Source organism: Novosphingobium sp. (assembly GCF_040398825.1).
Classification (GTDB): Bacteria; Pseudomonadota; Alphaproteobacteria; order Sphingomonadales; family Sphingomonadaceae; genus Novosphingobium.
This window is the reverse complement of the sequence record NZ_JBBATI010000028.1, coordinates 1-57671: the sequence shown is the minus strand read 5'-3', so window position 1 is coordinate 57671 and position 57671 is coordinate 1. Positions and strand designations below refer to the sequence as shown.

At 65.9% G+C, this 57671-nt stretch carries 50 protein-coding genes (1 of these 50 running past the window's edge); 28 read left to right on the top strand and 22 right to left on the bottom strand.

What is annotated here, in order from left to right; all coding sequences use genetic code 11:
• Together crtY and crtI are read left to right on the top strand one after the other, a co-directional pair.
• Positions 1-480: the end of a lycopene beta-cyclase CrtY gene (gene crtY, locus ABWP89_RS13750; protein ID WP_353229967.1), read on the top strand. It extends 717 nt beyond the left edge of the window; only the last 480 of its 1197 coding nucleotides appear in the window; its start codon lies beyond the left edge, outside the window; the stop codon is at positions 478-480.
• Between the two features lie 43 nt (positions 481-523).
• The gene (crtI, locus tag ABWP89_RS13745) at positions 524-2041 is read left to right on the top strand and encodes a phytoene desaturase family protein (RefSeq protein WP_353229966.1); all 1518 of its coding nucleotides are present in this window, start codon (positions 524-526) and stop codon (positions 2039-2041) included.
• Here crtI and crtD read toward each other — a convergent pair.
• Positions 2033-3550: a 1-hydroxycarotenoid 3,4-desaturase CrtD gene (gene crtD, locus ABWP89_RS13740; protein WP_353229965.1), complete on the bottom strand. Its 1518-nt coding sequence runs from the start codon at positions 3548-3550 to the stop codon at positions 2033-2035. The genes crtI and crtD overlap by 9 nt on opposite strands.
• Before the next feature lie 11 nt (positions 3551-3561).
• Positions 3562-4323 carry a hypothetical protein gene (locus ABWP89_RS13735; protein ID WP_353229964.1) on the bottom strand — a complete coding sequence of 254 codons (762 nt, stop codon included), beginning with the start codon at positions 4321-4323 and terminating at the stop codon, positions 3562-3564.
• Between the two features lie 66 nt (positions 4324-4389).
• Between ABWP89_RS13735 and ABWP89_RS13730 the strand changes: the two genes are divergently transcribed.
• The 3 genes from ABWP89_RS13730 to ABWP89_RS13720 all read left to right on the top strand — a co-directional run bounded on the left by ABWP89_RS13730 (position 4390) and on the right by ABWP89_RS13720 (position 8949).
• Positions 4390-5802, top strand: coding sequence for a cytochrome P450 (locus ABWP89_RS13730; protein WP_353229963.1), 1413 nt, complete (start codon positions 4390-4392; stop codon positions 5800-5802).
• Positions 5799-6977 (top strand): ATP-grasp domain-containing protein, encoded by a 1179-nt coding sequence (locus ABWP89_RS13725; protein ID WP_353229962.1) that lies wholly within the window; start codon positions 5799-5801, stop codon positions 6975-6977. The genes ABWP89_RS13730 and ABWP89_RS13725 overlap by 4 nt, the downstream gene beginning before the upstream one ends.
• A gap of 205 nt (positions 6978-7182) precedes the next feature.
• On the top strand, positions 7183-8949 hold the full coding sequence (locus tag ABWP89_RS13720) for a methyl-accepting chemotaxis protein (RefSeq protein WP_353229960.1): 1767 nt from the start codon (positions 7183-7185) through the stop codon (positions 8947-8949).
• A gap of 9 nt (positions 8950-8958) precedes the next feature.
• Here the strand turns inward: ABWP89_RS13720 and ABWP89_RS13715 are convergent, their stop codons facing one another.
• The 3 genes from ABWP89_RS13715 to ABWP89_RS13705 all read right to left on the bottom strand — a co-directional run bounded on the left by ABWP89_RS13715 (position 8959) and on the right by ABWP89_RS13705 (position 12227).
• On the bottom strand, positions 8959-10317 hold the full coding sequence (locus ABWP89_RS13715) for an APC family permease (RefSeq protein WP_353229959.1): 1359 nt from the start codon (positions 10315-10317) through the stop codon (positions 8959-8961).
• Entirely contained in the window at positions 10314-11351 is a 1038-nt protein-coding gene (locus ABWP89_RS13710; protein ID WP_353229958.1) for a histone deacetylase family protein, read from the bottom strand. Before ABWP89_RS13710 ends, ABWP89_RS13715 begins: the two co-directional genes overlap by 4 nt.
• 99 nt (positions 11352-11450) lie before the next feature.
• Complete coding sequence (locus tag ABWP89_RS13705) at positions 11451-12227, bottom strand: metallophosphoesterase family protein (protein WP_353229956.1); 777 nt, start codon at positions 12225-12227, stop codon at positions 11451-11453.
• 165 nt (positions 12228-12392) lie between these two features.
• Between ABWP89_RS13705 and ABWP89_RS13700 the strand changes: the two genes are divergently transcribed.
• Positions 12393-12575, top strand: a complete 183-nt coding sequence (locus tag ABWP89_RS13700) for a hypothetical protein (protein WP_353229955.1) — start codon at positions 12393-12395, stop codon at positions 12573-12575.
• Positions 12576-12705: 130 nt separating this feature from the next.
• The gene (locus ABWP89_RS13695; protein WP_353229954.1) at positions 12706-13101 is read left to right on the top strand and encodes a UrcA family protein; all 396 of its coding nucleotides are present in this window, start codon (positions 12706-12708) and stop codon (positions 13099-13101) included.
• 185 nt (positions 13102-13286) lie between these two features.
• On the opposite strand, the gene ABWP89_RS13690 is transcribed toward ABWP89_RS13695, so the two are convergent.
• Positions 13287-13712, bottom strand: coding sequence for a winged helix-turn-helix transcriptional regulator (locus ABWP89_RS13690; RefSeq protein WP_353229971.1), 426 nt, complete (start codon positions 13710-13712; stop codon positions 13287-13289).
• 497 nt (positions 13713-14209) lie between these two features.
• Between ABWP89_RS13690 and ABWP89_RS13685 the strand changes: the two genes are divergently transcribed.
• From ABWP89_RS13685 to ABWP89_RS13665, 5 genes are all read left to right on the top strand, one after another.
• Entirely contained in the window at positions 14210-14920 is a 711-nt protein-coding gene (locus tag ABWP89_RS13685) for a hypothetical protein (RefSeq protein ID WP_353229953.1), read from the top strand.
• Between the two features lie 67 nt (positions 14921-14987).
• The gene (gene msrB / locus ABWP89_RS13680; RefSeq protein ID WP_353229952.1) at positions 14988-15386 is read left to right on the top strand and encodes a peptide-methionine (R)-S-oxide reductase MsrB; all 399 of its coding nucleotides are present in this window, start codon (positions 14988-14990) and stop codon (positions 15384-15386) included.
• A gap of 222 nt (positions 15387-15608) precedes the next feature.
• Positions 15609-17714, top strand: coding sequence for a transglycosylase domain-containing protein (locus tag ABWP89_RS13675; RefSeq protein ID WP_353229950.1), 2106 nt, complete (start codon positions 15609-15611; stop codon positions 17712-17714).
• 174 nt (positions 17715-17888) lie between these two features.
• The gene (locus ABWP89_RS13670; RefSeq protein ID WP_353229948.1) at positions 17889-18218 is read left to right on the top strand and encodes a DUF6481 family protein; all 330 of its coding nucleotides are present in this window, start codon (positions 17889-17891) and stop codon (positions 18216-18218) included.
• A 62-nt stretch (positions 18219-18280) separates the two neighbouring features.
• Positions 18281-18928, top strand: a complete 648-nt coding sequence (locus ABWP89_RS13665; RefSeq protein ID WP_502915296.1) for a spermidine synthase — start codon at positions 18281-18283, stop codon at positions 18926-18928.
• Positions 18929-18987: 59 nt separating this feature from the next.
• Here the strand turns inward: ABWP89_RS13665 and ABWP89_RS13660 are convergent, their stop codons facing one another.
• The 3 genes from ABWP89_RS13660 to hflK all read right to left on the bottom strand — a co-directional run bounded on the left by ABWP89_RS13660 (position 18988) and on the right by hflK (position 22660).
• Positions 18988-20556, bottom strand: coding sequence for a Do family serine endopeptidase (locus ABWP89_RS13660; RefSeq protein WP_353229947.1), 1569 nt, complete (start codon positions 20554-20556; stop codon positions 18988-18990).
• Positions 20557-20673: 117 nt separating this feature from the next.
• Positions 20674-21522, bottom strand: coding sequence for an SPFH domain-containing protein (locus tag ABWP89_RS13655; protein ID WP_353229946.1), 849 nt, complete (start codon positions 21520-21522; stop codon positions 20674-20676).
• Positions 21512-22660 carry a protease modulator HflK gene (gene hflK, locus ABWP89_RS13650; RefSeq protein WP_353229945.1) on the bottom strand — a complete coding sequence of 383 codons (1149 nt, stop codon included), beginning with the start codon at positions 22658-22660 and terminating at the stop codon, positions 21512-21514. Before hflK ends, ABWP89_RS13655 begins: the two co-directional genes overlap by 11 nt.
• 113 nt (positions 22661-22773) lie before the next feature.
• Between hflK and ABWP89_RS13645 the strand changes: the two genes are divergently transcribed.
• The 6 genes from ABWP89_RS13645 to dnaA all read left to right on the top strand — a co-directional run bounded on the left by ABWP89_RS13645 (position 22774) and on the right by dnaA (position 31297).
• Positions 22774-23739, top strand: a complete 966-nt coding sequence (locus ABWP89_RS13645) for an Mrp/NBP35 family ATP-binding protein (RefSeq protein WP_353229944.1) — start codon at positions 22774-22776, stop codon at positions 23737-23739.
• 6 nt (positions 23740-23745) lie between these two features.
• Positions 23746-26133 (top strand): molybdopterin cofactor-binding domain-containing protein, encoded by a 2388-nt coding sequence (locus ABWP89_RS13640; protein ID WP_353229943.1) that lies wholly within the window; start codon positions 23746-23748, stop codon positions 26131-26133.
• Complete coding sequence (hemH, locus tag ABWP89_RS13635; protein WP_353229942.1) at positions 26130-27206, top strand: ferrochelatase; 1077 nt, start codon at positions 26130-26132, stop codon at positions 27204-27206. Before ABWP89_RS13640 ends, hemH begins: the two co-directional genes overlap by 4 nt.
• A gap of 88 nt (positions 27207-27294) precedes the next feature.
• Positions 27295-28740, top strand: coding sequence for a cytochrome P450 (locus ABWP89_RS13630; protein WP_353229940.1), 1446 nt, complete (start codon positions 27295-27297; stop codon positions 28738-28740).
• 231 nt (positions 28741-28971) lie between these two features.
• Positions 28972-29232: a 30S ribosomal protein S20 gene (gene rpsT, locus ABWP89_RS13625; RefSeq protein ID WP_353229938.1), complete on the top strand. Its 261-nt coding sequence runs from the start codon at positions 28972-28974 to the stop codon at positions 29230-29232.
• Positions 29233-29749: 517 nt separating this feature from the next.
• Positions 29750-31297: a chromosomal replication initiator protein DnaA gene (gene dnaA, locus ABWP89_RS13620; RefSeq protein WP_353229937.1), complete on the top strand. Its 1548-nt coding sequence runs from the start codon at positions 29750-29752 to the stop codon at positions 31295-31297.
• A gap of 251 nt (positions 31298-31548) precedes the next feature.
• Here the strand turns inward: dnaA and ABWP89_RS13615 are convergent, their stop codons facing one another.
• Both ABWP89_RS13615 and gyrB read right to left on the bottom strand, forming a co-directional pair.
• Positions 31549-32646, bottom strand: a complete 1098-nt coding sequence (locus ABWP89_RS13615) for a choice-of-anchor A family protein (RefSeq protein ID WP_353229935.1) — start codon at positions 32644-32646, stop codon at positions 31549-31551.
• 67 nt (positions 32647-32713) lie between these two features.
• On the bottom strand, positions 32714-35245 hold the full coding sequence (gene gyrB, locus ABWP89_RS13610) for a DNA topoisomerase (ATP-hydrolyzing) subunit B (RefSeq protein WP_353229934.1): 2532 nt from the start codon (positions 35243-35245) through the stop codon (positions 32714-32716).
• Positions 35246-35384: 139 nt separating this feature from the next.
• On the opposite strand from gyrB, the gene ABWP89_RS13605 reads away from it, so the two are divergent.
• Positions 35385-36815 carry a M20/M25/M40 family metallo-hydrolase gene (locus ABWP89_RS13605; protein ID WP_502915295.1) on the top strand — a complete coding sequence of 477 codons (1431 nt, stop codon included), beginning with the start codon at positions 35385-35387 and terminating at the stop codon, positions 36813-36815.
• A 31-nt stretch (positions 36816-36846) separates the two neighbouring features.
• Positions 36847-38271 (top strand): M20/M25/M40 family metallo-hydrolase, encoded by a 1425-nt coding sequence (locus ABWP89_RS13600; protein ID WP_502915294.1) that lies wholly within the window; start codon positions 36847-36849, stop codon positions 38269-38271.
• A 15-nt stretch (positions 38272-38286) separates the two neighbouring features.
• On the opposite strand, the gene ABWP89_RS13595 is transcribed toward ABWP89_RS13600, so the two are convergent.
• Complete coding sequence (locus ABWP89_RS13595) at positions 38287-39114, bottom strand: class I SAM-dependent methyltransferase (RefSeq protein WP_353229929.1); 828 nt, start codon at positions 39112-39114, stop codon at positions 38287-38289.
• 373 nt (positions 39115-39487) lie between these two features.
• Here ABWP89_RS13595 and ABWP89_RS13590 point away from each other — a divergent pair, with 373 nt between their 5' ends.
• The 3 genes from ABWP89_RS13590 (at position 39488) to ABWP89_RS13580 (ending at position 41680) form a co-directional block, all read left to right on the top strand.
• On the top strand, positions 39488-39928 hold the full coding sequence (locus ABWP89_RS13590; protein ID WP_353229928.1) for a hypothetical protein: 441 nt from the start codon (positions 39488-39490) through the stop codon (positions 39926-39928).
• Between the two features lie 113 nt (positions 39929-40041).
• Positions 40042-40908 carry a hypothetical protein gene (locus ABWP89_RS13585; RefSeq protein ID WP_353229926.1) on the top strand — a complete coding sequence of 289 codons (867 nt, stop codon included), beginning with the start codon at positions 40042-40044 and terminating at the stop codon, positions 40906-40908.
• Between the two features lie 103 nt (positions 40909-41011).
• Positions 41012-41680 carry a DUF2306 domain-containing protein gene (locus ABWP89_RS13580; protein ID WP_353229925.1) on the top strand — a complete coding sequence of 223 codons (669 nt, stop codon included), beginning with the start codon at positions 41012-41014 and terminating at the stop codon, positions 41678-41680.
• On the opposite strand, the gene ABWP89_RS13575 is transcribed toward ABWP89_RS13580, so the two are convergent.
• Positions 41649-42794: an alpha/beta fold hydrolase gene (locus ABWP89_RS13575; RefSeq protein ID WP_353229923.1), complete on the bottom strand. Its 1146-nt coding sequence runs from the start codon at positions 42792-42794 to the stop codon at positions 41649-41651. The two genes, ABWP89_RS13580 and ABWP89_RS13575, sit on opposite strands and share 32 nt — an antisense overlap.
• A 286-nt stretch (positions 42795-43080) precedes the next feature.
• Here ABWP89_RS13575 and ABWP89_RS13570 point away from each other — a divergent pair, with 286 nt between their 5' ends.
• Entirely contained in the window at positions 43081-43749 is a 669-nt protein-coding gene (locus tag ABWP89_RS13570) for an HNH endonuclease (protein WP_353229921.1), read from the top strand.
• A gap of 9 nt (positions 43750-43758) precedes the next feature.
• Here the strand turns inward: ABWP89_RS13570 and ABWP89_RS13565 are convergent, their stop codons facing one another.
• On the bottom strand, positions 43759-44973 hold the full coding sequence (locus ABWP89_RS13565; RefSeq protein WP_353229920.1) for an MFS transporter: 1215 nt from the start codon (positions 44971-44973) through the stop codon (positions 43759-43761).
• Between the two features lie 51 nt (positions 44974-45024).
• Positions 45025-46047 (bottom strand): NAD(P)H-dependent flavin oxidoreductase, encoded by a 1023-nt coding sequence (locus ABWP89_RS13560; RefSeq protein ID WP_353229918.1) that lies wholly within the window; start codon positions 46045-46047, stop codon positions 45025-45027.
• Between the two features lie 203 nt (positions 46048-46250).
• On the opposite strand from ABWP89_RS13560, the gene katG reads away from it, so the two are divergent.
• On the top strand, positions 46251-48434 hold the full coding sequence (gene katG / locus ABWP89_RS13555) for a catalase/peroxidase HPI (RefSeq protein WP_353229917.1): 2184 nt from the start codon (positions 46251-46253) through the stop codon (positions 48432-48434).
• Positions 48435-48538: 104 nt separating this feature from the next.
• On the opposite strand, the gene ABWP89_RS13550 is transcribed toward katG, so the two are convergent.
• Complete coding sequence (locus tag ABWP89_RS13550; protein WP_502915293.1) at positions 48539-49795, bottom strand: aspartate kinase; 1257 nt, start codon at positions 49793-49795, stop codon at positions 48539-48541.
• A 79-nt stretch (positions 49796-49874) separates the two neighbouring features.
• Between ABWP89_RS13550 and ubiG the strand changes: the two genes are divergently transcribed.
• A complete protein-coding gene (ubiG, locus tag ABWP89_RS13545) occupies positions 49875-50615 on the top strand; it encodes a bifunctional 2-polyprenyl-6-hydroxyphenol methylase/3-demethylubiquinol 3-O-methyltransferase UbiG (RefSeq protein WP_353229916.1) in 741 nt (246 codons plus the stop codon).
• 214 nt (positions 50616-50829) lie between these two features.
• On the opposite strand, the gene ABWP89_RS13540 is transcribed toward ubiG, so the two are convergent.
• From ABWP89_RS13540 to ABWP89_RS13515, 6 genes are all read right to left on the bottom strand, one after another.
• The gene (locus tag ABWP89_RS13540) at positions 50830-51237 is read right to left on the bottom strand and encodes an acyl-CoA thioesterase (protein WP_353229915.1); all 408 of its coding nucleotides are present in this window, start codon (positions 51235-51237) and stop codon (positions 50830-50832) included.
• A gap of 64 nt (positions 51238-51301) precedes the next feature.
• The gene (locus ABWP89_RS13535; protein WP_353229914.1) at positions 51302-51649 is read right to left on the bottom strand and encodes an arsenate reductase; all 348 of its coding nucleotides are present in this window, start codon (positions 51647-51649) and stop codon (positions 51302-51304) included.
• Positions 51650-51654: 5 nt separating this feature from the next.
• Positions 51655-52128 carry a GreA/GreB family elongation factor gene (locus tag ABWP89_RS13530; RefSeq protein WP_353229913.1) on the bottom strand — a complete coding sequence of 158 codons (474 nt, stop codon included), beginning with the start codon at positions 52126-52128 and terminating at the stop codon, positions 51655-51657.
• A gap of 1 nt (position 52129) precedes the next feature.
• Positions 52130-53530 (bottom strand): M20/M25/M40 family metallo-hydrolase, encoded by a 1401-nt coding sequence (locus tag ABWP89_RS13525; protein ID WP_353229912.1) that lies wholly within the window; start codon positions 53528-53530, stop codon positions 52130-52132.
• A 64-nt stretch (positions 53531-53594) separates the two neighbouring features.
• Positions 53595-54332 carry a dienelactone hydrolase family protein gene (locus ABWP89_RS13520; protein WP_353229911.1) on the bottom strand — a complete coding sequence of 246 codons (738 nt, stop codon included), beginning with the start codon at positions 54330-54332 and terminating at the stop codon, positions 53595-53597.
• 54 nt (positions 54333-54386) lie between these two features.
• Positions 54387-54923 (bottom strand): GNAT family N-acetyltransferase, encoded by a 537-nt coding sequence (locus ABWP89_RS13515; protein ID WP_353229909.1) that lies wholly within the window; start codon positions 54921-54923, stop codon positions 54387-54389.
• 140 nt (positions 54924-55063) lie between these two features.
• Between ABWP89_RS13515 and aroC the strand changes: the two genes are divergently transcribed.
• Complete coding sequence (gene aroC, locus ABWP89_RS13510) at positions 55064-56134, top strand: chorismate synthase (RefSeq protein ID WP_353229908.1); 1071 nt, start codon at positions 55064-55066, stop codon at positions 56132-56134.
• Between the two features lie 74 nt (positions 56135-56208).
• Positions 56209-57507: a dicarboxylate/amino acid:cation symporter gene (locus ABWP89_RS13505; protein ID WP_353229907.1), complete on the top strand. Its 1299-nt coding sequence runs from the start codon at positions 56209-56211 to the stop codon at positions 57505-57507.
• The last annotated feature ends 164 nt before the right edge of the window (positions 57508-57671 follow it).

Here is a 57671-nt window from a genome sequence, read left to right as displayed (position 1 = left end):
GGGGTGTTGCCGGTTGTCGGGCGCGGTGATTGGGCGGCGTTCCGCACTGTCCACGAAATTCCGGGCGTGGCGCTGGCCGGGGTGCGGGCCGGTTTGCTGCACCCGCTGACCGGATATTCGTTCCCCTCTGCGCTGGCCTTTGCGCTCGATCTTTGCCGGCAGCGCGATGTTTCGGGCGCCGGGCTGGCTGGGTGGAGCCGGACCTGGGCCGAACGCGAATGGCGCACCGGCGGATTTTATCGCATGCTCACCAAAATGCTGTTCGCGGCGGCCGTGCCGGACCAACGCTATCGGGTGCTGCAGCGGTTCTATGGGTTGAACCAGCGGCTGATCGAGCGCTTTTATGCGGGTGAATCGACCAGGGCAGACCAGTTGCGGGTGTTGTCGGGTAAGCCGCCAGTGCCGTTTTTCACCGCCGTGGCCACTGTGCTGGGTGATCCCCTGCTCAATCCGCTGAGCCTGCCGGTGCCCGCATCATGATGCGGTGCGCCGGGTCCCGGCGCCGCTGTAACCGGGCGTAACAATGCCCGATCAGCCCCGACCCGATCGCCCCCATGCCGTTGTCATCGGTTCCGGGTTTGGCGGGCTGGCAGCGGCGATCCGGCTGGGCGCGCGTGGCTATCGCGTTACTGTGCTGGAACGGCTTGATTCACCGGGCGGCCGGGCCGGGGTGTTTCGCCAGGACGGTTTCGTGTTCGACGCGGGCCCCACGATCATCACCACGCCCTATCTGTTTGAAGAGCTGTGGGCGCTGTGTGGCCAGCAGATGTCGGACCACATAGATTTGCGCCGGATCAACCCGTTTTACACCATGCGCTTTGACGATGGCAGCGTGTTCCGCGCCAGCGCCGATCCCGCGGCCATGCGTGCGGAAGTGGCGCGGTTCGAACCCGCCGACGTTGCGGGTCTCGACCGCTATTTCGCCGACAGCAAAACGATCTGCAAAGTCGCGTTTGACCAGCTGGCCGATCAACCGTTCGACACATTCGGCGCGCTGATCAAGAGCGCGCCCGACCTGGTCCGCCTGGGTGGCTATCGCACCGTCTATCAGCATGTCTGCCGCTATTTTCGCAATGACAAGCTGCGCATGGCGTTCAGTTTTCAACCTTTGCTGATCGGCGGAAACCCGCTGTCGACCACCGCCTATTACGCGCTGGTCGGGCATCTGGAACGACAACACGGGGTGCACTATGCATTGGGCGGAACCGGTGCGCTGGTGGCGGGCCTGGTCCGCCTGATCGCGGGCCAGGGCGGATCGCTGCGGCTGAATGCCGATGTGGTGCAGATCACGGCAAGCGCCGGCCGGGCAACCGGCGTGACGCTGGCCGGTGGCGAACACATTGCGGCCGACGTGGTTGTATCCAACGCCGATGTCGGCGCCACTTATACGCAGCTGCTGGCGGGCCAGCCGCGACGCCGGTGGACCGATCGCAAGATCGCACAAATGAGCACATCGATGGGCATGGTTGTCTGGCATTTCGGCAGCAACCGCCGCTTTGACGGCGTGGGTGTGCACACCATGGTGATGGGCCCGCGCTATCAGGGCCTGTTGCGCGACGTTTTCACCAACAAGGTCCTGCCCGACGACACCATGATCTATCTGCATCGCGCGACAGCGGCCGACCCCGCGCTGGCGCCCGACGGTTGCGACACGTTCTATGCGGCAGCGCTGGTGCCCAATCTGGCCAGCGGCACCGATTGGGGGCAGGCGGTGGAAAGCTATCGCGCGCGGATTCAGGCGCGGCTGGAGGCGACACTGCTGCCCGGGCTGGGCGACAGCCTGGTCACATCGCACGTGCAGACGCCACTGGATTTTCAGGACCGCTATCGCGCGACACTCGGCAGCGCCTTTTCGATCGAGCCGCGCCTGTTCCAGACCGCGTGGTTCAGGCCGCACAACCGCAGCGAAGACCTGGCCGGGCTCTATCTGGTGGGCGCCGGCACGCATCCCGGCCCCGGTGTGCCCGGCGCGCTGTCGTCGGCGCGCATCCTGGACACAATCGTACCGGACGCCCGCGCGGGACATGGCCCGTCAGGTTAGACCCGAACGTATATGGATCGCGCGGCGCCGTTCCGGGCCGCCCGCCCAATCGGCCAGCAGCCGCGCGGCGGCGAGGCGGCCCGACATCGTCGCCATCGGGATGCCCGGCCCCGGATGCACGCTGCCACCTGCCAGATACAATCCCGGCACTTTGCCACTGGCGCCCGCGCGCGCAAAACTGCCCATCATGCCGTGGTTGGCGCGGCCATAGAGCGCACCGCCGGTGGCCGGGAACAGCGCGTGAAAGCCGCTCGGGGTGGTCACCACCGGATCGGCAACGGGCGTCACGGTCAGCCCGCACGCCTGCATCAGGCCAAACGCGCGGGTTGAAAGGTCGGCGATGGCGGCCGCATCCAGCGGTGCCCGGTCACCATCGGCAGGCGCGTTGATCAGCGCCAGCAACCGTTCGGGCGATCCGGACTGCGCAGAACCCGCCTCCCCGCGATCCTGCGCACACAGATAGACCGTGGGCGCATCGGTGATGCCGCGCTGGCGAAACACCGTATCGAATTCCCGCCGGTAGTCTTCCGCAAAAAACACGTTGTGATGCGCCAGATCAAAGCCGGAGGTCCGCGCCGACAGGCACCAGGTGACCGCCGACAAGGAACGCGCGCGCGGTGCCGTCACCGGGACCGGGCGCGCCTCATCAGTCAGCGCCGAAATATCCCCGTTGAACACCACCGCATCGGCGGGCAACCGTTCACCATTGGTCAGCAACACACCGGCCACGCGGCCGCGTTCGATCAGGATCTGCTGCAGCTCGGCGCCGAACCGGAATTGCGCGCCATGCCGCTGCGCCAGGTCCTGGATTGCGCGCGCCACGGCGTGGATGCCGCCCCGGACCAGCCACACGCCATCCTGTTCGACATGCGCGATCAGCATCAGCGTTGCCGGCGCCGACCACGGCGACGCGCCGACATAGGTGGCATATCGCCCGAACAGCTGGCGCAGGCGCGGATCGCGAAAATGATCGCCCAGCGCATTCCACAGCGTGCGCATCGGCATGGTCCGCCACAGATCGGGCATGCGGCGCGGGCCAAGCCGGGCGACCAGGCCCGCCACCGAAGGACGCTCTGCCGCGATGAATTCCCGGGCCAGCGTGTTATAGATATCCTTGCTCTGCGCGCAAAAGGCCAGATAGGCGCGGGCCTCGTCCGGCCCGGCAAACGCGCCGATCGCGTCGGCCGACCGGGCGATATCGGCAAACAGATCAAGCGTGCCGCCCTGCCGCCAGGCATGCCGCGCCAGCGTTTTGGCGGGCACCAGGCCCAGGTGATCGTCCAGCCGTTCGCCCGCATCGCCAAACAGCCCGTCAAAAATCCACCGCATGGTGAACACCGTCGGGCCGGCATCGATGGCCGCACCACCGGCGATGACGTGGCGCATCTTGCCACCGACGCCGCCTGCGCGTTCGCACACGGTAACCTGCGCGCCCGCGCGCGCCAGATCGGCCGCAGCGGCCAGCCCGCCCATACCGGCACCGATAACGATGACACGCTGATCCGCCATGGCCGTGTCGTTCAATCCGAAGCCGTTATGCCGCGCCGCCCGATCAGCCGGAACGGATTCAGGCCCGCCTGCAGATCAATGCGAAAGCGGTGATAAATGATTATGGTCAGGCCGATCACCAGCGGCACCGCCCACATCGCCGGCTGCAGCGCAAGCGACGGGATCAGCCGCACCGAACCAAACGCCAGGAACGCGGTGTAGACCGAGATGCCGGCACCAACCAACGCCTTCACATGCTCTTTCAGCCAATCGACCGGCGAAGGATTGCGGCCATAGATGAACAGCAGATTGGTAATGCCGGTGGCCATGCCCACCACCGCAATCGCCACCATCAGCAGCTGGCCGATCTTCATACCCTGCCAGGCGCAGACCACTGCCGCGACCATCACCACATATTGCAGGCCGATATTCAGCCAGGTGCGGTTGGCCGCGACATTGCGCCGGTTGGTCACGCACAGCCAGCCGTACCATGCCAGGTTGATCGTCAGGATGCCGTTGTGCAGCATCATCCAGCCAAAAATCCCGCGCACGAACGGCACGTCAAACCGGCCCGCCAGATGCGGATGCACCCCCATCGGATCATACAGCGTAAACAGGCTCATCACGATCGCCAGGCACCCGGTCAGCAGCACCGCACGGGTGAAAATGCGGCCCCATTTGCGGTGGTTGACGCTGCCCTTGCGGCCCACCACCGGCACCCAGAACGCCACCGCGCCGGTTGCACCAGCCGCAATGTGCGCGGCGATCAGGCAGCGGAACAGTACCAATTCCATCGTATGCCCCGCTCCTTCTCCACACTGTCTATCGCATTGGACAATAGCACTGTAAAGCTGGAGAGAATGACGCGCCTTGATGCCCAGTTTCCTGTTTCCGGACCGCGTGGTTATGAACCACCGCGCCCCACGGCGAGCGCGGCGGTGCTGGCGCTGCTACGCGTCGCGCTGCGCGGCGATGGTGATTTGTTAAGCCTGTTGCCGGCCAGTGCCTATCGCGCCGCCATCGGCCCGCTCGGCTATTCGCGCCGTCAGATCCTGATCGTCAACCAGCCCGACCAGGTGCGCCGGGTGTTGTCCGATCCCGAGGGTATTTTTCCCAAAAGCGACCTGATGGTGGCGGCGCTGGCGCCGCTGATCGGCGATTCGATCTTCGTGTCGTCGGGTGACACCTGGCGCCGTCAGCGGCGGATGATCGATCCGGCGTTCACGATGATGCGGGTCAATCGCGCGTTTCCCGCCATGCAGCAGGGCGCCGATGCCTGTGAAGACATGCTGGATGGCCACGCCAGGGACGATGCCGCGCTGTCGCTCGATCTGGCGATGAGCCACCTGACCGCCGACATCATCTGTCGCACGGTGTTCAGCACCGGGCTGGAAACCGGGGCGGCGCACGCGGTGTTCGATGCGTTCACGGTGTTTGAACACAGCGTGGCGCAAGTGGAAATCCGCCGCCTGATCATGGACCGCGCCTGGACGGCGGTGCCGCAGCGCGATTTTGTGCTGGCCGCTTGTGACACCATCCGCCGCCAGCTGGGCGATCTGCTGGATACGCATCTGGGCCCCGATGGCGCGCATTTCGACGATATTGCCGCCGCCGTGATCGCCGCGCGCGATGATTTCACCCGCACCGCGTTTACCCGCGAAGAGCTGATCGACCAGTTGGGCGTGCTGTTCCTGGCTGGCCATGAAACCAGCGCCAGCGCACTGACCTGGGCGGTGTTTCTGCTGGCGATGCAGCCGGATCTGGTCGCGCGGATACGCGCAGAGATCCGTCAATTGGCGGGTGACGGCGATCCGATCACGTTTGAAATGACCAAACAGCTGCCGACCATCCGCAACGCCTTTCGCGAAACCTTGCGGCTCTATCCGCCGATCACGTTTCTGCCGCGGGTCGCTACCGAAGCCACAACGATCGGCCATACCAAAGTGCGGCGCGGCGCGCTGGTGATGGTCGCGCCGTGGGTGTTGCACCGCCACGCCCGCTATTGGCGCGATCCGCACCGGTTCGACCCGGACCGGTTCCTGCCCGAACGCGAGCGCGAGCTGACCCCGGGCGCCTATATTCCGTTCGGCCTGGGCCCGAGGGTGTGTGCCGGCGCGGCGTTTGCGCAGGCAGAGGCCGTGCTGCTGATCGCGCGGCTGTTCCGCCGGTTTGATTTCCAGGTGATCAACGCGGCGGGCGTGCGGCCCGCCGCGCGGCTGACCACGCGCCCGGCCGAACAGATCATGGTGCGCGTGCGCCGCATTGCCCCGTGACGACCGTCCTGCTGACGCTGGGACGCCTGCCGCTGGCGCTCGATCTGGCGCGCGGTTTCAGCCGCGCCGGATGCCGGGTACTGGTCGCCGACCCGTTTGGCCGGACGCTGGCCGGGGCTTCGCACCATGTCGCGCGCAGCTGGGCGGTGCCGCCGCCAGCAACCAACAGCGCAGGTTTTCTGGCGGCGATTGCCGGGATTGTCGCGCGCGAAGCGGTCGACATCGTCGTGCCGGTTTCAGAGGAGACCATGCATGTGGCGTTTCTGCGCGACCTGATCGATGCGCGGGTCCGGGTGCTGGCCATGCCCCCCGACCAGGTGATTGCGCTGCATGACAAGGCGGGATTTGTGCGTGCGGGGCTTGCCCACGGCCTGTCGGTGCCCGCATCGCACCCGCTTGGCACGCCGCAGGCGCACGCACTGGCCGCGGCGGGCGCCGTGGTGGTCAAACCGGTGTTTTCGTGCGCTGGCCGCGGCGTCCGCATCATGCCGGCGGGCTGCACACTTCCCGATTGTGACACTGCTGCCCCGGCAATCGTACAACGCTTTATCGCCGGGCACGAATTCAGCAGCTGTTCGCTGGCGCACGAGGGCCGCGTGCTGGCCACCATGGTGTACCGCGGGACGGCGATGTCGGGTTCGGTCGCGATCGCGTTCGAACGGGTGGAGCACCCGGGGATCGCCGACTGGATCGCGCGGTTCGTGGCCGCGCACGGGTGGAGTGGATTTATCGCGTTTGATTTCATCGTGGACGCCGCCGGCCTGGTATGGGGCATAGAATGCAACCCGCGCGTCACCAGCGGCCTGCATTTCTGGGAACCCGGGGACGTCGCACGCGCCGTGCTCAACCCCACCGGCCACGCACCGGTCCGGGTGCGCCGGCAGCGCCAGTTGCAGCAATTCTATGCCTGTCTGACCGAAACCCAGCTGGCCATGCTGCGCGGCCGCGGCTGGCGCGACCGGCTGGCCCGGCTGCTGACGACGCGTGATGTTACCTGGGACTGGCGCGATCCGTGGCCGTTCCTCAGCATGATCGTGACCGCATGGCCGATCATCCGGATGGCCATGGCGCAGCGCGTGCCGTTTGGCGAAGTGGCGACGCGCGATGTCGGCTGGTATGACCACAACGCAACGCCAGACGTCGCAGCGATTGCCGGGAACACGCTGCGATCCTGATCCGGCCTGGCGCCTGTTGGTAAGACCCGAATTGCCCCTGCGCGCGGCGCGTGGTTTATTTTTCGCGGCATCAACGCCCCGGGCAATTGCCTAGGCGGGATTGGGCCATTTGTTCTGTGGTATACCATAGATTCTGCCCATCCCGCAGCGAAGGCGGGGTGCCGCAATCGGCAACCGTTTGCGCCGGCTATGGACAGGTGGGTCAATGACAATCCGGAATCGTATTCAACGTGGCGGCATTACGCTGGCGCTGTGTGTGGTCGCAGCGTTTGTGATCGCCGGGCTGGGTGTACAGCAGATCCGCTTTGGCGGACCGATCCACCAGCGCAACCAGCTGTTGAGCGATCTGACCGGCGATATCCTGCCACCGCCCGAATATGTCATCGAAGCCTATCTTGAAGCGACGCAGCTCGACGATCACCCCGAAACGCTGGCGCTGCACCAGCCTCGGCTTGCCGATCTGGAAAAACAGTACCTGGCACGCGAAAGTTTCTGGCGGGATTCGGCGCTGGACCCCGAAATCAAGCAGAGCATGCTGACCGGATCGGTCCCGCTGGCACACGAATTCTGGAAAACCGTGGATGATGCGTTCCTGCCGGCGATTGCCCGTGGCGACAAGGCCGCGGCCGACGCCGCGTTCACCCGCCTGACTGCAAGTTACACCCGCCACCGGCAGGCGATCGACACGCTGGTCAATGCAACCACCGCGCAACAGGCCAAAGTGGCACAGACCAGCGGCACCACGCTGATCATGATCGCGCTGGTGCTGGCGGCAATGGGCGCGGCGATTCTGGCGTTCATCGTCCTGTGTCTGCGCTATCTCAACCGCCAGGTCATGGAACAGATCGGGCGGATTACCGCGCAGCTGGAACAGATGACCGCCGGCGATTTCGCGCTTGGGCTGGATGAAGCATCGGGACAGGACGAAATCGCGTCCTTGCGCCGCGCCGCACTGGCGTTTCGCGATGCGGGGCGCCGGCGCATCACCGCCGATGCGCAACAGGCACAAGTCGTCAGCGCGCTGGGCCAGGGCCTGGATGCGATTGCCGCGGGCGACCTGACCCACCGCGTGGTCAAACCGTTTGCCGCCGATTACGAACCGCTGCGGATGACCTTCAACCAGACGGTTGAACGCCTGTCGGTGCTGATCGGCGGCATGCTGATGTCGGCCGAAGGTGTGTCCAGTGGTGCCGATGAAATCCGCGCCGCATCAGACGATCTGGCGCAGCGCAACCTTCAGCAAGCCGCCGATGTCGAGGAATGGTCCGCCGCGCTGACCCGGGTCGACGGGCTGGTCAACCAATCGGCAACCAACGCGCGCCAGGTGCAGCAATCGATCTCCGACACCCACCATGAAGCGGCCGAGGGCGCCGATGTGGTAACCCGCACGGTTGACGCGATGGCCGGCATCCAGAGTTCGGCACAGGAAATCAGCCAGATCATCGGCGTGATCGACGGCATCGCGTTTCAGACCAACCTGCTGGCGCTCAACGCCGGGGTAGAGGCCGCACGCGCCGGTGACGCCGGGCGGGGCTTTGCGGTGGTCGCCAGCGAAGTGCGCGCGCTGGCGCAACGATCGGCCGAGGCCGCCAATGATATCAAGACGCTGATCACCAGTTCCGGCCGCCAGGTGACCACCGGGGTGGCGCTGGTGGCGGAAACCGGCAACCTGCTGGCCAAAATCGTGGGCGAGGTCGCGGACGTCAACATCAGCATCGCCGACATCGCCGACAGTGCCGAAGATCAGGCAGCCAGCCTGAAACGGGTGAGCAGCGCGGTGGTCGGCATGGACCGGGTGACCCAGCACAACGCCGCCATGGTCGAACAAGCGACCGCCGCCGCGCGCAGCCTGGTGGCAGAGGCGACCACGCTGCGCAACGCCGCGCAACAGTTCAGGATCGGCGGGCGCGGGCAGGCGATCATCGATGCCGCCGCAGCCGATGTGTTTCAGCCGCTGCGCCGCAGGGCCTGAACACAGGCATCACGCCCCTGCAAACGGGTCGGTCGCGGCATCGCCCGATACCAGGCCCAGCCGCACGATATGCCCGCGCCACCACACCAGCCCGGCCACCAGCCAGACCGTGCCCAGCACCAGCGCCGCGTGGTTCATGCCCGACAGAATCGCCCCCACCACCATGATCCCCAGCACCGGGGAAACCACGTGGAACAAGGGATTGCGCGCGGGCGCCCTCGCAAAGTGCACCAGCACGCAGACATGGATCAGCGCAAAGCCGAACAGCGCGCCAAAATTGACGAGCGCGGCCAGCTGATCCATCGCGTTGCGCAGCCACAGCGCCACCGCCAGCGACACCACCGTCGATACCAGCATGGCAATATGCGGGGTGTTGTGGCGGGGGTGCAGCCGCGCCAGCGGCGCCGGCAATTGCCGGTCGCGCGCCATCGCATACATCACCCGCGCCACCCCCACCTGCATCGGCAGCGCATTGCTTAACCCGACCAGCATGGCATAGGCCCAGGCCAGCGCGATCCCCGACCACACCCCGCCCAATTGCCCGGCCAGTTCATAGGCGGCCGAATCCAGGCTGCGGAAATGCGCACCCACCATGGCGTTGCCCAAAATCCACGTCGCGGCCACAAACAGGCTGGTCGCAAAGGCCAGCACCAGCAGGATCGCGCGGCCCAGCGTTCGCCCGCTGCGATCGGCGGTATCCTCGGCCAGGGTGGATACCGCGTCAAAGCCCAGAAACGACATGACGCAGATCGATGTGCCCGCCAGCACCGCAGGAAGATCAAACGGCAGATGAAAAAACGGGGCCATCCCCAGCCCGGCGGGGCCATGGGCGCGCAGTTGCACTGTGGCCGCCAGCGCCATCAGCGCGATCATCACCAGCACTTGCGCAATCACCGCGCCGAACGACACCCGCGTGGTGGAGCGCACCCCGAACCAGTTGACCGCAGTGGTGAACACCGCCAGCAGCACGATCCACACCCCGCGATCGATCCCCGGCATCAATTCGCCCAGCGCCACCGCCATCACCACATAGACGAACGCCGGGATCAGCAGATAATCGAGCAGGATCATCCAGCCCGCAAAAAACCCGGCAAACGGCCCCAACACAGCGCGGGCAAAGCCATAGACCGACCCGGCGCTGTGCACTTCGCGCACCATCGCGGCATAGCTGAACGCGGTAAACGCCATGCACACACCGCCCAGCAGATAGGCCAGCGCAATCAGCCCGCCCGACGCCGCCCACACCAGCCCCAGCGTCGACAGCACCCCGACCGGGGCAATATAGGCCAGGCCATAGGCAACCAGATCGCGCAAGGTGAGCTGGCGATGAAAACCCTGCGCTTCGCCTGCCGGCGTGGTGCCGGTCACGCTGCGCCGGCCACAAAACCGGTCAGCACGGCGGCGACATTGATGCCGATATCCGCCACCGCATAACCGCCCTCCATCACGAACAAGGTCGGCCGGCCCAGGCTGGCAATGCGCTGGCCGATCGCGGTGAAATCATCCACGCGCAGTTTGAAATGGCTGATCGGGTCTTCGGCAAAGGTATCGACCCCCAGCGACACCACCAGTGGATCGGGCGCAAATGCCGCAATACCGGCAATCGCCTGATCCAGCGCGGCCAGATAGTCGGCGCCGCTGGTACCCCACGGCAGCGGATAATTGCGGTTGGCACCCAGCCCTTCGCCCGCGCCGCATTCATCGGCATGGCCCAGAAAATAGGGGTATTCGACCTGGGGATCACCATGCAGCGAGGTGAAATAGACATCGCCCCGCTCGTAAAAAATGTCCTGCGTGCCGTTGCCGTGGTGATAATCGACATCCAGCACCGCAACCCGCGCGGCGCCATGATCGCGCAAATATTGCGCAGCCAGCGCCGCGTTGTTGAGATAGCAGAACCCGCCCATGGTGCGCGCGCTGGCATGGTGCCCGGGCGGCCGGCACAGCGCAAAGGCGCTGGCCGCGCCGCCGGCGATGGTCTGTGCCCCGGTCAGCGCGCAATCGGCGGCGGAACGCACCGCCGTCCAGGTGCCGGCGGTGATCGGGCCGGAGGCATCGACTGAATAGAACCCCAGCTTGCCATCGATATGCTGCGGCGGCACATCGCGGCGCAATCCGCGCGCGGGCCAGGTGGCGGGCAAGGCATCGCCGGTTTCGCCCAGCGCCGTCCATTCATCCCAGGCGGTTTCCAGAAAGGTCAGGTAATCATCGGCGTGCACGCGCGCCAGCACGGCGCGGTCAAACCGGTCGGGCGCCACCACATCACCAAGCCCTGCCGCGCGCACCGCTTCCAGCACCTGATCCACCCGCGACGGCATTTCGAAACAGGGAACCATGCGGCCGCGATACAGTTCGGCCGCGCCATGGTGCAACCGATGGTCATCGCTATAAATTGTCAGCATCGCCCGTCCCGAATTCGCATGATCACAGAACGTGCGAACCTGCCCGCTGGCCCCCGGCAATGCAAGCCGGCGTGACGACAGGCAAACAACTAGGGGGTGTCAGTGGTAGCGTCCAAACGCTTCGGCCGGCACGCCTTCGAGCTGGCGCGCACAGACGGTCAGCTGGCCCTGGTCAAACGTCAGCTGGTTGAACGTGGGCGGGGTGGTGCGCAACCGTTGCGACAGCGTGCCCGCGCCGATCATCCGCACCGGGCCGCTGGCGGTCGGGTTGACCATATCAAACGCATCGTGAACATGGCCCGACAGCACCCCCAGCACGCCGCGCTGCGCCAGGGCAGCCAGGGCACGGTTGCCGCCATGGGTCAGCGCGCGGCCCTGCGTGCCGACCTCCACCAGCGGATGATGGCAAGTGACCAGCACCGGCAGCCCGGGCGGCAAGGCGTCGATCTGTGCCAGCGCGTGCGCCAGCGCCGCGGTGCCGACCGTGCCGCGTGACCAGTTCAACCGCCATTGCGCCGCGGCCGTGGTCGGCAGCCGCACGATTGCCAGCGCATCCATGGCCAGCCCGTCCAGCAGCAAGGGCCGGGTGACCGTGGCCTCCAGCGCGCGAAACCGGCGATAGGGATCGATAAACCGTTCGACCGGGTTGAAATAGGGCAGATCATGGTTGCCGGGATCGATCCGCACCGGCGCGTCCAGCGCGCCGATCCAGCGGGCGGCCGCGGCAAATTCGCGGGACCGCGCGCGCATGGTCAGATCGCCGGTGATGATCACGCCATCGGGCGCCTCATCACGCACCAGCCCCGCCACCCAATCCAGCGCGCGGCGGTCTTCCAACCCGAAATGCAGGTCGCTGATGTGGAACAGGCGGATCATGTCCGCCGCCTTGCCGTGGGCATGGCCCGGCGGTCAAGTGCGATCCCGGCGCTGTTATACGAAGCTGCACTGGCGTGCAGTCATACCTCCCGCCCCGCCTCTCCACCCGACCACCAATGATAGCATCATGCTGTGGTGGTCGGGTGGGGAGGCGGGGCGGGAGGTATGAGCCGCGCTCAGCGCGGCCTCGTATCAAGCTGGGGCCGCACAAAACCGGCCCATGTCGTTAATGGGCTGCCGCCAGTGGTTGATCCGGTGGTCGCCGCGCCATGGCCATCGATCGAAGCACGGCTGCAACGCCGTGCCGGCCACGCCATACCCGATTTCAGCGAACGGCCCGGCGGGTGACGGAATTAAGCCCCCCGGAACCACCAGGTGCGGCCGGTCGTGACGGGCGGGGGAGCGTTGGAGGCGCGCCCCCGTCCGGACCAGCCAGCCTCCACCGCCGGCATCCCTGCCGCATATCAGGAGACCCATCATGTCCCATCCCAATGCCTGGCGCCGCGCGATGTACGCCGGACTGGCGCTGATCCCCGCATGCGCGCTGGCCAGTGCCCCCGCGCACGCCGCGCCCACCCACGCCAGTTCCACTCTGGCCGCACAAGTTCAGGCCGCGCCGGATGCCGGCAATGCCGACACCGACTTGCGCAAATTGACCGTGCGCTATCCCGATCTGGACCTGACCACGGCGCGCGATCGCGCCAGGCTGGAAACCAGGATCACCCGCGCGGCGGCGCTGGTGTGCGGCAACGATGACGGATACCTGTCGATCGCCACCGATGCGGAAGGCCGGCGGTGCTATTACGATGCGCTGGCGCGCGCGCATGCGCACCTGGCTGCCAATGCCCAGGCACGGACGCTGGTCAGTCGTTAAACAAAGCTGCACTGACGTGCAGTCAGACCTCCCGCCCCGCCTCGCGAGCCCGACCACCACAGCATGATGGTATCATTGGTGGTCGGCTCCTCGGCAAAAACGTCCCCCGGACGTTTTGTGCTCTTCGTCGCGGGAGGCAGGGCGGGAGGTCTGAGACGCGCGTAGCGCGACCTGGAATTAGAGGGTCAGTCGTTGGAAATGGCGCCGCTATAGCCGCTCATGACCAGATCGGCGCGGTCGCGCCAGGTCAGTTCACGCGGGCCCAGCACGCGGTCATCGGCGGCGCGAATGGTGATCGATGCAATCGGCAGGCCATCGCGCACATCGCACAGCACCGGATTGCTGGGCACGCCCAGCGCCCATTTTTCGCCCCACTGGCGCAGTGCGAGCATCGCCGGCAACAGGTCGTAACCCTTTGCGGTCAGGCAATATTCTACCCGGCGGCGGTCATCGGCGCACGGTTCGCGCACCAGGATACCCGCTTCGACCAGCCGCGCCAGCCGGTTGGACAGGATATTGCGCGCGATGCCCAACTGATCGAGAAATTCTTCGAAATGGCGCAGGCCGTTAAAGGTCGCGCGCAGAATCATGAAGGACCAGCGTTCGCCCATCACCTCCAGCGCCAGCGGCAGGCCGCAACCCGCCACAAACGTCAGCGGTTCGCGCAGCTTGGGCGCCAGCGTAATCGGATCAAGCGTTTTGGGCGCATGCGCGGTGGGCTCATGAGCGGGGGATTCTTGAATGTCGGGGCCGTGCAGGACAGTCATGATTTGGTCTCATATACCACAATGGCGGGAAATATAAGGTTCCTTGTTGCCGCGCATACCCCTCGCGGGCCGGGGTCAGGCGCAACCCGTAGCGGCAGTCCACGATTTTCGGTTGGAATCTGCAACGCGTCTACTTAAGTTCCGAATCGAAACCTAATTTCAACTTGGCCCCGGCTGGCACCCGTCAGCTCTCAACTCACCTGCTCTCCAGCGGACCCGTCCACCACAGCACACCGGTGTGGACGCACGTTGGCACCTCAGGCCCCGGATCATCCCCCATCAACCGGGGATCATCCGGGGCCCTTTTCGTTTGGGGCCGGCGGGGCTATGGCGCAAGGACAATGGCATCCGCGTTGCGCACGATACTGCCGGTTCTGGCCGGGATCGCCCTGACCGCGGCGGGGCAACCGGCGGCATTGACGGCGGCACCACCCACCCACGGTGCACCGGGCCGCGAACGCCTGACCCCGCGCGACTTGCATGATCTGCGCTGCGCGGCGGCGGTGGCGATGGTCGCCACGCGGCAGGCAAACGGCGATGCCGCCGCACTGGCGCTGCCGCCGCTGGGCATTCGCGGACAACGTTATTTTGCGCTGACCGGCGAACGCATTGCTGCCGCAACCGCGCTGTCCGCCACCGTGCTGCGCGATGTGCTGACCGAGGCGGCGCAAGGCCTGGCGCATGAGGGCGCGACCGCCGTGGCGCAGGCGTGCCTGGCCGATGTGGATGCGGTGGTGCCGCCGCGCCCGGCGCCCGATGCGCTGGTCTGCCACGCCATGCTGGGGGTTTACGCCGAGGTGCTGACCGCGCGCGATGCCGGCAGCGCGCTGGCGGCGACGCTGGCGCGCGAATCGCTGGCGCTGGCCCCGGCGGCGCGGGCGCTGCTGGCGGCACGGAGGATTGATCCCGCCGGGCAGGCCGCGACGATCGACCAGGCGCGGGCCGCCGTGCGGCTGGCGTTGAATGGCGGGGATGGTGGTTCCGCACCAATCGATGCCGACGGTTTCGGCCAATGCCGCCATCTGGCACAAACCCCCCCAAAGACCGGTTGAACGCGCGCCCGCGCGACCCCAGATTGGGGCAGATACTGCCACGCACCGCCTATGGGAGACCCCGCCGATGCCCGACAAGCTTGTCCTGACCGACGCCGAATGGCGCGCACGCCTGACCCCCGAACAGTTTCACGTGCTGCGCCAGGCGGGCACAGAGCGCGCGTTCACCGGCAAATATGATCGCAACAAGGCCGCCGGCGATTATTTTTGCGCAGGGTGCGGCGCGCCATTGTTCGAATCCGACGCCAAATTCGACAGCGGCTGCGGCTGGCCCAGCTTTACCGCGCCGGCAGAGCCCGATGTGGTCAGCGAATTGACCGACACCACCCACGGCATGGTCCGCACCGAAGTGCGCTGCGCCCGCTGTGACGGCCACCTGGGCCATGTGTTTCCCGATGGCCCGGCGCCCACCGGCCTGCGCTATTGCATGAACAGCGCTGCACTGGATTTCAGCCCCAAGGATTAACGGGCACGGATTGACTGGCGCATTCTGCCCGTTACCCACCGGTTTCTGCCCGCCGGCGTGCACGCGCCGGTTCATCGTGGGTTACAACTGGCGCGGGCAGAGGCGTTGACGCAGGCGCCGGCAGGATTGATTTTTGCATACCGCGATGGTCGTCGGCCGCCCGATGAAGCACATCCGGCCGGGCGGCACAGCAACACGCGGGGGGGGAACCACAGCATTCCGATGGCCAAAAGGGACGAACCCCGTCGCGGATCGACCGTGGCCCGCCTGTTCAGGGGGCTGGTCATCTGGACCTTTGCGCTGCTGCTGCTCGCCGGGATGGGCCTGGCGGCGGCGGTGCTCGTCACCGCGCGTTCGCTGCCGGGCTATGAACGCCTGAAATCGGGCCAGGCCGGACACATGATCGTGGTGCGCGCGGCCGACGGATCGGAAATCGTCACGCTGGGGCCCAGTTACGGCAAATGGGTTCCGATCGCGCGCATGCCACGCGTCATGCAGGATGCGATGACATCGGTCGAGGACCGGCGGTTTCGCGACCATTGGGGGGTCGATCCGGTCGGCATCGCGCGTTCGGTGTGGGTGCGGGTGGAAAAGGGCCATTGGCGGCAGGGTGGTTCGACCATCACGCAACAATTGGCGCGCAACATTTTTCTCAACAACAACCGCACGTTCGATCGCAAGATCCGCGAGATCGTGCTGGCGCTGGCGCTGGAAACCAATTTCAGCAAGGACCAGATCCTCGAACTCTATCTCAACAAGGTCTATTTTGGCGGGGGCGCCTATGGCGTCGATTCAGCCGCGCGCAAATTCTTTGGCCATTCGGGCGAACAGCTGAGCCTGGCCGAGGCGTCGATCATCGCCGGGCTGGTCAAGGCGCCGTCGCATTATTCCCCCACCGCCGATGCCAAGGCCGCGGTCGATCGCGCGCAGATCGTAATCCGCACCATGCAGGAGGCGGGCACGATCACGCCGGCGCAGGCCGAGGCGGCCAACCTGAAAGAGGTCAAGCTGGCGCAGGAAGCGGGGCAGAATTCGGCGCGCTATTTCACCGACTGGGTGTTGCCGCAGCTGGACCAGATCCTGCCCGACAACGATCAGCAGATCGAGGTGTGGACCACGCTTGACCCGCAGGCGCAGCGCGCCGCGACCGAGGCGATTGTCGCCAATGTGCCAAAGGATGCACAAGGCGCGCTGTTCAGCGTCGATCGCGATGGCGCGGTGCTGGCAATGGTCGGCGGCACCGATTATGTCACGTCGAACTACAACCGCGCCACCAACGCCGTGCGCCAGCCGGGTTCGGCGTGGAAGCTGTTCGTCTATCTGGCCGCGCTGGAAGCGGGGTACAAACCCGATGACAAAGTGGTCGACGAACCGGTCACCATCGAAGGGTGGAGCCCGCGCAATTCGGGCGGCAAATATGCCGGCCAGATCGATGTGCGCACCGCCTTTGCCTATTCGAAAAACACCGTCGCGGCGCAATTGGGCAACGAAATCGGGTTTGGCGCGGTCGCCAACATGGCGCGCCGGTTCGGCATCACCACGCCCGTTGCCACCAACCCGTCGATGGTGCTGGGCACCAGCGATGTGCGCATGGTCGACATGGTCCGCGCCTTTGCCGAAGTATCGGCCAAGGGCGCGGCGGTCACCCCCTATGGCATCCGCAAGGTGACCACCACCGAGGGCGAAGTGCTGTACAGCCACCGCCCCGACCCGGTTCAGCAGCTGGTGCCGGACTATGTCGCAGCCGGCATCACCGATCTGTTGCAGACCGCAGTGGCCATCGGCACCGGGCGCGCGGCGCAGATCGGCCGGCCGGTCGCGGGCAAGACCGGGACCACGACATCGAACAAGGATGGCTGGTTCCTGGGCTTTTCCAGCGGCATTTCGACCGGCGTGTGGATGGGGCGCGATGATGCGCATCCGGTCCCCGGGCTGCAGGGTGGTACTGCGCCGGCGCGCGCGTTCGCGGCCTATATGCGCGTCGCCACTGCCAAGCGCCCGCCCGAAAAATTCCAGACCGATCTGAAAATGCCGTCGCAACAGCTCGAACCCGATGACGAAACGCTGCAGAACAGCCCCGACAGCTATTTCTATGTCGATCCCGATGGCAACATCGCCAACCATCAGCCAGTCGCGCCCGATGCCGGCGAAGCGTTGCCGCCGCGCCCGCGCGATGACACCGTGCCCGTCCCCGACGATCAGGGTCAGGCCGCCAACAATGAATTCCTTGATCGCGCTACTGGCGCACCGCCAGCCACGCGCCGCAACATCCCGCGTGGCGCGGCGCCCGGACGACCGCCACCGGCCCACCCCGGCATCGGCAACTAACGTCCGATTACAAGCGCCTTTTGGCAAAAAGCGTCGCGATTTTCGGACAATAGCAATCATGGTCGCCAAGTGCCGGGCATCGTGCTAGGCGGCGCGAAGCACGGCCCGGTCGCACGCGACGGGGTTTGGCGCGCAACTGCGCCGGAATGACAGCGAGGTTTGAAGGTCGCATAGATGGCAGGATACAAGGAACCGGGTTTTGCGGATCGCGTGGCAGCAGCGGCCAAAGCGCGCGAAAGCGCGCTGGCGCGCCTGAAGGACAAGCCCGCGATCGACCCAGCCGTGGTGGCCGAACGCATCGCCAGGGAACAGGAACGCGCAGCCGCACAGGCGGCCCGGTCGGCCGAACGCGCCGCGGAACGCGAACGGCTGCGTGAAGAGGCCAAAGCAAAGAAGATCGTGCCACCCGCGCCCGAACCGGTCCCGCAATTGTCCGAGGCCGAACGCAAGGCCGCACGCGATGCCAAATACGCCGCACGCAAGGCGCGCAAGTCATCGAACTAGACGCGCACACTGCGCCGGACCGCCTTACGCTGGATGGCCACGACCAGATCGCCAGCGCGACCGTGCCCGACGGGGCGCTGTTGCGGCTGGTGCAGCGCGGCGATGCGTTCACCATCCTGCTGGACCGCACCGAACTGATGAGCACGCGCGCCAGCGGTTCGGAAGAGGCGCTGGCAACGATGACCTGCGACCGCCTGCGCGGGCGACCCGCGCCCGATCTGCTGGTGGGCGGGTATGGCATGGGTTATACGCTGCGCGCGGCGCTGGCGGTGCTGGATGTCGATGCCAGCGTGACCGTGGCCGAACTGGTGCCAGAGGTGATCGATTGGGCGCGCGGGCCGATGGCGGCGCTGACCGCCGGGTGCCTGGATGACCCGCGCGTGACCCTGGTGGGCGATGATGTCGCGATGCTGATCGATGCGGCGCGTGATGGTTATGACGCGATCCTGCTGGATGTCGACAACGGCCCCGAAGGGCTGACCCGCCGCATCAACGACCACCTGTACACCGCGCAAGGGCTGGATGCGGCGCGCGCGGCGCTGAAACCGGGCGGCGTGCTGGCGGTATGGTCGGCGTTTCCCGATCCGGCGTTCGCCCGGCGGCTGGCCGATGCCGGGTTTGCGGTCACCGAAACCCCGGTCAGCGAAGGCGGCGATGATGAAGAGGCGCTGCACATGATCTGGTTCGCGCAACGGCCCGACAAAATCTGACCAAAAAGAAGGGCGGCGCCGTTGACCCGGCACCGCCCCCTTTTTTGCAACAAATCCGATCAGCGCAGGCGGATCGGAAAATAGAACGGCGGCTGGCCGCGGCGCTGGATGCGCAGCAGCACCGCTTCACGGTTTTCGGCCTTGGCCTGTTTGACCAGCGCATCAAGCTCGGCGCGGCTGGTGACCGGCTTGTAATTGGCCGACAGGATGATGTCGCCGCGTTGCAGGCCCTTGGCCGCGGCATCGCTCGATTCATCGACCTCGGTGATCACCACGCCCTTGATCGTTTCGTTCGCGCCCAGCTGGCGGGCGATCTGCGGAGTGACCGGGATGACGCCAAAGCCCAGCGCCTGTTGAATCGACGGACCGGCGGCATGCGGCTTTTGCCCGCTGCCCGGGCCGAAGTCTTCGTCCTGGCCCTGATCGGGGTCGGCGGCCGCCGCCTTGGCCAGGTCTTCCTCGCTCGGGCGTTTGCCAACCACGGCGTTCAGCGTCAGGTGCTGGCCGTCGCGGATGATCGCCACCGGCACGTGTTTGCCTGGCTGGGTGTTGGCGACGATATACGACAGCGATTGTTCGGGCGTGACATCCTTGCCATCGACGCTGACCACAACATCGCCCGGCTGCATGCCCGATTTGGCCGCGCCCTGGCCAGGTTCGACCGACTGCACAAATTCACCACGCCGTTTGGCCAGGCCGAGCGAGGCCGCCAGATCGTCCGACAGCGGCTGGATGCGCACACCCAGATAGCCGCGTTCGATCGCCACGCCCTTCATCAGTTTTTCAACGATTGGCGCGGCGGTTTCCGCCGGGATGGCAAAGCCGATGCCGACGCTGCCGCCGGTGGGCGAAAAAATCGCGTTGTTGATGCCGATCACGTTGCCGCGCATGTCGAACATCGGCCCGCCCGAATTGCCCCGGTTGATCGATGCGTCGGTTTGCAGATAGCGGTCATAAGCGGAACCGGTGCCAGTGTTGCGATAGACCGCCGAAATGATCCCCTGCGTCACCGTGCCGCCCAGCCCGAACGGATTGCCGATGGCGATGACCCAGTCACCCACCCGCGCTTTGTGCGAATCGCCGAACCGCACGAATTTGAACGGCTTTGGCCCGGTGATCTTCAGCACGGCGAGGTCCGATGCCGCGTCCTTACCCACCAGCTTGGCCGGGTAATCGGTGCCATCGGTCATGGTGACGGTGATCGATTCGACCTCACCCGCGCCTTCGGCCGTGATCACGTGGTTGTTGGTGACGATGTAGCCGTCGGCCGATACCACGAAACCCGATCCCAGCGACTGCGCTTCACGCGTCTGGCCGCCACCGCCGGGCGCGCCGCCCTGGCCGCCTGGGCCACCCTGGCCGCCGAACATGTCGCCAAACGGGGTCCCGGCAAACGGGTTGGTGGTGGCGACCTTCACGCGCTGGCGCGTGGAAATGTTGACCACCGCCGGCTGCAGCAATTGCGTCAGATCGGCAAAGCTGGTCGGTGCGCCGGCGCGGGGAACCACCGCCTCGATCGCGGCGCTGTCGTTCTGGGCAACCTGCGCGCCGGCGGGCAGGCCGGTCACCAGCGTGACGGCGCAGCCGGCAAGGAGCAGCGCCGAAGTAACTCCATAAGCGTATCGCACGTGTCCTGATCCTCTATCGTTCAACCTGTTGGCGTAGGGACTTTTGCGAATCCGCCGCGCCTGAGGGCCCTGAAATCTCTTGTACAGCATGAACGGGGTTTGAATGCCGCGACAGCACTATTTGCCCCTGAATTGCCGCAGATAGGTGTTGTCCGGCGACAATACGAGAGTGGCGTGGTTGCCCTTTTGCACAAAGGCGGCGTCATAGCTTTGCATGGCGCGATAGAAGTCGTAAAATTCCGGGTCTTTGCCGAAACTTGCCGCATAGATCTGGCCGGCGCGCGCCTCTGCATCGGCGCGGATCAGGCTGGCTGCGCGGTGGCCTTCGGCGGTGATCGCGGCGGCATCGGCATCGGCGCGCGCTGTCATCGTGGCAATCGCGCCATCGATCGGCGCGCCATCGGGCCAGGTAACGCGCGACAGCCCCAGATCGACCACCGTCGCGCCATAGCGCGCAATTTCGCGATCAAGGCCGGCGCGCAACGCCGCATCGCCGCCCGCACGCACCAGTGCCAAGACGGCGGGCAGGTCGGACTGTGCCACCTGGCGCCGCAACACTGTCATCAGCATCGCGCGCATCGCCTCATCCGCATCGGCGGGCGTGCCCAGCGCCTGGTAAAAGCGCACGGGATCGGTCACCCGCCACACGGCAAAGCCATCGATCGCCAGCGCCGTGCCATCGCGGGTGGCAATCGCCGCGCTGTGCGGCCCGAGGCCCTGCGTGGTGGTGGTCTGCGCGCGGCGGTCAAGCCACACCACGCGTTCGACCAGCGGCATATGCCACGCCAGGCCAGCAGACGCGCGCGCCGCAGGGCCGGTCGCCGCCGGATCGATCAGCCGTACCGGTTGCCCCAGCCGCAGCACCAGCGCGGCGCGATCGGGCGGCACCGGCAGTGCCGCCGCGAACGCCAGCGCCGCCATCGCGAAGAGCGCTGCTGACAGCGGGACGCGGCGATCAATGACCATTGGTCGCCGCCCCGCCATGCGCCGCGTCCGTACCGGCGGGAACCGGCGGCGGCAGGGTAACCGTGGTGCCGGGGGCATCGACGATCACCGTGGTGTTCTGCCCCAGCACGCGTTCCATCGTCGCGTAATAGATCTGGCGCCGGGTCACGGCAGGGGCGCGGGCATATTGGTCATGCACTTTGTCAAACGCCGCTGCATCGCCGCTGGCACGGGTCACTGTCTGGCGCGCCCAGCTGTGCGCCTGCACCGCCTCGGTCGCGGCATCGCTGCGCGCGGTGTTTACCGCGCGGAATGCGTCGGCCGCACGCGCGGGCGGGTCGGCGCGGCGCAGATCGACACCATCGATGACAATGCCGGCATGGTCGCGGTCGAGCATGGCCTGTAACCGATGCGCCGCGGCCGGGCCGATGGTGGCGCGCCCCGGGCCGATCACCGCGGCAAAATCGACGCTGGCCACCACGCTGCGCATCGCTGCATCGGCCGCCAGCCGCAAGGTGAGATCGGGATCGGCCAGCCCCAGCGCATGCGCCTGCAGATCACGGATGCGCCAGCGCACATCCCACGCCACATCGGCCAATGCGCCATCACGCGTCAGCAGCAGGTGCTCTCCGCCGCTGTCGGGCACGGCCAGATGGCGCACGCCGGTCACATTTTCGATACGCACCGCGCCGATTGGCCAGGGCCAGCTGAGCGCCAGACCAGGGCCAAGCGTCGGCCCCCAGGCGCCGGCGGTGGCGACGATCGCCTGTTCCTGCACACCGACCGGATGCACCGTGGTCGCCGCCAGCCCCGCCAGCACCAGCGCACCGCCCAGCCACGGCAACCACCGCGATGCCGGTCCGCTGCCGAAGGGGCGCAAGGTGACCGGGGGCAAGCGGCGTGCCAGCCACGCCGCCGCCCGCGCGCCCGGCAGCGGAGCGACAGGACGCAACGCCGACCGCGCGGGCTGACGCACGCGTGAATGGTGCCACGGCCCGGGCGCGTTCACCCGCAGTGGCGCGCTGGCCGCGACCCCGTCCACCGCATCGGCGGCGGGCGCATCCGGGGCAACGGCGGCGCGTGGTCCGTCGTGGTGGGCCACGCCCGAACCATCGTCCGCCGGGCCGTCGGTGGCCTTGCCCGTGTCGAGTCCGTCCATGACCATGGTTATAGGGCGCGGCCGGTCACAAAAACAGGTCTCGCTCCCATTTTTCCTTTGCTAGGGGGGAACGACTGAACCGAAACGACACATGAAACCGGAATCGCACAACAATGGATGACAGGACAGCGCTGGAACAGGCCCTGCGCGGGGTGGCCGGCGCACGGGTGCAGGCGGTGCGCGCCGGCACTGACGGATCGGCCAGCGTGGTGATCGATGCCGAAGGGCTGGACGATGCCGCGCGCGCCGCGCTGGAACGCGGGCTGATCGATGCGGCGGCGCAGGCCGGGGTTGCCAGTTTGCGCGTGGGCATGAGCGCCAGCCGGCGACGGCGGCGGATTATCGCGGTCGGTTCGGGCAAAGGCGGCGTGGGCAAATCGACGCTGTCGGCCAATCTGGCGATTGCACTGCACCGGCTGGGCCGCAAGACCGGGCTGGTCGATGCCGATATCCACGGGCCATCGCAAGCGCGGCTGTTCGCGACCGAGGACCAGACCCCGCAGGCGCAGGGCAAAGTGCTGTTCCCGGTGATGAGCCGGTTCGGGGTGCCGATGCTGTCGATGGCGCATCTGGTGCGTCCCGGCCAGCCGATCGCGTGGCGCGGGCCGATGGCCGGCAATGCGCTGGGCCAGCTGATCGATGCCGACTGGGGCGCGGCCGAGGTGATCGTGGTCGATCTGCCGCCGGGCACCGGCGATGTGCAATTGACGATGTTGCAGAAACACAAACCGGCCGGCGCGGTGATTGTTTCCACCCCGCAGGATCTGGCGCTGATCGACGCGACCCGCGCGATCGGGCTGTTTGAACAGGGCGGCGTGCCGCTGATCGGCATGGTCGAAAACATGGCCGGGTATCTGTGTCCGCATTGTGGCGAAACCAGCGATCCGTTTGGCCACGGCGGGGCCGAGGCGGCAGCGCGCGACAAAGGCATGCCGTTTCTCGGCCGCATCCCGCTGGCCTTGGCGATTCGCGAAGGCAGCGACGCCGGTGAGCCACCTGCCGCCGGCGAAGGCCCGCTGGCCGAAGCCTATCTGGCGATCGCGCGCCAGGTCGCGCACTGGCTTGATCACAACGGCTGACCTGCGATGGCGCCCCGCCAAATCATGATCCACGCCATTTCGCGGCGCACCGTGCTGATCGGCGCGGGTGCGGGCGGCGCGCTGGTGATCGGGCTGGCGCTGGTGCCACGCCATTTTCGCCCGCCGCTGGTGGCGGGCGAAGGCGACCATGTGATCGACGGGCTGATCCGCCTGTCGCGCGATGGCACGATCAGTGTGGCGGTGCCGGCGACCGAACTGGGCCAGGGCGTGACCACGCTGGCGGCGCAGATCGTGGCGGTTGAACTGGGCGCAGACTGGCGCCGCGTGGGGGTGGAGCCGGCACCGCTCAGCCCGTTTTATGCCGATCCGGTGATTGCCGCAGAATGGGCCGGGATGTGGCTGCCGCGCGGGATCGCCGGCATGCCCTGGGTGGGAGGTGCACTGGGCGACGCGCTGGCCGGGGCGCCGGGGGATACGCTGACGCGGCTTGAAGCCGATCGCGCGCCCGTGCTGATCACCGCCTGTGGCACCACGCTGGCGGCGTTCGAACCGCGCCTGCGGCTGGCCGCTGCCAGCTTGCGCACCGCGCTGGTCGCTGCCGCCGCGCGCAGCGGCGGGGTGGCAGAGGCCGATTGCGACACCCGCGACCACCATGTCGTGTGTGGCAAGCACCGCTGGGCGTTTGCCGCGCTGATCGACCTGGCTTTGGCCGGGGCGCGGGCCGGGCCGCCGCCGGGCGCGGCGCCGTTGCGGGCCAATCCCGCGCGCGAAAATGCCGATGCCCCGCCCGGGCCAGCGGTGGCGCCCGCCTTTCCGCGTATCGACCTGCCCGCCAAGGTCGATGGCAGCACGGTCTATGCCGCCGATGTGCGCCTGCCCGGCCTGGTCTATGCCGCGATTGCGCAAGGGCCACAGGGGCATTGCCGGCTGGCCAGCCACGATGTGGCAGCGGCGGCCGGGGTGGCGGACCTGATCACGGTGGTCAATACCGACCGCTGGCTGGCGGCGGTGGCCAGGACCTGGCACGCGGCCAGCCGCGCGCTGACCGCGATGGAGCCACGGTTCCGCATCGATCCGCACGAACAGGGCCGGGTGGTGGACAGCGACGCGACCGAGGCCGCAATCGACACCGCGCTGCACCATGGCGGGCCCAGCCGGATCGACAGCATCGGCGACGCCGATGCCGTGCTGACCAAACCGGCGCTGACCGCGACTTATGTGGCGGAACCGGCGCTGCACGCACCGCTGGAAACCGCCTGCGCCACCGCACGGATCATGCACGGACGGCTGGAACTGTGGATTGCCAGCCAGGCGCCAGAGGCAGCGGCGCGGGCCGCCGCGCGCGGCGCCGGGCTGCCGCGCCATGCGGTCACGGTTTATCCGCTGCCTGCCGGGGGCAGCTTTGACGCGCGGCTGGATGCACGAATCGCCGAACAGGTGGCGGTGATCGCGCGCAAGATCGATCGCCCGGTGCAATTGACCTGGTCGCGCTGGCAGGAAACGCTGGCCGGGTTTCCGCGCGCGCCGATGGCAGCGAGCCTGAGCGCCAGTTTTGACCCGGCGCGGCAACGCCTGATCGGCTGGCGCGCGCGGCTGGCCTCTCCGCCCTGGGCGATCGAGGCGGGGGCACGGCTGTTTGGCGGGATGAACGCCGCCGCCGCACAAGGGTTGGCGCGTGACTGCGCCGACCCGCTGGCGGTGGCGGGCGCGCTGCCGGTCTATGCCATCCCCGACCGGGCGGTTGACCATGTGCCGGCAGCGATCAGCCTGCCGGTGGGCCGGATGCGCGGCGGTGCGCACGCGCTGACCGCGTTCTTTACCGAAAGTTTCATCGATGAATGTGCGCATGCGGCGGGCGCAGAGCCGCTGTCGTTCCGCGCCGCCATGCTGGGGGAAGAACCCCGGCTGGTCGCCTGTCTGGAAGGGGTGGCGCATCTGGCCACCTGGGGCGGCGGGGGCGGCGGATCGGGCCAGGGGCTGGCCTGCCACCGGCTGGCTCTGACCGCGCCAGAGGGCGTGCGCACCGGTTATATCGCGGTCATCGCCAAGGCCCGCGTGCTGACCGCGGCGGGCGGGCCGGCCGTGCATGTTGAAAATCTGGCCGCATGTTGCGATATTGGTCGCGTGGTCAACCGCGACATCGCCCGCCAGCAGATCGAAGGCGGGCTGCTGTTCGGGATGGCGCTGGCGACCGGTGCGGGCACGCGCTGGGCGCTGGGGCTGCCGCAGGCGGCGCGGCTGGGCGATCTGCGGCTGCCGCTGCTGGCCGATTGCCCCAAGGTCGATATTGCCTTTGCCGTCAGCGACGCCGAACCATTCGATCCGGGCGAACTGGGAATGGTTGCGGTGGCGCCGGCGATCGGCAATGCACTGTTTTCCGCCAGCGGCACACGCTTTCGTCGTCTCCCGTTCCTCACACAAGGCCCGTCATGACCCAGCCACCTGTTACGGCCCCTGTTACGGCGTCTGCACCGGCCGCCGCGCCGCAGCCGCCGCACTGGCCCGCCGACCATCCGGCCGTGGCCACGGGCCGCATCGGCGTGCTGGTGGTCAATCTGGGCACCCCCGATGCGCCCGAAACCGGCGCGGTGAAGCGCTATCTGCTGCAATTCCTGTCGGACAGCCGCGTGGTCGAAATTCCGCCGCTGATCTGGCAGCCGATCCTGCGCGGGATCATCCTCAACACCCGGCCAAAAAAATCCGCGCATGCCTATGCCCAGGTGTGGACCAAGGACGGATCGCCGCTGGCATCGATCACCATCGCGCTGACCGCGGCGCTACAAGACCGGCTGGGCCCCGCGGTGGTGGTGCGCCACGCCATGCGCTATGGCCGGCCGGCGATCGCCGCCGAACTGGATGCGCTGGTGGCGCAAGGCTGCGAACGCGTGCTGGTGATGCCGCTCTATCCACACTTTTCGGCGGCGACCACCGCCAGCGTGCTCGACGATGTGGCGCGCTGGGTGCTGCGGACACGGCGCCTGCCCGCGCTGCGCACGGTGCCGCCCTGGCACGATGATCCGGGCTATATCGCGGCGCTGCACCATGATCTGTCGCGGCAGATCGATGCGCTTGATTTTGTGCCCGAAGTCCTGCTGCTCAGCTATCACGGCATGCCCGAACGCACGCTGCACCTGGGCGATCCGTACCATTGCCATTGCCGCAAGACATCGCGTCTGCTGGGCATGGCGTTTGCGCAAAGCCATCCCGGGCTGCGGCTGGAAACCACGTTCCAGTCACGCTTTGGCCGTGCCAAGTGGCTGGAACCGGCAACCGATGCCACCTTGATGGCAGAGGCCGCCGCGGGCACGCGCCGGCTGGTGGTGGCCGCCCCCGGCTTTTCCGCCGATTGCCTGGAAACGCTGGAGGAACTGGCGATCCGCGGGCGCGAAGAGTTCATGGGTGCGGGTGGCAGCGAATTTGCCGCGCTGGCCTGCCTCAACGCCGGCGCAGATGGCGCGAGCCTGACCGAGGCGCTGGTGCGGCGCGAACTGGCGGGGTGGATCTGAAGGGACGAAAACCGACTTGCCCTTCCCCACTGCTGACATTCGTGTCATTAGGGCGCGCGATAAAGACATCGGTGGGGAACAGGCGAACGTGGCAACCATAGCACAGGCAGACAGTGCACCCGCAACGCTGGCGCGGGCCAGCGATATCCAGTCCGAACGCGGCAATCCGCACTGGACGCGCCACCCTGGCGACCGTGCGCTTGACACCATCCCCGGTGATGATGGCTGGCCAGTGGTGGGTACGACGCTGACCCAGCTGGCCGATCCCGCCGGATTCAACCAGCGCATGGTTGCAGCGCATGGCCCGGTGTACCGCACGCGCAGTTTCGGACGGCGCGGGGTCAACCTGATCGGGCCGGATGCCAACGAACTGGTGCTGTTCGACCGCGACCGGCTGTTTTCCAACGAACAGGGCTGGGGCCCGATCCTGAACCTGCTGTTTCCGCGCGGGCTGATGCTGATGGACCACGATGCCCACCGCATTGACCGGCGCGCGCTGTCGGTGGCGTTCAAACCCGAACCGATGAAGGCCTATTGCGACCTGTTGAACCGCGATATCGCCGCTGGTGCGCAAAGCTGGGGCGCGGGCGCGGACCAGTTCGGCCTGCGCGTGTATGACGCGATCAAGGCGCTGACGCTGCAGACCGCCGCCACCAGCTTTCTGGGGCTGCCGCTGGGGCCAGAGGCGGAACGGCTGGGCCAGGCCTTCACCGCGATGGTCCAGGCCTCTGTGGCGCCCATCCGCCGGCCGCTGCGGTGGACAGCGATGGGCAAGGGCGTGGCCGGGCGGCGCATGCTGGTGACCTGGTTCACCCGCCTGCTGGACGAACGCCGCGCCGATCCGGGCCAGGACATGTTCAGCCAGTTTGCGCTGGCCCGCCGCGATGATGGCACGCTGTTGCCCGCCGACGTGGTGGTCGACCACATGATCTTTTTGCTGATGGCCGCGCATGACACCATCACCAGTTCGTTCACCACGCTGATTTGGCACCTGGCCTGCAACCCGGACTGGCAGGACCGCCTGCGCGCAGAGGCGGCCGCGGTGACCGGGACCACCCCCGGCGGCCCGGTGCCGGCATTGCCGCAGGACGCGCTGGCCCGCATGGAGCTGACCGATCTGGCATTCAAGGAAGCGTTGCGGATCATGCCGCCGGTGCCGGCGATGCCGCGGCGGGCCTTGCGCGATTTCACCTTTGGCGGTCATCACATCCCCGCCGGAACCACGGTGGGCATCAATCCCGCCGCGGTCCATGCAGATCCCGTGCTGTGGCCCGAACCTGACCGGTTCGATCCGCTGCGGTTCACGCCGGACAAAGTGGCTGCGCGCCACAAATATGCGTGGGTGCCGTATGGCGGCGGCGCGCATATGTGCCTGGGGCTGCATTTCGCGACGATGCAGACCAAGATCCTGACCCATCACGTCCTGTCCCGCTATCAGGTCAGCGTGCCCGACGGCTATGCCCCGCGCTGGCAGGCCTGGCCAATCCCGCGCCCGCGTGACGGATTGCAATTGGAATTGCGGCGAATCTGTTGACGCGCAGACACACGCCCGGTATGGGCCTGCGCTTTCCCGCGGGGCTTTCCCGCCTGCTGCGTCGCGCCGGTTGCGTGGGACCACCTTCTGGTCCCGGTCAACCGCCTGCCTGACGGAGCACGAGCCGGATCAACGCGACGCAAGTACACGTGCCCGATACCGTTCGGGATCAGCAGTTTTGGGGAGCCGCGCCACGCGGGTCCACCCTTTGGACGAGAAGCGAACACAGATATGGCCAACACGCCGCAAGCCCGCAAGCGCATCCGCCGCAACGAAAACCGTGCCGCCATCAATGGCGCGCGCCTGTCGCGCATCCGCACCTTCGTCAAAAAGGTCGAATCCGCGATCGAAGGCGGCGACAAGGTGGCCGCGGCCGACGCGCTGAAGGCTGCCCAGCCCGAACTGGCACGCGGGGTTGCGCGCGGCGTGATGCACAAGAACACCGTGGCACGCAAAGTGTCGCGCCTGTCCAAGCGAGTCGCCGCGCTCTGATTCGCATTCAGCGCGATTCACGACCTGCGGCGCGTCATCGGCGGGCATTTCTGGGTATCTATACCTAGATTCGGGTCACGGTCTGTCCGGCATAAGGCTGGCGTGTTTCACGCCAGCCTTTTTCGTGGGCGCGTCTGTGACAGAGCGATGACACCTGACCACAGTGTAAATGGCTGATTATCCGCGATTCGCACGCGTCAGAAAACAATACCGTGCAATTTCAGTTAGTTAAAAAATTTCGTAGGTGTCACGGGAGTCAAGGCCATTTATTTCAGATTCTTTGCGCAGTTCCGCTTGCGAATCTTGGCCACTCGCCAATAGACAGAGTTATCGGGGTGCGACGGGGGCCGTCCGACAGAGTCGGGTTCCCCCAATTTCGAAGATCACACACACTAGCCATAACCGGCCTGGTCAGACGCACTGTCTGCCCGGACAGGGCACCTTTGCCATCGCGCCGCATTGTCGGTTGCGACGCCTGAACGATGCGGGACTCCATGAAGTGAAAATCGACGATTACATGAATGGAGGTTCCGCACCGCGCGGCCAGGGTTTGTCCAACGCCCGTGGCAGCGCCGAGAACGCCCGCGGCAGCGCCGAGAACGCCCGCGGCAGCGCCGAGACCCCGCCAGCGCGCAAGGGGCGCGAGCCTGCGCCTGGCGATGACAGCGAAGCCGTCGGGCTCGCGGCCGATTGGGCCGACATCAGCCAGGGCCTGAAAAAGGATCTGGGGCCGCAGTTGCACAGCCAGTGGATCAAGCCGATCCAGGTCGGCAGTTTCTGCAAGGAAACCGGCACGCTCGACCTGTTCCTGCCCACCGAATTTTCCGCCAACTGGGTATCCGACCGCTTTGCCGACCGCCTGTCGCTGGCGTGGAAAATCGCCCGGTCCGAAGTGCGCCAGGTGCGCATCAGCGTCCACCCGCGCCGCCGTGCCATGCCCGACCTGCGCCTGCCGGATGAGGCCCCCGCCACCACGTTTGCCCAGCGCGCCGCCGCCCCGGCCAGCGCCGCCGAAGCCCTTGCAGGTGTGCAGAACGGCCTCGACCCGTCGCTGACCTTTGCCGAATTCGTGTCCGGCGCGGGCAACGTGCTCGCCGTCAACGCCGCGCAGCGCATGGCCGCGATCGAAACCCCGCAGTTCGCCCCACTCTATCTCAAGGCTTCGACCGGGCAGGGCAAGACCCACCTGCTGCACGCCATCGGCCACGCCTATGCCGCCGCCCGCCCCGGCGCGCGTATCTTCTACTGTTCCGCCGAACGGTTCATGATCGAATTCGTGCAGGCCATGCGCAGCCACGAAATGATGGAGTTCAAGGCCCGCCTGCGCGGCTTTGACCTGCTGCTGGTTGACGACATCCAGTTCATCATCGGCAAATCGAGCACGCAGGAGGAATTCCTCCACACCATCGATGCGCTGATGGGCGCCGGCAAACGCCTGGTCGTGGCCGCCGATCGCGCGCCCCAGGCGCTCGACGGGGTCGAACAACGCCTGCTGTCGCGCCTGTCGATGGGCCTGGTCGCCGATATCCAGCCCGCCGATATCGACCTGCGCCGCAAGATCCTGGAACACCGCCTGCTCCGCTTTGGCCCGTCATCGGTCCACAGCGCCGTGCCAGCCGACGTCATCGAATTCCTGGCCCGCACCATCAACCGCAACGTGCGCGAACTGGTCGGCGGCCTGAACAAGCTGATTGCCTATGCCCAGCTCACCGGCCAGCCCGTGTCACTGCAACTCGCCGAAGAACAGCTGACCGACATCCTGTCCGCCAACCGCCGCCGCATCACCATCGATGAAATTCAGCGCGCAGTCTGCCAGTTCTATCGCGTCGACCGCACCGAAATGGCCTCAAAACGCCGCGCCCGCGCGGTCGTCCGCCCGCGCCAGGTCGCCATGTACCTCGCCAAAGTGCTCACCCCGCGCTCCTACCCCGAAATCGGTCGCAAATTCGGCGGCCGTGACCATTCGACCGTCATCCACGCCGTGCGGCTGATCGAGGAACTGCGCACCCGCGATGCGGAAATGGACGGCGATGTGCGGACGCTGTTGCGCCAGTTGGAGGATTGAGGGGGGCCTCCGGCGGGCAAGGGCTATGGCCCTTGCATCCCTTTACTGTCCTGACCTGAGCGTCCTTGCGCTGTTGTGTCCAACCTTGGGGTCGGAAGACAATATTGCCGCTTTGCGGCGGGAAACAACCCACGAAGATGCGCGCGGTGCAAGACAGTTCAGGGATGCAAGGGCCACAGCCCTTGCCCGCCGGAGGCACCCCCTTAAACGCCCGCCGAAGGCATGATTGGCCTTCACTCCCTGAAAGCGCCCTACAAGCTCGCCAGCGCAACCCCGGAACGTCGGCGCCGCCACCACACCAGCACGGCAAGTCCCACCGCAAACAGCGCCCCCATCCCCGGTTCGGGCACTTCGGCGCCGCTGCCTGATGAGGTGGACGACGTGGTGCTGGTGCCGATCGGCGACGCGGGCAGGACATAGCCGGTGCCAAGCGTGCCGATGTGCATTTCGCCATTCTGGGTCAGGCTGCCGAACACGGCGGAACCCTGGATATAGTTGGCGGTGGTGGCGGTGGCGCGGGGGGCCAGCACCGATCCGCCCCAAGCGGTGGTGAGTGACAGCGCGGTGGCGTCGGGGAAATTCCAGATCACGCTTTGGCCAAGGTTGTTGGTGCCGCCGAGGAAATTCTGGCTGAGCGCGACCGAGGCGCCGGTGACGTTGACGACGACCAGGTTGGCGCCATTGGTGTTGAACTGGATCGCGCTCATCCCGGCCAGCTGGCTGGCGGTCAGGGTGAACACAGTCGGACTGCCAGGGGTGGAAGGCACGGTAAACACGCCGGTGCTGCCGTTCATGGCGACGCTGGCGGTGGGGGGCAGCTGGCCCAGCTGGTAGGACAGCCCGATCATGCTGGTGCCCAGCGCGCTGCCGTATTGGGTGAGGTTCTGGGAAAAGGCGGGGTTGCTGGCGTTAAGGCCGGAGACCACGGTGTTCTGGTTGACATTGGTGTTGCTGATCGACCCGCCGACTTGCACGGTCTGGACGGGGCCATTGAGGTTGAACCCGCTGGACACGTTGCCGCCGATCACCGCGCCCGACCCGTTGTTGAGGTTCTTGGTGCCGCCGGTCACGTTGCCGACCACGGTCAGCCCCGGCACGGTATAGGTTGATGCGGGGACGGCAGCGGAAATCTGGTAATTTGATGAATTGCCGACGAGATTGCCGCCCACGAATGTGCGGCCTTCGACTTCGGACGACGAATTGAGATCGCCCAGCACGACGAGATTGTAGGCATTGAGCGCGTCAAGGCCCAGGGGATCGGTCGCTGCCCCGGCCGGCGTGGCCGTAGTCAGGATCAGCGCCATTGGCCCGGCCGCCAGCATCATCATTGCAGTGCGCGCGCGCGCCATCGTCATTTCCCCGTTTGCAGACGGGGGCGCATTTACGCATCCGGCCTGCCAAGGCAAGCGCGAACCGTCAGACGTCGAGGTTGGCGACGTTGAGCGCGTTTTCCTGGATGAATTCGCGGCGCGGTTCGACCACGTCGCCCATCAGCCGGGTGAGGATTTCGTCGGTTACATCGGCGTCCTCGATCTTCACCTGCAGCAACAGGCGATGATTGGGGTCGAGCGTGGTTTCCCACAACTGGTCGGCGTTCATTTCGCCCAGGCCCTTGTAGCGCTGCACGGCCAGGCCCTTGCGCCCGGCGGCAAACACCGCGTCGAGCAATTGCGACGGGCGGCAGATCAGGTCAGAGGCGGCGGCAGGGCGAACCGGTGCGACGGTTTCTTCGTCGCCATCGGCAGCGGCGACCGGATCGGGCGCATCGGCGGCAGCGCCCGACATCCGCACGAGCCGCGCGGTGCCTTCGTAAACCTCTGCCTGTTCGCTGGCCAGCCGGTGCATCCGGCGCGCCTCCTGGCTGACCAGGAAGCCCGGTTCGATCACATGGTGGTCGGTCACGCCGCGCCATTGGCGTTGCACCAGATAGCCGCCCTCGGCCGCCTCTTGCGCGGACCAGCGCGCTTCGCGGTCCCCCAGATCGAGCCAGGCGGCGGTGCGCGCGAGCGCGGCGGCGCGCGCGACAGGATCGGTGGCAAGCGCAGGATCGAACGCCCCGGTCAGCGCCAGCGCTTCGACAATCGTGGGGTCATAGCGGCGCGGGACGAAGGCCATCAGGTCGCGCATTTTCAGCGCGTGGTCCATCAACGTGACCAGGTCGGCGCCGCCGCGCGCACCGCCGCGGGTTTCCAGCACGCGCCCCGCCAGCCCGGCATCGACCAGATAGCGATCGAGCGCGGCATTGTCCTTCAGATAGACTTCGCTGCGGCCCTTGGCGACTTTGTACAGCGGCGGCTGGGCGATGAACAAATGCCCGTGCTTGATGATTTCGGGCATCTGGCGATGGAAAAAGGTCAGCAGCAATGTGCGGATATGCGCGCCGTCGACATCGGCGTCGGTCATGATCACGATCTTGTGATAGCGCAGCTTGTCCAGGTTGAAATCGTCGCGGATGCCGGTGCCCATCGCCTGGATCAGCGTGCCGACCTCTTTGGACGAGATGATCCGGTCAAACCGCGCGCGTTCGACATTCAGGATCTTGCCCTTCAGCGGCAGGATCGCCTGGATCGTGCGGTCGCGGCCCTGCTTGGCCGAACCGCCGGCGGAATCGCCTTCGACCAGGAACAGTTCGCATTTCGACGGATCGCGCTCCTGGCAATCGGCCAGTTTGCCGGGCAGGCTGGCGATGTCCATCGCGCCCTTGCGCCGGGTCAGTTCACGCGCCTTGCGCGCGGCTTCACGCGCGGCGGCGGCATCGATGACCTTGTGGATCACCGCCTTGGCATGCGCGGGGTTTTCCTCCAGCCATTCGTTCATCTTGTCCGCCATCAGGCTTTCCAGCGGCTGGCGCACTTCGGAACTGACCAGTTTGTCCTTGGTCTGGCTGGAAAATTTGGGGTCGGGCAGCTTGACCGAGACGATCGCGGTCAGCCCTTCGCGCATGTCGTCGCCCGACAGCGTGACCTTTTCCTTTTTCAGTAGCCCTGACCGGTCGGCATAGCCATTGATGGTGCGGGTCAGCGCGGCGCGAAACGCCGCGAGGTGCGTGCCGCCATCGCGCTGCGGAATGTTGTTGGTGAAACACAGCACGTTTTCATAATAGCTGTCGTTCCACTGCAACGAAACATCGATGCCGACGCCATCGCGGTTGGCCGAAATCGCGATCGGATCGGGCACCAGCGGCTGTTTGTTGCGGTCGAGATATTTGACAAAGGCGCCGATGCCGCCGTCGTAATAAAGGTCATGTTCCTTCACATCGGCATGGCGGCGGTCGCGCAGCAGGATGCGCACCCCCGAATTCAGAAACGCCAGTTCGCGGTAGCGGTGTTCAAGCTTGTCAAAATCAAACTCGGTCACGTTTTTAAAAGTGTCGTGGCTGGCCGAAAAGGTCACGCGAGTGCCCTTCTTGGGCTTGCCATCGACCATCGGCGCGGGGCCGCGTTCGATCAGCGGGGCCACCGCATCGCCGTGGGCAAAGCGCATCCAGTGTTCTTTGCCATCGCGCCAGATCGTCAGCTCCAGCCATTCGGACAGCGCGTTGACCACTGACACGCCCACCCCGTGCAGGCCGCCCGACACTTTGTAGGCGTTGTCGTCGTTGGTGTTTTCAAACTTTCCGCCAGCGTGCAGCTGGGTCATGATCACTTCGGCGGCGGAAATGCCCTCTTCGGTGTGGATGCCGGTGGGGATGCCGCGCCCGTTGTCCTCGACCGAAACCGAACCATCGGGGTTCAGTTCGATCAGGACCAGATCGCAATGCCCGGCCAAAGCCTCGTCAATCGCGTTGTCGGACACTTCGAACACCATGTGGTGCAGGCCCGATCCATCATCGGTATCGCCGATGTACATGCCGGGGCGTTTGCGCACGGCATCAAGGCCTTTGAGAACCTTGATCGAATCGGCGCCATAGGAATTGGTGTTGGGAATGTTTTCATTGGTGCTGGCCATGGCTTCGCCATAGCACCTGTAACCGGAAACCCAAGCGAATCCGCCGTGTTTTGCACAGTTCGGCAGCACATTCGTCATTTACCGGGCGCACCGCCGCTGCGGCCTTGCGCAAGGGGCAAAAGCTGGCACAACCATGGCCATGCCCGGCCCTGTTCGCACCCTGATGATGGCCACCATGCTGATGGCGTGGCCCGCGCTCGCCGCAACGCCGGCGCCGCGCGCCGACCCCGATGAGGCCGCTTTTCGCGCCACGTATCGCACGCTGGTGGAAACCGATACCACGCTGGCGCATGGCGATTGCACGCTGGCGGCCGCGCGCATGGCTGATGTGTTGCGCGGCGCCGGTTTTGCCGCCGACCAGCTGGTGGCCTATGCCGCGCCCGACCATCCCAAAGAGGGCGGGCTGGTCGCGGTGTGGCCCGGGCGCAACCCGGCGCTGAAACCGCTGCTGCTGATCGCGCATATCGACGTGGTGGAGGCAAAGGCCGAAGACTGGCCGCGCGATCCGTTCACGCTGGTCGAAGAAGGCGGTTATTTCCGCGCACGCGGCGCCGCGGACGACAAGGCGCAAGCGGCGATCTTTGTCGATGCCCTGGCGCATCTGGCGCGCGACCATGCGCGCCCTGCGCGCACGGTCAAACTGGCGCTGACCTGTGGTGAGGAAACCAACGGTGCATTCAACGGCGCGCAATGGCTGGCCGCCAATGCCCGCGACCTGATCGATGCCGGCTTTGCGCTGAACGAGGGCGGCGGCGGGCGCACCAATGGCAAACCGGTGGCCAGCGGCGGCAAAGTCGTGGCCCAGTCCATCCAGGTCGGTGAAAAGGCCTTTGCCAATTTCCGCATCGAAACCCGCAACAAGGGCGGTCACAGCGCCGCCCCGCGCCCCGACAACGCCATCTATCAGCTGGCGCACGCGCTCGACCGGATCGAGGCCACCAGCTTTCCGGTGGAATTCAACGACACCACCCGCGCCTATTTTCAGGCCGTGGGCACAGCGCGCGGCGATGCCATGGGCGCGGCGATGCTGGCACTGGCGGCCGATCCAAATGACAAGGCCGCGCTGTGGACGGTCGATACCGACACGTTCCTGCACGCCAATCTGCGCACGACCTGCGTGGCGACCATGCTCGATGCCGGCCATGCGCCCAACGCGCTGCCGCAACGCGCGCGCGCCAACGTCAATTGCCGGATTTTTCCCGGCCACAGCGTGGCAGACATCGGCCACGAGCTGGAACGCGTGATCGGCGACCCCGACGTGGCGGTGACCGCGCTGCCGCCCCTGCGCCCGGCACCGCCGCCACCGCCGCTTGACCCCTCGGTGATCGATCCGGCGCGGCGGCTGGTGGCGAAATACTGGCCGGGCGTGGTGCTGGCGCCGGCCATGGCCAATGGCTATACCGATGCGACGTTCCTGACCGCCGCCGGCATCCCGACGTATGGCGTGCCCGGGCTGTGGGGCGATCCCGACGGCAATGGCGCACACGGGCTGGACGAACGCATCGAAGTGCAATCGCTGTTGACCGGGCGGCGCTTTCTCAATGATCTGATCCGCGCCTATGCGTTTTGACGTGCGGCGCGGTAACACAGGGGTGATGGATATGATCGCACGCATTCTGGCGGGGGCGATGCTGGCGGCCGCTGCCGCACCGGCGCTGGCCGCCGATGACCCGACCGAAACGGCATTCCGCACCACCTACAAAGAGCTGGTGGAAACCAACACCACCGCGTCGTCAGGCAGTTGCACGCTGGCGGCGCAGCGCATGGGTGCGCATCTGGCGGCGGCGGGCTTTACCGCCGATCAGATCACCTATTACGCTACCCCGGAACACCCGAAAGATGGCGGGCTGGTGGCGGTGCTGCCCGGTACATCGGCTACGCTGAAACCGATCCTGCTGCTGGCGCACATCGACGTGGTGGAGGCCAAACGCGCCGACTGGACCCGCGATCCGTTTACGCTGATCGAGCAGGGCGGTTATTTTTGGGCGCGCGGCACGTTTGATGACAAGGCGATGGCATCGGTGTGGGTGGACACGCTGGCGCGGCTGAAGGCGGGCCACATCAAGCTGAAGCGCACGGTCAAACTGGCGCTGACCTGTGGTGAGGAAACCACCGGCGCGTTTAACGGCGCGCAATGGCTGGCGCGCAACAAACGCGATCTGATCGACGCCGAATTCGCCATCAACGAAGGCGGCGGCGGGCGCACCGATGGCAAAGGCCTGGTCGAAGGCGGGCGCCTGGTCGCGCAGACCGTGCAAGTGGGCGAAAAGGCCAGCCAGGATTACCGCGTGGAAACGCGCAACCCCGGCGGGCACAGTTCGATCCCGGTGAAGGACAACGCGATCTATCAACTGTCGGACGCGCTGATCCGCCTGCGCGCCCATGAATTCCCCGCCGAACTGAACGACACCACCCGCGCCTTTTTCGCGCGCGGCGGCGCGGTGTTTGGCGGCCCGGTGGGTGCGGCGATGCAGACCGTCGCCACGGCCGCGCCCGACAGCGCAGCGTTCAAGGCCGCCGTCGCCGCGCTCGACCATGACAGCAGTTTTCATTCGACCTTGCGCACCACGTGCGTGGCGACGATGCTCGACGGCGGCCATGCCACCAACGCGCTGCCGCAACGCGCCGGCGCGATCGTCAATTGCCGCATCTTTCCCGGCCACAGCTTTGATGAAGTGCGCAAGGTACTGGAAGGCGTGTTTGCCGATGCCGGCGTGACCGTCACCACCATGGACCCCGACCACGTCCTGGCCAAGGCCCCGCCGCTGAACCCGAAAGTGATCGGCCCGATCGAAACGCTGGTGGCCAAACACTTTCCCGGGGTGCCGCTGGTGCCCACCATGTCCACCGGCGCCACCGACGGCATCTATCTGGAGGCGGTCGGCATCCCGACTTATGGCGCGCCGGGCATCTGGGCCAACCCCGATCTAAACGGCATCCACGGGCTGAACGAACACCTGGAGGTCGCGTCCCTGCTGCGCGGCCGGGCGTTTCTGTACGATCTGGTGCTGGCCTATGCGAAGTAATGGCTGGCTTGCGCGTCAGGGGATTTCGGCGGCAGGTTTGCGGACGGTTACTTTCAGAAAGGTTGCGGGTATGACGGTGTCATCGCCGCTGCCGGTGTTTTGGACGGCAAACAGCGCCGCAAGCTCGTTGTGCAGGTCATCGGCCTTGCCGTTGCCTTGGGCGGCGGCAAACGCGTTCATGGTCGGGCCGTAATAGCACCGGAACGCGCCGAGCAGGCCGGCCGGCGGACCGGGATAGCGGAACACATAAGTCGCCGGTTCGCAGACAATGTCGCCGGGTGCGATCCCTGCCGCGCCGAACCGCTCGACCACATTGGCGGCGATGCCCCATGAAACCGGGCTGATGAAACCTTCGGGCGGCGGCGGCGTATAGGCGGCGCTGATCTTCAGGATCTGTGCGACCAGCGTGGGGTCACCGGGAATCCAGTTTCCCATGACGATCCGGCCACCGGGTTTGGTTACGCGCACCATTTCGCGCGCAACGTCGGCCGGGCGCGGCGCGAACATCGCCCCGAACATGCTGACAACCACATCAAACCGATCATCATCGATGCCGGCAAGGTCCGATGCATCGCCTTCCTGAAAGCGCAAATTGCCAAGCCCTGCCTCGGCAGCCCGGGCATTGCCGGCGGCGACCAGATTGCTGGCGATGTCGATGCCCAGCACATCCGCGCCCAATTCGGCGGCGGGCACAGCGGTGGTGCCGTCACCGCAGCCCAGATCGAGCACCGCCATACCGGGCCCAACGCCCAGACTGTCGATCAGCGCGCGCCCGCTGTTTCGCATGGTTGCGGCAATTTTGGTGAAATCGCCTTTTTCCCACAGAGCCTTGTTCGGATTCATGACATCCCCCATTTCGCCCGATGCTTTTCAAACCACGCGCGAACAGTCGGTTGGGCGATTTTTCGACAATCCTTCCGGGTCTGATTGCCGGGTATACCACACAACCACGGCCTGGACCGAACACGAAGTTGCCAGCACCGCGCGCGCGATCCAAACAAAAGCGCAGTGGCACCAGTCATGGCGAAATCACCAAGCGCCGATAATGCCAACAGGCTGATATATAGCCGTTATTGCGTTCATCATCACGCATGGTCGGTATTCTGGGTGATCCAAAACCGCGAGTCTTTAAAATGTAATACGAATAAAGGCATTTTTGAAGTCTTGCAACGTGCGTATAGCCCCAATAACTGATTCGAATCGCCGGGGGGCAACCATGAAAAAAATCGTACAAAACGCGCTTTGCGCGTTGCTTGTTGTGTATGGAATGTCCGGATACGCCAGCGCGCAGACGGCGCTGCCGAATTACGGAAATTACCAGGGCCTCGATGCCAATTACCGCATCGGTATTCAGCTGTCCGATGCGTTGCTTAATCTGCCCACGCTGTCAGCTTCGTTTCAACAATCCACTATCAGCGATATTACGCGGTATGTCGATCCGGCCGAGATCGCTGCTTATGTGAACCTGCCAGGCGCTCCTCCGATCGTCAGCACGATTTACGCGCAGCAGGGGCAGGTCAACGGCGTGTTCGATGTGCGCGGTGTGCCTGTGCTGGCCGGCTATAATCTGTTGAGCCCGGTTCTGACGGTGCGGTTCATCGATCTGCGCAGTGCGCCGGCGCTGGACCCAGGCGGCACATTGCAGTTGCCACGCTGACCGATGCATCGGGCCAGGCTTGCAGTTTTACCTACAACGGCACCAACCGCACGCAGAGCTTTGCCCAGTTCGATACCGATACCAGTGACGGCAACACGCCCGTCGCCCGCCGCATGTTTCAGTGCCTTGCCCGCGGCTGGGCCAGTTCTTCACCGGTCGATCCACTGGCCGGCAACCCCTATTCGCTGCAAAGCACGCTGGTGCGGTCTGCGCTCGATCTCACCCAGGGGGATTCGCTGGTGGAAATGACCGCCCGCGCAGGTGCCAATACCGGCGCCAATTCGGCCGGGGATCCGTGGGCGATCGGGGCATCGTATTCGGGCGGCACGGCAGACCGTTTCCACCTGATGCGAATTGACGGGCGGGTTACCAAGGGCTGGCGGGTTTTCGCCGGAAGCCGCGCGCGGTTGCGGCTTGACCTGCCGTTCAACTACACCCGGATCAAGGGGGCCAGCGCCTATACCGGCCAGATCGGGCTTGCGCTGGAATATCCGATCAAGCGCAACTGGTCGATCGAACCGCGCATTTCCTATGGACTGACCTATTCGGGCGATCAGGGCTCGGTCGGACATATCGCGCAAGGGGCGGTTACCAGCCGCTATGTGATCGGCGGGTTGGGGCGCGGTGCGCTGACAATCGGCAACATGGTCGGATATTCGACCACGCTGAAGACGCCGGGGGATATCGACCTGAACCCCCACATCAACAATTGGGTGTTCCGCAATGGCCTGGCCTATGAACTGCCCTTGAAAATGCGGGTCGCTGCGCGGGCCACCTCTGTGCGCGCCAGCTATGCCTTTACGACGTATTCCGGCGCCAAACTTTACAACAACAACTTTCACGAAGCGACGGTATCGTTCGGGCTGCGCGGGCGTGAAGACACGCCCAGGCAATTTCGTGACGTGGTGCGCGTGATTTTCAGCACCATTCAGGCGCGCGGCTTTCGCACCTATACCGGCGGCGTCGGCTTTCAGTTCTGACCCTTTCCCGCTTGGCAGGGGCTGAGCGTGTGCCACCCGCCGCGTTGACAAGCCCGGTGATGTCGGTGACGTTCGCGGCTGGTTGCGCAACGGGGGCAGGGTGATGGCGTCACATTCGCAAGGGGCACCGCCCATCCGCTATGGCTGGGTGGTGGGGCTGATGCTGGTGGTGCCTGGTGCGGTGCTGGCGTGGTTCGCCGGCGGCGCGCTGCATTACCTGACCGATTGGTCGGTGGCGTCGTTCACCCCCTATTACTGGGGGCGGCGGATCGGGCTGCTGGTCCATATCGTGCCGGGCATGGTCGCGTCGAGCGTCGGGCTGGCGCAGGTCTGGCTGGGGTTGACCGGGCGGTCCGGGGTTGCGCACCGGCTGCTGGGCCGGGTCTATGTTGTGGCGGTGGGTACGGGGTGCGGGGGCGCGGTTTACCTCGCGCTGACCATTCCGGGGCATTTCGCCTATGCCAGCGGGCTGTTTTTTCTGGCCATGGCCTGGGCGGTAACGACCGTGATGGCGGTGGTGACGATCCGCGCGCGGATGGTCGCGGCGCATCGCTACTGGATGCTGCGCAGCTATACCGTCACGTTTGCGTTTGCCCTGTTGCGGGTGGTGGATCAGCCATTGCACTGGCTGATCCCGGTGCCCGCCGATCCGGTGGCCGACCAGATTGGCACGATGACCGCATGGGCCAGCTGGGCGCTGCCGCTGCTGGCGCTCGACGTAGTGTTTCAGCTGCGCCGGATCATTTCAGAAAATCGCCAATCGCATCGTTAAGGAATTTGGCATCGGCCGGCGTTGCCCCGGCGCCGGCGGGGTGGCCCCACAGGCTGGGGATGGGTTTCAGGGTGACACGGGGGATGAACGCCGCCTCAAACTGCGCATCGCCAACCGGGAAATAGAGGTCGGTGGCGCTTGGCATATACAGCACCGGCGCGGTGATCGACCGCAGCGCCTTTGGCGCGTCGCCATGGAACCCGGGGGTCATGCCGACATCGTGGCGTTGCCAGGCGCGCATCTGCAGGATCAGGTCGTTGGCATCGGCACCGGGGATAAAGCTGGTGCGGTACCCGGCGATGACTTTGTCCAGCGTGATGTCGGCGGGGGCACCTTCACGCCACAGTTCGCGCCGCCACCATTCCTGCGAATAGAGCCAGGCGGTCCATACCAGATTGAACGCCTCGATCCCCTTGGCCGGCTGGGCCTGGTAATCGCCACCGGCAAAGGTTGGATCGGCGGCGATCGCGGCGATCTGGCTTTCCAGCCGGACGATGCCGTGGCCATAGGTCTTGGCAGTGCCGGCGGTGGCGACGATGCGGTCGGCAAATTGCGGATGGCTGACCGCCCATTGCAACGCCTGCTGCGCGCCCATTGAAAAGCCGATCACCGCGCGCACATGCGTCACGCCATAATCATGCGCCAGCATGGCCCTCACCACTTCGACATTGTCGCGGATGGTGGTGACCGGAAAGCGCGGGCCGTGGAACGGTTCGGGCGTGTTGCTGGGCGATGATGTGCGGCCATTGCCGAACATTTCGGTCGCGACGATAAAATAGCGATCGGGATCGAGCGCCAACGTCTTGCCGATCAGCCATTCATAGCCGTGCCAGTCGGCCATGTAATGCGATGGCACCAGGATCACGTTGTCCTTTGCCGCATTCAACCGGCCATACGTGCCATAGACCAGCGTGACCGCGGGCAGCACCGTGCCGGATTCGGTGGCAAAATCGTGCAGCACCAGCCGGTGTTCTTCACCCTGCGGCACGACTGCGGCCGGGCTGGCGGCAGAAGCAGGGGCAGGCGCAGGATCGGCATTGGCAGCCTGCGCCGGTCCCGCAACCGGGGCGGACAGGATCAGCGCGATCAGCGCGGCGAGGTGTTTTGGCAACATGGCGACACTCCAGCAGGCGCCGCCCTGCAAAAACCCCGGCGGCCTGTGGCAATCTGGCGCAGGCACCGGGCGGGGGCAAGCGCGCGTGGGGGCAAGCGCGAAGGGGGAGGCAGTTTTCAGCTGTGCAAAAATCCTGCCCGATCGGCCATGTCGGGCGATCAGCACTTGACGCGGGCGCGGCACCCGTGTTGCTTATCGCCATGCGTCATCAAGTGGTCATGCGGGTATCCCATGGCTCCCCCAGCGGGAGCAACGGGGCTGTCGCATTGCATAGCCGGTCCGGAGCATGCTTCATAAGGCGTTGATGGATAGGGCGGCTTCGGCCAGGCCCCACAGCGGCGATGGCGCCGCACAGTTCAATATTGCGCGTTACGTGGCCGATGCCGGCTTTGCCAACCATGGCAGCAGCCGCCACTTGTCAAATTGCCCGGCGCTGGTGCTGAACGCTGATTACACCCCGCTCAGCTATTACCCGCTCAGCCTGTGGCCGTGGCAGACCGCGATCAAGGCGGTGTTTCTGGAACGGGTGGACATCATCGCCACCTATGAACGCGAAGTGCACAGCGTGTCGTTCGACATGAAGATCCCGTCGGTGATCGCGCTGCGGCAATATGTGCGGCCATCGGAATTTCCCGCGTTCACGCGGTTCAACCTGTTCCTGCGCGACCGGTTCATGTGCCAGTATTGCGGCGGGCACGACCATCTGACGTTTGATCACGTGGTGCCGCGCCGGCTGGGCGGGCGCACCACCTGGGAAAATGTCGCCGCCGCCTGTGCACCATGCAACATGAAAAAGGGCGGCCGCACCCCCGAACAAGCCCATATGCGGCTGATCGAGGAGCCGATCCGGCCCACCACCTGGCAATTGCAGGACAAGGGCCGCGCATTTCCGCCCAACTACCTCCACGACAGCTGGCGCGACTGGCTGTACTGGGATGTGGAGCTGGAGGGGTAGCGCCCGGTCCTACGTCTTTTTCAATTTCCGTTCTCCGACCAGAAACAGCGCCAGTGCCACCAGTGCGATGGTGGCAGACACCAGCATTGGCATCGTTGGCAGCATGATCCACGCGCCCGGTCCGCTGCAATGCGCCAGCGTCTGCGCGTAAAGCGGCGGGCCGATGATTTGTGCAACGGACGATACCGATTGCACCGTGCCCTGCAATTCGCCCTGGCTGCGCGCGTCGACCGCCTGGCTGTTCAGGCCGGAAATCGACGGCTGGACAAACCCCATCACCGATCCGACCGTGATCGCCAGATAGACCATGGCGGTGCCGGTCGCCACAACATACAGCAGCGATGCCGCCACCAGCCCGCCGACGCCCAGGATCACCGCGCGGCGTTCGCCCAACAGCGGCAAAGCCCGGCGCAACCCCAGCCCCTGCATCAGCGCAGAAGTCAGCCCGACCATCGCCAGCGCCAGCCCGACCTGCCAGGTGGTAAAGCCATAGGCGGCGATCGCCATATACGACCACACCGACGGATAGACGATATGCGCCAGTTGCCACACCCCCAGCGCGGCGATGAACCACAACACCGTTTCATCCTGCCCGCGCAGGCCACGCAACGATGACAGGGCATTGGCGCGGCGCCAGTCAAACGCGCGGCGATCGCGCAACGGCAGCGATTCTTTCAGAAACACCAGCCCGAACCCGAAATTCGCGAGCGCCAGCAGCGCCGCGGCCAGAAACGGCAGCCGCGGTTCGATCGACCCCAGAATGCCGCCCAGCGCCGGCCCGACGACAAAGCCGATGCCGAATGCAGTCCCGACCAGGCCAAAACTGGCGCTGCGTTTTTCGGGCGGGGTGACATCGGCGATATAGGCATAAGCAGCGGAAAAGCTGGCCCCGGTGACCCCGGCCAGCATCCGCCCGACCACCAGCCAGCCGAATACCGGCGCACCCCATTGCAACAGGTAATCCAGCCCCAGCGCCAGAATCGCCGCCAGCATCACCGGCCGCCGCCCGAACCGGTCAGACAGATTGCCAATCACCGGGGCAAAGATGAACTGCATGGCGGCATAGCCCGCGCTCAGCCAGCCGGCATAGCCGGCGGCCACAGCGATCGGCACATGCGCCAGATGCATGATCAGCCCCGGCAACACCGGGATGACAATGCCAAAACCCAGCATGTCGATCAGCACTATCGCAAACACAAATCCCAGCGATGCACGATGCGTCATGCCATTCCTTCCCGGCAAGCTGTTCCTGACCGGACGCGTGTCAGCGGCGGATCAGGCCGCTGCGGCGCGGCTGGCCAGTGCGGCTTCGCATTCGGCCAGCAGATTGGCCATGATCGTGGCCACGGGCAGTTCTTCGGTCACCAGCCCGACCGATTGCCCGGCCATGATCGACCCATATTCGACATCGCCATCGATCACCGCACGGCGCAGTGCCCCGGCCCAGAAATGTTCGATTTCCAGCTGTGCCGCACCCATGTCCAACGTGCCGGCATCCAGCAACTGCGCCACCGCGATCTGTTTGGCGGTAAACTCCTCAGTTCCCTTGTTTTTCAGCGCGCGCACGGGGATCACCGGCAGCCGCGGATCGACCTGCACCGATGCCGTGGCATCGCGCGCATTGGCGCGGAAAAACGCCTTTTTGAACGCCGGATGCGCGATCGATTCGGTGGCGGCGGCAAAGCGCGTGCCCAGTTGCACCCCGGCCGCACCCATTTCCAGGTACCCCGCCATCGCCTCACCCCGGCCGATCCCGCCGGCGACGAACACGATGTGGTCGTGCGCCAGCGCAGGCAGGAATTCCTGCGCCAGCACGCCGGTGGACACCGGGCCGATATGTCCGCCAGCCTCGCTGCCCTCGATCACCAGCGCATCGGCGCCGCTGCGAAACAGCTTTTTGGCCAGCGCAATGGTTGGCGCGAACACGATCACTTTGGCACCAAATGCCTTGATCGCCTCGATACTGCCCTTGGGCGGGATGCCGCCGGCCAGCACGACATGGCTGACGCGGTGCTTTGCCGTGACTGCGATCAGATCGAACAGCATGGGGTGCATGGTGATCAGGTTTACCCCGAATGCCCGATCGGTCAGCGCACGGGTGGCGGTGATTTCGGCATCGAGCAATGCGGGCGTCATCGCCCCGCAGGCAATCACGCCAAACCCGCCGGCATTGCTGATCGCAGAGACCAGGTGGCGTTCCGAAACCCAGCTCATCGCGCCGCACAAAATGGCATGTTCGCTGCCCAGGAATTCGGCGCCACGCGCCATAAGGGCTGCTGTCTTTGGATAGGCAGTCATGCTAACAAATGTCCTTGATGTTCCGAGCCGGCCAATTGCGCCGGATCGGACGCTGGCGATCCTTACGGTGGGTCGCCCGGCTGGGCAAGGCCCGCGTCAAAGCGTTATCATCAAAAGCGATTATATTGACGATATTATCCCGTTTAATCGATCACAAGTCTTGCGCTATCGCCGCTTCATCGATCTTGCGAAAGGGAACGCCCATGAACGCCCAGACCCAATGCCCATTCCATGCCGGAACCAGCAAAGCCGCGATCGCCAATGCGCTGTGGTGGCCAAACCGGCTGGACCTGTCGATCCTGGCACAACAGGCGCCGCAGGCCGATCCGCTGCCCGCCGATTTCGATTATCGCAGCGCGTTCAGCGCGCTCGATCTGGCGGCGGTCAAGGCTGATATCTTTGCGCTGATGACTGACAGCCAGGACTGGTGGCCGGCCGATTATGGCCATTACGGCCCGCTGTTCATCCGCATGGCGTGGCACAGCGCGGGCACCTATCGCATATTTGACGGGCGCGGCGGCGCGGGCAGCGGCAACCAGCGCTTTGCCCCGCTCAATTCGTGGCCGGACAATGTCAATCTCGACAAGGCGCGGCTGTTGCTGTGGCCGATCAAGCAGAAATATGGCCAAAGCCTGAGCTGGGCCGACCTGATGGTGCTGGCGGGCAATTGCGCGCTGGAATCGATGGGGCTGCCCACCGCCGGGTTTGGCGGCGGGCGCCAGGATATCTGGGCGCCGGAAACCGACATCGACTGGGGTCCGGAGGCCGAATGGCTGGCGGCAGAGCGTTACAGCGGGACGCGCGATCTGGCCGATCCGCTGGGCGCGGTGCAGATGGGGCTGATCTACGTCAATCCCGAAGGGCCGGACGCGAACTGCGATCCGCTGGCATCGGCGCGCGACATCCGCGACACCTTTGCCCGCATGGCGATGGATGATACCGAAACCGTCGCGCTGATCGCCGGCGGCCACACCTTTGGCAAGGCGCATGGCAATGGTGATGCGGCACTGCTGGGCCCCGCCCCCGAAGGTGCGCCGATCACTGCGCAAGGGCTGGGCTGGATCAGCGCCAACCGCAGCGGGCGCGGGATCGATGCGATCACCAGCGGGCTGGAAGGCGCGTGGACCAATGACCCGGTGCGCTGGGACAACGGTTATTTCGACAATTTGTTCGGCCATGACTGGGAACTGACGCAAAGCCCGGCCGGTGCGCACCAGTGGAAACCAAAGGGCGATGCCGGCGCAGGGACCGTGCCCGATGCGCACGATCCATCGCTGCGCCATCAGCCGATCATGTTCACCAGCGATATCGCGCTGCTGGCCGACCCCGCTTATCGCGCAATCGCGCAGGATTACCACGCCCATCCCGACAAGCTGGCGCATGCCTTTGCCGAAGCCTGGCTGAAACTGACGCACCGCGACATGGGGCCGATCGCACGCTATCTGGGCCACGAAGTACCCGCCACCCCGCGCATCTGGATGGACCCGGTGCCGCCGGTTACCCACGCGCTGATCGATGCCGACGATATCGCTGCGCTAAAGGCGCAGATCATGGCCAGCGGATTATCGGTGTCACGGCTGGTGGCCACCGCATGGGCAGCGGCATCAACCTGGCGCCACACCGACAAGCGCGGTGGCGCCAATGGCGCGCGCATCCGGCTGGCCCCGCAAAAAGACTGGGTGGTCAACGACCCGGCTGAACTGGCCGCGGCGCTGGCGGTGCTTGGCGAAATCCAGACCGCGTTCAACGCCACCGCCACGGCAGGCAAACGCGTCAGTCTGGCCGATCTGATCGTGCTGGGCGGGGTTGCCGCGGTCGAGGCAGGGGCATTGGCCGGCGGCCACGCGATCACCGTGCCGTTCACCCCGGGGCGGACCGACGCCAGCGATGAGTCGACCGATGTGGAATCGTTCGCCGTGCTGGAGCCGAAAGTGGACGGGTTCCGCAATTACCGCAGCGGCGGCACGGCGCGATCAGAGGAAGAATGGCTGGTCGATCGCGCGCATCTGCTGGGGCTGTCCGCGCCGGACATGACCGCACTGGTCGGTGGCCTGCGCGTGCTGGGGGCAAACAGCGGCGGCAGCACGCTGGGCGTATTCACCAATCGCGTCGGCGTGCTGAGCAACGACTTCTTTCGCACCCTGCTGGCATCGACCACCACCGATGACTGGCGCGAAAATGGCGATGGCACGTTTACCGCGCACGACCGCCGCACCGGCGCGACCAAATGGCAGGCCAGCCGCGCCGACCTGATCTTTGGATCCAATTCGCAATTGCGCGCGCTGGCAGAGGTCTATGCCAGCGCCGATGGCGAAGCGCGGCTGGTGGCGCAGTTCGTGGCGGCCTGGACCAAAGTGATGAACGCCGACCGTTTCGATCTGGCGTGATGCGATGGCAGACGCCTTCCTGCGGGGAGGCGTCTGCCATACCTATATCAAGAAGATCCGCTCGTCCTGAGCCTGTCGAAGGACGCGCGCAAACCAGCCCGGCCTTATTCCGCGTCCAGGCCGTAAGCCGTGTGCAGCACGCGCACGGCCAGTTCGGTCTCATCCGAATCGATCAGCACCGACACCTTGATTTCCGACGTGGAAATCGCCTGGATGTTGATCGCGCGATCGGCCAGCGCCTTGAACATGGTCGCGGCGACCCCGGCGTGGCTGCGCATGCCGACACCAACCACCGAAATTTTCGAAACCTTGCTGTCGGTGCTCAGCTTTTCATAGCCGATTGCGGCGCGGTTGCCGTCCAGCACCGCCTTGGTACGTTCCAGGTCGGACTGCGGCACGGTAAACGTCACGTCGGTATCGGTCTGGGCGCGGCCGACGTTCTGGATGATCATGTCGACGTTGATGTTGGCTTCGGCCAAGGGGCCAAAGATATGCGCAACCGCGCCCGGCCGGTCGGGCACCGCGGTCAGGATGACCTTGGCATCGTTCTTGTCGGCGGCGATCCCGGTGATCAGCTGGCGTTCCATATCGAGGCCCTCAAGTTCATCGTCCGACACGATCATCGTGCCGGGCAGGGTGTCGGCGGCGGGTGCGCTTTCATCGATAAACGATGACAGCACCTGCACGCGCACGTTTTCCTTCATCGCCAGGCTGACCGAACGGGTCTGCAGCACTTTCGACCCGACCGATGCCAGTTCCAGCATTTCTTCATACGTCACGTTTTTCAGCTTGCGTGCCTTGGCGACGATGCGCGGGTCGGTGGTATAGACGCCATCGACATCGGTGTAGATGTCGCAGCGGTCGGCGCGGATCGCTGCCGCCACTGCCACCGCCGATGTGTCAGACCCGCCACGGCCCAGCGTGGTGATCCGGCCGGCGTCGGACACGCCCTGAAACCCCGGGATCACCGCGATTTCGCCGCTGGCCATCGATGCCAGCAACTGGCCCGCATCGATCCCTTCGATCCGCGCCTTTGATGCGGCATCGTCGGTGTGCACCGGCAATTGCCAGCCCAGCCATGACCGCGCGCGGCACCCCAGCGCCTGCAGATGCAGCGCCAGCAGCCCCGATGTGACCTGTTCACCGCTGGCCACCACCACGTCGTATTCGGCCGGATCGTAAAGCGCGCTGGCCTCACGGCAGAAATTGACCAGCCGGTCGGTTTCGCCGGCCATCGCCGATACCACCACGGCCACTTCGTGCCCGGCGGACTGCTGGCGTTGCACGATCCGCGCGACGCGGCGGATGCGCTCGGTGCCGGCCATCGACGTGCCGCCGAATTTCATCACGATGCGGGCCACGCGCCTGCTCCCCACCCATAAAACGCAAATACCCACACAGCCCATGGACCGTGCCAGCCGCGCGCTTTAGGGGTGGGGCATGAGCAATGCAACACCGATTCCGGCGACGATCCGCCCCGCTGAGGCCGCCCATTTTGGCCGGCTGGCCGATGACTGGTGGGACCCGGCCGGGTCATCCGCGATGCTGCATCGGCTGAACCCGGTGCGGCTGGGGTTTATCCGCAGCGCGATCGACGCGCATTTCGGCGGCGATCCGCGCAGCCATCGGCCGCTGGCAGGCCGGCGTGCGGTGGATGTCGGCTGCGGCGCCGGGCTGCTGGCCGAACCGCTGGCGCGCATGGGCGCGGAGGTAACCGGGATCGACGCAGCGGCAGACAATGTGCGCGTTGCCATTGCGCATGCCGCAGCGAGCGGCCTGGCCATCACCTATCACTGCGGCGACGTGGCGGATCTGGGCCTGGCCGGGTACGATCTGGTCACATCGATGGAGGTGATCGAACATGTCGCGGACAAGGCCGCGTTTGTTGCCGCACTGGCGGCCGCGCTGGGCGAACATGGCCTGATGATCCTGTCCACCCCCAACCGCACGGCGGCATCGCGCGTGCTGCTGGTCGAAGGCGCGGAACGGCTGGGCATGGTGCCGCGCGGCACGCACCACTGGCATGATTTTGTCACGCCGATCGAATTGCATGACCTGCTGGCCGGCGCAGGCCTGACGATGGGCAATCCGCAGGGCATCGCGTGGGGCCCGGCGCGCGGGTTGCACCTGTCGGACAATTGCGCGCTGAACTATATTGTGACGGTCACCCGCGCGGGGTGAGGTGCGGGCATCGTTCGCTGTGCGCGCAAGTATCCGAAAAACAATAAATACCCGCTCGTGCTGAGCTTGTCGAAGCACACGCGCGGTGCGTGGTCTGGGCGAAGAACCGCGCGGGGCCGACGTTGGCACGTGTGCTTCGACAAGCTCAGCATGAGCGGGGTTGGTGAAATAGGTGAACGTGGTTTGAGGTAGGTGCGGCCGAGCGAAAGCCGAATCAATCGGCCTTGGGCAAAAACCGTTCGATCAGGTCGCGCGCCAGCCGCGCCGGGCGCAGCGTTTCGGCATCGATGCAGCACCAGCTCGAATGCACCTCGGCCAATACCTCTTCGCCGCGCTTGATCACCGTCTGGTACATCGCGCGCGCGCCCTGCACCTTTTCCAGCACGACATGCGCGATTGGCGCATCGTTCAGGAAGGTCGGGCGGCGATAGGTAATCTCGTGCTTCAGCGCGACCCACAGATGGCGCGCGACATCCTCGGCCGGGGCGAACGCCTGCCAATGGTCGATCACCGCATCCTGTACCCATTTGAGGTACGACGCATTGTTGACATGACCCATGAAGTCGATGTCGGCAGGATCAATGTGAATCGCGAAGCGATGGGGTGCGGCAGTGGTTGTCATGCGCGGATGCGTATCACACCCCCGGCCCCCCCGCCACAACTCCCGCCCAAAAGGGCGCGCGTGATCAGGCCAGCGCGGATGCCCATTCGGCATCGCGAAACCCCACCAGCAACCCGCCGGGATATTCGACAATCGGCCGTTTGATCAGCGACGGCTGCGCCACCATCAGCGCGATGGCCTTGGCCGCATCAATCCCGGTCTTGTCAGCATCGGGCAATTTGCGAAACGTGGTGCCGGCGCGGTTGAGCACCACATCCAGCCCGGCCGTATCAATCCACCGGGCCAGTTGCGCCGCATCGGCCCCGGCCTTTTTATAGTCGTGGAACGTGTACGCTACCCCCCGCGCATCCAGCCACGCACGCGCCTTTTTCACGGTGTCGCAATTCGGGATGCCAAAAACCGTCATGTCCATGCCGTTCACCTTGCTGTCCAACCCGCTGCGATAGCCACAATCTCAATAGCATCGGCCTTCCCGGCAAATTCAACGTACTCGCCGACTTCCGCACCGATCATCGCGCGCGCCAGCGGTGCGGTGAACGACAACAGCCCTGCCCCCGGGTCTGCCTCATCATCGCCCACCAGCGTGACCGTGCGGTCCTTGCCATTGTACCGCAGCGTGACGGTGCAGCCGAACGCCACTGTCTGGCCATCGGGGTGCGGCATCACTTCGGCGGTGGATTGCCGCGTGCTCCAATAGCGGTGGTCGCGGCGCGCCGATTTGATGGCGGCTTCGTCGGTCAGGGTGGCGATCAGCGCCTCGATCGCGGTCACTTTGGCCGCGATCAGTGCCAATCCGCGCGCCGTAACGCGGTTGGGGCCGGGCGGGATCGGCAGTTCGAATTTGGGTTCCAGGTGTTCGTCATCGCCTTCGCGGCGGAATGCGACGCTCACGTCAGCTCCCCGGCGCGCCGGGACGGCTGAACGCCACGATCAGCCGATAGGTCAGTTCCCCGCCCAGCACGAAACGTTCGGCGCTGACGCGTTCATCGCGGCCATGCGCGCGATAGTCATCGATATCGTCAAACAGCGACGCCACGCCATAGCTGGGCACGCCGGCGGCGCGGGTGTAAATCGAATCCGATGCGCCCGCATCCATGTCGGGCATGACCGGCAGCCCGGGCAAGAGCGTGTGCACGGTGTCGGCGATGGTGGACCACACCGCCGGGCTGGGCGGGGATTCGGGGGCAGGCTTGGCCGGGGTGATCACCGACAGCGTGACGCCAGGATCATTGATGGCGCCGACCAGAGCGGCCTGCACCTGATCGGTGGTATCGCCCGGCAGCATCCGGCACTGGAGGGTGGCGCGCGCGGTTTGCGGCAGCGCGTTTTCGGCGTGGCCGCCGCTCAATTGCGTGGCGACGCAGGTGGTGCGCACCGCGGCATTGTCGGTGGGGTTGTCGGACAGCCGGTCGGCCGCGGCCAGATCGCCACTGCCCACCGCGATCATGTCGGGACGGCGCGGCCCGGTCTGCAATTTGCCCAGCGCGGCATATTGCGCGCGCACGGTGTCGGTTAGGCGGGTGGGGAAACGGAACGCCGCCACGCGGCCCAGTGCGGCGCTCAATTGATAGATCGCGTTGTCAGGCCGGGGTTCAGAGGAATGGCCACCACGGTTGCTGGTCTGCGCGGCAAAGCTGACAAACAGCTTTTCACTGGTTTCAAAGCCATAGGATTGATAGCGTCCGCCGCGAAACGCCGCGCGGCCAGCATCGGGGTTGAGCACGAGGCCGGCATCGATCAGATCGCGATGCTGCGCCAACAGAAAGGCGATCCCGGCCGCCCCGCCGCCCTCTTCATCAGGAGTGAACGCGGCAATCACATCACGCGCCGGGGTGTATTTTTCGGTTTTCAGCCGGATCAGTGCGGCGACGACATTGGCGTCCTCACCCTTCATGTCGATCGCGCCGCGGCCATAGATCCAGCCATCGCGTTCAGTCATCGCAAACGGCGGGACGGTCCAGTCGGATGGCTTTGCCGCCACCACATCCAGATGGCACAGATACAACAGCGCCTTGGCATGGGCATCGCGCCCGCGCAGCCGCACGATCAGGCTGGGCCGTGCGGGCGCGTCGGCGGGCGCCACCACGGTCACATCGCCAGGCGCAAACCCGGCAGCCAGAAACCGCGCGCGCAACGCCTCCACCGCAATCGCGGTGCCGTGTTCGCGCGTGGTGTCGATCGCCAGCAATTCGCGCAGGATGGCATGCGCGGTGGTTTCACCCGCAGACGCGCCCGCCGTCACGGCATCGCTGGCCGCCGCCGGAGCGGGGGCCAGACCCAGCGCGCAGGCCATGCCCAAAACCGGGCCCAATCGTGTCGCGCGCCGCATCACGGCCCCTGCCCCTGTCATTGTCTTGCTAACCCAGGTTGCGCGCAAACAGCGCCAGCAATTCGGCCCAGCCGCGTTCCGCCGCATCGTGGTCATAGACCGGAAAATCGGTCTGCATCCAGCCGTGCAACGCACCCGCATAGATTTCGGCGGTATAGCGCAGGCCAGCCGCATCCAGCGCGGCGACCAGGCGTTGATGCATGGCCAGCGGATAGAAATCATCCTTGTCGGCGCCCGCCACCAGCACCTCGGCACGGATGTGCGGCGCCAGCAGGTGCGGGCTGTCGGGCGCATCGGTGGCCAGCGCCCCGCCGTGGAAACTGGCGGCGGCGGCAATCTGATCGGGAAACCTGCCCGCCGCGGTCAGCGCCATGCCACCGCCCATGCAATAGCCGACCACACCCATCGGAAAGCGCGCGACATCGCTGCGGGTTTCCAGCCATCCCAACAGCGCCTGCGTATCGCGCGTTGCCGGTCCATAGCCGGTGGTGGCCATCAGTGGCCCGATCGTGCCCATCAGATCGCCCTGGAACACCACGACCGGGTCCATCACCGGATAGGCGCCGGCGCGATAGAAAAAGTCGGGCAGCAGCACGCAATAGCCGGCATCGGCAATCCGCTGCGCCAGCGCGATCAGCGCGGGCCGGATCGCCAGCGCATCCATATAGACGATCACCGCCGGCCACGGGCCCGTGCCGGCGGGCGTCAGCAGATGGGCCGGGCAATGGCCGTCGGCGGTCGGGATCACGATCTGTTCGTGCGGCATGGTTCGCTCCAACGCGGGGGTCTGGGCGGCTTATGCCGCCATCAGGTATCAAACTCAATCGGGCGTGTTTTGCCTGCGCGCCGGATCGATCAGCGCCATCAATTGCAAATCCACCCACCGCCCGGCAATGAATTGCGCCTGCCGCTGCACACCCTCGGTCACGAAACCCAGCTTTTCATACAGCGCGATGGCCGGGTCATTGTCGGCGTGCACGGTCAGGCTCAGCCGGGTCAGGTTAAGATGGCTGCGGCAGAAATGCAGCGTCAGTTCCATCGCCTCTTGCCCATAGCCGCGTCGGCGATCGCCCGGTTTACCGATCAGCAGCCCCAGATTGGCGCTGCGATGAATCGGGTCGATCGCGGTGATCTGCACATAGCCGGCAAGCTCAGTGCGCCCGATCCGCCGCACCGCCAGAAAAATCCGGCGGGGATCGCCCATCGGGTTCAGCCAGAAATCGCGTTCCCGGTCGACATTTTTGGGCAGATAGGGCTCATTCAACCGGGCGATTTCGGGATCATCCCCCCATGCGAACAGCCGCGCCAGATCATCGGGCAGGATCGGGCCAATCGCCACCAGACGTCCGCTGAGCATGGTCGTGGCCTTTCATCGCCGACGCCCGGGATCGGGCGCACCGCTGGCCGCCATCATAGCCGTGCAGGGCAGGCGCGCAAAGCGCGATGGTCGGGCAAAAGGTGGACATTTGCAGCCGATATGGGCAAAGGCCCTGATCCATGAGCCGCAACACTTTCGGACATCTCTTTCGCTTTACCACCTGGGGGGAAAGCCACGGGCCCGCATTGGGCGCGGTGGTCGACGGCTGCCCGCCGGGGCTGTCGCTGACCGAGGCGCAGATTCAGCCGTGGCTGGATGCGCGCCGCCCCGGCCAATCGCGCTTTACCACGCAGCGGCAGGAACCTGATCAGGTGCGCATCCTGTCGGGCGTGTTCGAAGGGCGCACCACCGGCACCCCGATCAGCCTGATGATCGACAATGTCGACCAGCGGTCAAAGGATTATTCCGACGTGGCGCGCGCCTATCGCCCGGGCCATGCCGACTATGCCTATGATGCCAAATACGGCTTTCGCGATTATCGCGGCGGCGGGCGATCATCGGCGCGCGAAACCGCCGCGCGGGTGGCCGCCGGCGGTGTGGCGCGGCTGGTGATTCCGGAGGTCGCGATTCTGGCCTATGTCACCGCGATTGGTGGCGATGCGATCGATCCCGCCAATTTTGATCCCGCTGAAATCGCCCGCAATCCGTTTTTCTGCCCCGACCCTGTCGCGGCGGCGCGGTGGGAAACGCTGGTCGATCAGGCACGGCTGGCCGGATCATCGCTGGGCGCGGTGGTTGAATGCCTGGCGACCGGCGTGCCGGCCGGCTGGGGCGCGCCGCTCTATGGCAAACTGGATGCCGAACTGGCCTATGCGATGATGGGCATCAACGCGGTCAAGGGCGTGGAAATCGGCGATGGCTTTGCCGCCGCCGCCAACACCGGCGAAGGCAATGCCGATCCGATGCGGCCGGGCCATGAAGGTCATCCGCTGTTTACCGCCAACCATGCCGGCGGGATTGCCGGCGGGATTGCCACCGGGCAACCGGTGGTGGTGCGCGTGGCGTTCAAGCCGACCTCATCGATCCTGACCGCCATGCCGACCGTGACGCGTGAGGGTGAGGCGACTGACCTGTTCACCAAGGGCCGCCACGACCCCTGCGTCGGCATTCGCGGTGTGCCGGTGGTTGAGGCGATGATGGCGCTGGTGCTGGCCGATCAAAAACTGTTGCACCGCGCACAATGCGGGTAAGGTGTGTTTCGTAACGCGCCGGGGGTGCGGGGTGGTGGGTGGCACTTCCAAACCCCAGACAAAAGGATGACTTCGTGGCCAAACGCCTGACCTTGTTCATCCTGATCGGCATGGTGGCCGGGATCGCGCTGGGCGCCGCGCTGCACGCGGGGTATCCTGCCGACAGCAAGACGCTGGCCAATGTCGCCGACCTGCTGAAACTGCTGCCCGAAGTGTTTCTGCGGCTGATCAAGATGATCATCGCGCCACTGATCCTGGGCACGCTGGTGACCGGGATCGCGGCGATGGGCGACAGCAGCGCGCTGGGGCGGATCGGCGGGCGCGCGCTGGGGTGGTTTGTCTGCGCCAGCCTGACCTCGATCGGGCTGGGGCTGGTGCTGGTCAACCTGTTCCAGCCGGGCCACGGGTTGCATTTCGTGGCCGCCGCACCGGTGACCGCGCTGGCCACCGGCGATTTCACGTTTCGCCACTTTGTGCTGGAAATCGTGCCGACCAGCGTGATCGACGCGATGGCACAGAACAACGTGCTGCAAATCCTGGTGTTTGCGCTGGTTGCCGGGGTGGCGCTGTCCGCCCTGGGTGAAACCGGCGCACCGCTGGTGCGCGGGGCCGAGGCGCTAGTGGCGATGATGCTGACGATGACCGGCTATGTCATGCAGGCCGCGCCGCTGGCGGTGTTTGGCGCGCTGGCATCGGTGATCGCCACGCGCGGCCTGGGCATCATCGTGACCTATGGCGCGTTCGTGGCCGAATTCTATGCCGGGCTGGCATTGTTCTGGCTGCTGCTGTTTTCGGTCGCCAGCGTGTTTCTGGGGCGGCGCGCCTGGCTGCTGGCGCGTTATGTGCGCGAACCGCTGTTGCTGGCCTATTCCACCGCCAGTTCGGAATCCGCGCTGCCCCGGCTGTTTGAAGCGCTGGACCGGTTTGGCGTGCCGCGCCGCATTTCGGGATTCGTGCTGCCGCTGGGCTATTCGTTCAACCTGGACGGATCGATGATGTACACCAGCTTTGCCACGATGTTCATCGCGCAGGCGTACAACATTCCGCTGTCGGCCGGGCAACAGCTGGCCATGTTGCTGACGCTGATGATCACGTCAAAGGGCATCGCCGGGGTGCCGCGCGCCAGCCTGGTGGTGATCGCCGCGACGCTGACGCAGTTCGGCCTGCCGGTTGAAGGCATCGCGCTGCTGCTGGGGGTCGATACCTTCCTCGACATGGGCCGCACCGCCACAAATGTGATCGGCAACGCGGTGGCGACCGCGGTCATCACCCATTGGGAGGGTATGCTGCAACCGCCCATGGACCCCGACGCGCCGGTCGCCATGCCACCGCACGACACGCCGGAACACGGGCGCAAGGGGTTGCACCTGTAATCCTCCCCGAATCGGGGAGGGGGACCGCCTGCAAGGCGGTGGAGGGGCCCAAACCCCACGCGATGGCGTCGCGCCCAGAGGCACCGCCCCTACACCAGCTGCGCTGGTCCCCCTCCCCCCTCAGGGGCTAGCAGATTCACACATTGCGTTGGGCTCCGAGGAGG

Bases quoted from the DNA above. Each gene is read 5' to 3' on its own strand.
- rpsT (WP_353229938.1), top strand. From the start codon at position 28,972: ATGGCCAACACGCCGCAAGCCCGCAAGCGCATCCGCCGCAACGAAAAC.
- ABWP89_RS13720 (WP_353229960.1), top strand. From the start codon at position 7,183: ATGACAATCCGGAATCGTATTCAACGTGGCGGCATTACGCTGGCGCTG.
- ABWP89_RS13710 (WP_353229958.1), bottom strand. From the start codon at position 11,351: ATGCTGACAATTTATAGCGATGACCATCGGTTGCACCATGGCGCGGCC.
- ABWP89_RS13560 (WP_353229918.1), bottom strand. From the start codon at position 46,047: ATGACTGCCTATCCAAAGACAGCAGCCCTTATGGCGCGTGGCGCCGAA.
- ABWP89_RS13575 (WP_353229923.1), bottom strand. From the start codon at position 42,794: ATGTTGCCAAAACACCTCGCCGCGCTGATCGCGCTGATCCTGTCCGCC.
- ubiG (WP_353229916.1), top strand. From the start codon at position 49,875: ATGAGCAATGCAACACCGATTCCGGCGACGATCCGCCCCGCTGAGGCC.
- ABWP89_RS13690 (WP_353229971.1), bottom strand. From the start codon at position 13,712: ATGGGCGAACGCTGGTCCTTCATGATTCTGCGCGCGACCTTTAACGGC.
- ABWP89_RS13540 (WP_353229915.1), bottom strand. From the start codon at position 51,237: ATGACAACCACTGCCGCACCCCATCGCTTCGCGATTCACATTGATCCT.
- ABWP89_RS13580 (WP_353229925.1), top strand. From the start codon at position 41,012: ATGGCGTCACATTCGCAAGGGGCACCGCCCATCCGCTATGGCTGGGTG.
- katG (WP_353229917.1), top strand. From the start codon at position 46,251: ATGAACGCCCAGACCCAATGCCCATTCCATGCCGGAACCAGCAAAGCC.
- ABWP89_RS13525 (WP_353229912.1), bottom strand. From the start codon at position 53,530: ATGGCCTGCGCGCTGGGTCTGGCCCCCGCTCCGGCGGCGGCCAGCGAT.
- ABWP89_RS13685 (WP_353229953.1), top strand. From the start codon at position 14,210: ATGGCATCCGCGTTGCGCACGATACTGCCGGTTCTGGCCGGGATCGCC.
- ABWP89_RS13535 (WP_353229914.1), bottom strand. From the start codon at position 51,649: ATGGACATGACGGTTTTTGGCATCCCGAATTGCGACACCGTGAAAAAG.
- dnaA (WP_353229937.1), top strand. From the start codon at position 29,750: ATGAATGGAGGTTCCGCACCGCGCGGCCAGGGTTTGTCCAACGCCCGT.
- hflK (WP_353229945.1), bottom strand. From the start codon at position 22,660: ATGGACGGACTCGACACGGGCAAGGCCACCGACGGCCCGGCGGACGAT.
- hemH (WP_353229942.1), top strand. From the start codon at position 26,130: ATGACCCAGCCACCTGTTACGGCCCCTGTTACGGCGTCTGCACCGGCC.
- ABWP89_RS13730 (WP_353229963.1), top strand. From the start codon at position 4,390: ATGACGCGCCTTGATGCCCAGTTTCCTGTTTCCGGACCGCGTGGTTAT.
- ABWP89_RS13615 (WP_353229935.1), bottom strand. From the start codon at position 32,646: ATGGCGCGCGCGCGCACTGCAATGATGATGCTGGCGGCCGGGCCAATG.
- ABWP89_RS13655 (WP_353229946.1), bottom strand. From the start codon at position 21,522: ATGGTCATTGATCGCCGCGTCCCGCTGTCAGCAGCGCTCTTCGCGATG.
- ABWP89_RS13605 (WP_502915295.1), top strand. From the start codon at position 35,385: ATGCCCGGCCCTGTTCGCACCCTGATGATGGCCACCATGCTGATGGCG.
- ABWP89_RS13735 (WP_353229964.1), bottom strand. From the start codon at position 4,323: ATGGAATTGGTACTGTTCCGCTGCCTGATCGCCGCGCACATTGCGGCT.
- ABWP89_RS13515 (WP_353229909.1), bottom strand. From the start codon at position 54,923: ATGCTCAGCGGACGTCTGGTGGCGATTGGCCCGATCCTGCCCGATGAT.
- ABWP89_RS13640 (WP_353229943.1), top strand. From the start codon at position 23,746: ATGGCGCCCCGCCAAATCATGATCCACGCCATTTCGCGGCGCACCGTG.
- ABWP89_RS13675 (WP_353229950.1), top strand. From the start codon at position 15,609: ATGGCCAAAAGGGACGAACCCCGTCGCGGATCGACCGTGGCCCGCCTG.
- crtI (WP_353229966.1), top strand. From the start codon at position 524: ATGCCCGATCAGCCCCGACCCGATCGCCCCCATGCCGTTGTCATCGGT.
- ABWP89_RS13565 (WP_353229920.1), bottom strand. From the start codon at position 44,973: ATGACGCATCGTGCATCGCTGGGATTTGTGTTTGCGATAGTGCTGATC.
- crtD (WP_353229965.1), bottom strand. From the start codon at position 3,550: ATGGCGGATCAGCGTGTCATCGTTATCGGTGCCGGTATGGGCGGGCTG.
- ABWP89_RS13645 (WP_353229944.1), top strand. From the start codon at position 22,774: ATGGATGACAGGACAGCGCTGGAACAGGCCCTGCGCGGGGTGGCCGGC.
- ABWP89_RS13705 (WP_353229956.1), bottom strand. From the start codon at position 12,227: ATGATCCGCCTGTTCCACATCAGCGACCTGCATTTCGGGTTGGAAGAC.
- ABWP89_RS13595 (WP_353229929.1), bottom strand. From the start codon at position 39,114: ATGAATCCGAACAAGGCTCTGTGGGAAAAAGGCGATTTCACCAAAATT.
- ABWP89_RS13670 (WP_353229948.1), top strand. From the start codon at position 17,889: ATGGCAGGATACAAGGAACCGGGTTTTGCGGATCGCGTGGCAGCAGCG.
- gyrB (WP_353229934.1), bottom strand. From the start codon at position 35,245: ATGGCCAGCACCAATGAAAACATTCCCAACACCAATTCCTATGGCGCC.
- ABWP89_RS13520 (WP_353229911.1), bottom strand. From the start codon at position 54,332: ATGCCGCACGAACAGATCGTGATCCCGACCGCCGACGGCCATTGCCCG.
- aroC (WP_353229908.1), top strand. From the start codon at position 55,064: ATGAGCCGCAACACTTTCGGACATCTCTTTCGCTTTACCACCTGGGGG.
- msrB (WP_353229952.1), top strand. From the start codon at position 14,988: ATGCCCGACAAGCTTGTCCTGACCGACGCCGAATGGCGCGCACGCCTG.
- ABWP89_RS13590 (WP_353229928.1), top strand. From the start codon at position 39,488: ATGAAAAAAATCGTACAAAACGCGCTTTGCGCGTTGCTTGTTGTGTAT.
- ABWP89_RS13695 (WP_353229954.1), top strand. From the start codon at position 12,706: ATGTCCCATCCCAATGCCTGGCGCCGCGCGATGTACGCCGGACTGGCG.
- ABWP89_RS13570 (WP_353229921.1), top strand. From the start codon at position 43,081: ATGCTTCATAAGGCGTTGATGGATAGGGCGGCTTCGGCCAGGCCCCAC.
- ABWP89_RS13700 (WP_353229955.1), top strand. From the start codon at position 12,393: ATGAGCCGCGCTCAGCGCGGCCTCGTATCAAGCTGGGGCCGCACAAAA.
- ABWP89_RS13585 (WP_353229926.1), top strand. From the start codon at position 40,042: ATGTTTCAGTGCCTTGCCCGCGGCTGGGCCAGTTCTTCACCGGTCGAT.
- ABWP89_RS13600 (WP_502915294.1), top strand. From the start codon at position 36,847: ATGATCGCACGCATTCTGGCGGGGGCGATGCTGGCGGCCGCTGCCGCA.